Source organism: Streptomyces sp. B93, assembly GCF_018070565.1.
In the GTDB taxonomy this organism is placed as follows: Bacteria; Actinomycetota; Actinomycetes; order Streptomycetales; family Streptomycetaceae; genus Streptomyces.
In genome coordinates, this window is record NZ_JAGPXL010000054.1 from 1 (window position 1) to 43,764 (window position 43,764).

At 72.6% G+C, this 43,764-nt stretch carries 43 protein-coding genes; 15 read left to right on the top strand and 28 right to left on the bottom strand.

Features of this window, described 5'->3' with window-relative positions:
• The 16 genes from KBY47_RS31800 to KBY47_RS31870 form a co-directional block, all read right to left on the bottom strand.
• On the bottom strand, nt 1-218 hold a 218-nt coding region (locus KBY47_RS31800), incomplete at its 3' end, for a flavodoxin-dependent (E)-4-hydroxy-3-methylbut-2-enyl-diphosphate synthase (RefSeq protein WP_210927317.1).
• Nucleotides 219-222: 4 nt separating this feature from the next.
• Nucleotides 223-1,245, bottom strand: a complete 1,023-nt coding sequence (hpnH, locus tag KBY47_RS31805; protein ID WP_210927319.1) for an adenosyl-hopene transferase HpnH — start codon at nt 1,243-1,245, stop codon at nt 223-225.
• Nucleotides 1,246-1,250: 5 nt separating this feature from the next.
• Entirely contained in the window at nt 1,251-1,889 is a 639-nt protein-coding gene (locus KBY47_RS31810) for a 1-hydroxy-2-methyl-2-butenyl 4-diphosphate reductase (protein ID WP_210927321.1), read from the bottom strand.
• Nucleotides 1,889-3,898: a squalene--hopene cyclase gene (shc, locus tag KBY47_RS31815; RefSeq protein WP_210927322.1), complete on the bottom strand. Its 2,010-nt coding sequence runs from the start codon at nt 3,896-3,898 to the stop codon at nt 1,889-1,891. Before shc ends, KBY47_RS31810 begins: the two co-directional genes overlap by 1 nt.
• Before the next feature lie 119 nt (nt 3,899-4,017).
• A complete protein-coding gene (locus tag KBY47_RS31820) occupies nt 4,018-5,067 on the bottom strand; it encodes a polyprenyl synthetase family protein (RefSeq protein ID WP_247695552.1) in 1,050 nt (349 codons plus the stop codon).
• An 86-nt stretch (nt 5,068-5,153) separates the two neighbouring features.
• Nucleotides 5,154-6,581, bottom strand: coding sequence for a hydroxysqualene dehydroxylase HpnE (gene hpnE, locus KBY47_RS31825; protein ID WP_210927326.1), 1,428 nt, complete (start codon nt 6,579-6,581; stop codon nt 5,154-5,156).
• Complete coding sequence (locus tag KBY47_RS37430) at nt 6,578-6,739, bottom strand: DUF6380 family protein (RefSeq protein ID WP_374103141.1); 162 nt, start codon at nt 6,737-6,739, stop codon at nt 6,578-6,580. Before KBY47_RS37430 ends, hpnE begins: the two co-directional genes overlap by 4 nt.
• Nucleotides 6,739-7,689 (bottom strand): presqualene diphosphate synthase HpnD, encoded by a 951-nt coding sequence (gene hpnD, locus KBY47_RS31830; RefSeq protein WP_210927329.1) that lies wholly within the window; start codon nt 7,687-7,689, stop codon nt 6,739-6,741. Before hpnD ends, KBY47_RS37430 begins: the two co-directional genes overlap by 1 nt.
• The gene (hpnC, locus tag KBY47_RS31835) at nt 7,686-8,588 is read right to left on the bottom strand and encodes a squalene synthase HpnC (protein ID WP_210927332.1); all 903 of its coding nucleotides are present in this window, start codon (nt 8,586-8,588) and stop codon (nt 7,686-7,688) included. Before hpnC ends, hpnD begins: the two co-directional genes overlap by 4 nt.
• Before the next feature lie 361 nt (nt 8,589-8,949).
• Nucleotides 8,950-9,771, bottom strand: coding sequence for an ABC transporter ATP-binding protein (locus KBY47_RS31840; RefSeq protein ID WP_210927335.1), 822 nt, complete (start codon nt 9,769-9,771; stop codon nt 8,950-8,952).
• Nucleotides 9,764-10,702 (bottom strand): ABC transporter permease, encoded by a 939-nt coding sequence (locus KBY47_RS31845; protein ID WP_210927337.1) that lies wholly within the window; start codon nt 10,700-10,702, stop codon nt 9,764-9,766. The genes KBY47_RS31840 and KBY47_RS31845 overlap by 8 nt, the downstream gene beginning before the upstream one ends.
• Nucleotides 10,703-10,766: 64 nt before the next feature.
• Nucleotides 10,767-11,639: a glycosyltransferase family 2 protein gene (locus KBY47_RS31850; RefSeq protein WP_210927396.1), complete on the bottom strand. Its 873-nt coding sequence runs from the start codon at nt 11,637-11,639 to the stop codon at nt 10,767-10,769.
• Nucleotides 11,640-11,659: 20 nt separating this feature from the next.
• The gene (locus KBY47_RS31855) at nt 11,660-12,439 is read right to left on the bottom strand and encodes a CDP-alcohol phosphatidyltransferase family protein (RefSeq protein ID WP_210927340.1); all 780 of its coding nucleotides are present in this window, start codon (nt 12,437-12,439) and stop codon (nt 11,660-11,662) included.
• A complete protein-coding gene (locus tag KBY47_RS31860; RefSeq protein WP_210927342.1) occupies nt 12,417-13,478 on the bottom strand; it encodes an iron-containing alcohol dehydrogenase family protein in 1,062 nt (353 codons plus the stop codon). Before KBY47_RS31860 ends, KBY47_RS31855 begins: the two co-directional genes overlap by 23 nt.
• Nucleotides 13,466-14,218: a sugar phosphate nucleotidyltransferase gene (locus tag KBY47_RS31865; protein ID WP_210927345.1), complete on the bottom strand. Its 753-nt coding sequence runs from the start codon at nt 14,216-14,218 to the stop codon at nt 13,466-13,468. The genes KBY47_RS31860 and KBY47_RS31865 overlap by 13 nt, the downstream gene beginning before the upstream one ends.
• The gene (locus tag KBY47_RS31870; protein ID WP_210927347.1) at nt 14,215-16,026 is read right to left on the bottom strand and encodes a DUF5941 domain-containing protein; all 1,812 of its coding nucleotides are present in this window, start codon (nt 16,024-16,026) and stop codon (nt 14,215-14,217) included. The genes KBY47_RS31865 and KBY47_RS31870 overlap by 4 nt, the downstream gene beginning before the upstream one ends.
• A gap of 283 nt (nt 16,027-16,309) precedes the next feature.
• Here KBY47_RS31870 and galE point away from each other — a divergent pair, with 283 nt between their 5' ends.
• The 3 genes from galE (at nt 16,310) to idi (ending at nt 19,093) form a co-directional block, all read left to right on the top strand.
• Nucleotides 16,310-17,281, top strand: a complete 972-nt coding sequence (gene galE / locus KBY47_RS31875) for a UDP-glucose 4-epimerase GalE (protein ID WP_210927348.1) — start codon at nt 16,310-16,312, stop codon at nt 17,279-17,281.
• Nucleotides 17,282-17,426: 145 nt separating this feature from the next.
• Complete coding sequence (locus KBY47_RS31880; RefSeq protein WP_210927349.1) at nt 17,427-18,365, top strand: cation diffusion facilitator family transporter; 939 nt, start codon at nt 17,427-17,429, stop codon at nt 18,363-18,365.
• Between the two features lie 134 nt (nt 18,366-18,499).
• Complete coding sequence (gene idi, locus KBY47_RS31885; protein ID WP_210927351.1) at nt 18,500-19,093, top strand: isopentenyl-diphosphate Delta-isomerase; 594 nt, start codon at nt 18,500-18,502, stop codon at nt 19,091-19,093.
• A 27-nt stretch (nt 19,094-19,120) separates the two neighbouring features.
• Here the strand turns inward: idi and KBY47_RS31890 are convergent, their stop codons facing one another.
• Entirely contained in the window at nt 19,121-19,630 is a 510-nt protein-coding gene (locus KBY47_RS31890; RefSeq protein WP_210927398.1) for an ATP-binding protein, read from the bottom strand.
• Between the two features lie 248 nt (nt 19,631-19,878).
• Between KBY47_RS31890 and KBY47_RS31895 the strand changes: the two genes are divergently transcribed.
• From KBY47_RS31895 to KBY47_RS31910, 4 genes are all read left to right on the top strand, one after another.
• The gene (locus KBY47_RS31895; RefSeq protein WP_210927353.1) at nt 19,879-20,628 is read left to right on the top strand and encodes an enoyl-CoA hydratase/isomerase family protein; all 750 of its coding nucleotides are present in this window, start codon (nt 19,879-19,881) and stop codon (nt 20,626-20,628) included.
• Nucleotides 20,629-20,731: 103 nt separating this feature from the next.
• A complete protein-coding gene (locus tag KBY47_RS31900; RefSeq protein WP_210927355.1) occupies nt 20,732-20,869 on the top strand; it encodes an LPFR motif small protein in 138 nt (45 codons plus the stop codon).
• Between the two features lie 77 nt (nt 20,870-20,946).
• The gene (locus KBY47_RS31905; protein WP_210927358.1) at nt 20,947-23,328 is read left to right on the top strand and encodes a Tex family protein; all 2,382 of its coding nucleotides are present in this window, start codon (nt 20,947-20,949) and stop codon (nt 23,326-23,328) included.
• A 106-nt stretch (nt 23,329-23,434) separates the two neighbouring features.
• The gene (locus KBY47_RS31910; RefSeq protein ID WP_210927360.1) at nt 23,435-24,625 is read left to right on the top strand and encodes a serine hydrolase; all 1,191 of its coding nucleotides are present in this window, start codon (nt 23,435-23,437) and stop codon (nt 24,623-24,625) included.
• Here the strand turns inward: KBY47_RS31910 and KBY47_RS31915 are convergent.
• A complete protein-coding gene (locus tag KBY47_RS31915; protein WP_210927362.1) occupies nt 24,622-26,262 on the bottom strand; it encodes an ABC-F family ATP-binding cassette domain-containing protein in 1,641 nt (546 codons plus the stop codon). The genes KBY47_RS31910 and KBY47_RS31915 overlap by 4 nt on opposite strands.
• 36 nt (nt 26,263-26,298) lie before the next feature.
• Complete coding sequence (locus tag KBY47_RS31920) at nt 26,299-27,339, bottom strand: oxidoreductase (protein WP_210927364.1); 1,041 nt, start codon at nt 27,337-27,339, stop codon at nt 26,299-26,301.
• Nucleotides 27,340-27,405: 66 nt separating this feature from the next.
• Between KBY47_RS31920 and KBY47_RS31925 the strand changes: the two genes are divergently transcribed.
• A complete protein-coding gene (locus KBY47_RS31925) occupies nt 27,406-28,365 on the top strand; it encodes an FAD-binding oxidoreductase (RefSeq protein WP_210927366.1) in 960 nt (319 codons plus the stop codon).
• A gap of 30 nt (nt 28,366-28,395) precedes the next feature.
• Here KBY47_RS31925 and KBY47_RS31930 read toward each other — a convergent pair whose 3' ends face one another.
• Together KBY47_RS31930 and KBY47_RS31935 are read right to left on the bottom strand one after the other, a co-directional pair.
• On the bottom strand, nt 28,396-28,890 hold the full coding sequence (locus tag KBY47_RS31930) for an ATP synthase F0 subunit B (protein ID WP_210927367.1): 495 nt from the start codon (nt 28,888-28,890) through the stop codon (nt 28,396-28,398).
• A 49-nt stretch (nt 28,891-28,939) separates the two neighbouring features.
• Nucleotides 28,940-29,419: a macro domain-containing protein gene (locus tag KBY47_RS31935; protein WP_210927369.1), complete on the bottom strand. Its 480-nt coding sequence runs from the start codon at nt 29,417-29,419 to the stop codon at nt 28,940-28,942.
• Nucleotides 29,420-29,492: 73 nt separating this feature from the next.
• Here KBY47_RS31935 and KBY47_RS31940 point away from each other — a divergent pair, with 73 nt between their 5' ends.
• Nucleotides 29,493-30,197, top strand: a complete 705-nt coding sequence (locus KBY47_RS31940; protein ID WP_210927371.1) for a MerR family transcriptional regulator — start codon at nt 29,493-29,495, stop codon at nt 30,195-30,197.
• Here the strand turns inward: KBY47_RS31940 and KBY47_RS31945 are convergent.
• Genes KBY47_RS31945 through KBY47_RS31955 form a run of 3 tightly spaced genes read right to left on the bottom strand, consistent with a single transcriptional unit; the run spans nt 30,183 to nt 34,793 of the window.
• Nucleotides 30,183-32,369 (bottom strand): 3-hydroxyacyl-CoA dehydrogenase NAD-binding domain-containing protein, encoded by a 2,187-nt coding sequence (locus KBY47_RS31945; RefSeq protein WP_210927372.1) that lies wholly within the window; start codon nt 32,367-32,369, stop codon nt 30,183-30,185. The genes KBY47_RS31940 and KBY47_RS31945 overlap by 15 nt on opposite strands.
• Nucleotides 32,370-32,403: 34 nt before the next feature.
• Complete coding sequence (locus KBY47_RS31950; RefSeq protein WP_210927374.1) at nt 32,404-33,618, bottom strand: acetyl-CoA C-acetyltransferase; 1,215 nt, start codon at nt 33,616-33,618, stop codon at nt 32,404-32,406.
• Complete coding sequence (locus tag KBY47_RS31955; RefSeq protein ID WP_210927376.1) at nt 33,615-34,793, bottom strand: CaiB/BaiF CoA-transferase family protein; 1,179 nt, start codon at nt 34,791-34,793, stop codon at nt 33,615-33,617. The genes KBY47_RS31950 and KBY47_RS31955 overlap by 4 nt, the downstream gene beginning before the upstream one ends.
• Before the next feature lie 210 nt (nt 34,794-35,003).
• Here KBY47_RS31955 and KBY47_RS31960 point away from each other — a divergent pair, with 210 nt between their 5' ends.
• On the top strand, nt 35,004-36,182 hold the full coding sequence (locus KBY47_RS31960; protein WP_210927378.1) for a trans-acting enoyl reductase family protein: 1,179 nt from the start codon (nt 35,004-35,006) through the stop codon (nt 36,180-36,182).
• A 19-nt stretch (nt 36,183-36,201) separates the two neighbouring features.
• Here KBY47_RS31960 and mmpA read toward each other — a convergent pair whose 3' ends face one another.
• The 3 genes from mmpA to KBY47_RS31975 all read right to left on the bottom strand — a co-directional run bounded on the left by mmpA (nt 36,202) and on the right by KBY47_RS31975 (nt 37,569).
• Nucleotides 36,202-36,348 (bottom strand): morphogenic membrane protein MmpA, encoded by a 147-nt coding sequence (gene mmpA, locus KBY47_RS37435; RefSeq protein WP_374103142.1) that lies wholly within the window; start codon nt 36,346-36,348, stop codon nt 36,202-36,204.
• Nucleotides 36,349-36,508: 160 nt separating this feature from the next.
• Nucleotides 36,509-37,201 carry an endonuclease V gene (locus KBY47_RS31970; RefSeq protein WP_210927380.1) on the bottom strand — a complete coding sequence of 231 codons (693 nt, stop codon included), beginning with the start codon at nt 37,199-37,201 and terminating at the stop codon, nt 36,509-36,511.
• A gap of 41 nt (nt 37,202-37,242) precedes the next feature.
• On the bottom strand, nt 37,243-37,569 hold the full coding sequence (locus KBY47_RS31975) for a plasmid stabilization protein (RefSeq protein ID WP_210927382.1): 327 nt from the start codon (nt 37,567-37,569) through the stop codon (nt 37,243-37,245).
• A gap of 222 nt (nt 37,570-37,791) precedes the next feature.
• Here KBY47_RS31975 and KBY47_RS31980 point away from each other — a divergent pair, with 222 nt between their 5' ends.
• The 4 genes from KBY47_RS31980 to KBY47_RS31995 all read left to right on the top strand — a co-directional run bounded on the left by KBY47_RS31980 (nt 37,792) and on the right by KBY47_RS31995 (nt 42,215).
• Entirely contained in the window at nt 37,792-38,208 is a 417-nt protein-coding gene (locus KBY47_RS31980; RefSeq protein ID WP_210927384.1) for an SsgA family sporulation/cell division regulator, read from the top strand.
• 286 nt (nt 38,209-38,494) lie between these two features.
• Nucleotides 38,495-40,117, top strand: coding sequence for an ABC-F family ATP-binding cassette domain-containing protein (locus tag KBY47_RS31985; protein ID WP_210927387.1), 1,623 nt, complete (start codon nt 38,495-38,497; stop codon nt 40,115-40,117).
• A 130-nt stretch (nt 40,118-40,247) separates the two neighbouring features.
• Nucleotides 40,248-41,024 (top strand): dimethylargininase, encoded by a 777-nt coding sequence (gene ddaH / locus KBY47_RS31990; protein ID WP_210927390.1) that lies wholly within the window; start codon nt 40,248-40,250, stop codon nt 41,022-41,024.
• A 216-nt stretch (nt 41,025-41,240) separates the two neighbouring features.
• A complete protein-coding gene (locus KBY47_RS31995; protein ID WP_210927393.1) occupies nt 41,241-42,215 on the top strand; it encodes an acyl-ACP desaturase in 975 nt (324 codons plus the stop codon).
• 30 nt (nt 42,216-42,245) lie between these two features.
• Here KBY47_RS31995 and KBY47_RS32000 read toward each other — a convergent pair whose 3' ends face one another.
• Nucleotides 42,246-42,488: a WhiB family transcriptional regulator gene (locus KBY47_RS32000; protein WP_210927394.1), complete on the bottom strand. Its 243-nt coding sequence runs from the start codon at nt 42,486-42,488 to the stop codon at nt 42,246-42,248.
• A gap of 203 nt (nt 42,489-42,691) precedes the next feature.
• On the opposite strand from KBY47_RS32000, the gene KBY47_RS32005 reads away from it, so the two are divergent.
• A complete protein-coding gene (locus KBY47_RS32005; RefSeq protein ID WP_210927395.1) occupies nt 42,692-43,483 on the top strand; it encodes a VOC family protein in 792 nt (263 codons plus the stop codon).
• The last annotated feature ends 281 nt before the right edge of the window (nt 43,484-43,764 follow it).

Consider the following 43,764-nt stretch of genomic DNA (forward strand, 5'->3'; position numbering starts at 1 on the left):
CAGGCGACCCGGACGATCTGACAGCCCGACGCGGTGAGTTCGGCGATCTGCTGGAGCGTGGCGCCGATGTCCGACGTACGCGTCGTCGTCATCGACTGCACCGACACCGGGGCCCCGCCCCCGACCGCCACCGGCCCGACCTGGATCCGCCGCGACACTCGCCGCTCGGCGACCGGCCGGACCGGTACCTCGGGGACGCCCAGGGATACGGCGGTCATGGGGTCACTCCCGGTTTCCGGACACCGTCTCGCGCATCGCGCGCAGGGACTCCTTCAGCGAGCCCATGGTGGCCAGGACGGCCGTGGGCTCGTAGCCGCAGTGCGCCATGCAGTTGGCGCAGCGCGGGTCCTTGCCGCGGCCGTACTTGTCCCAGTCGGTCTCCTCGATCAGTTCGCGGTACGTCGGCACATAGCCGTCGCTCATCAGGTAGCAGGGGCGCTGCCAGCCGAAGAGGGAGTAGTTGGGGATCGCCCAGGCCGTGCAGGGGAAGTCGACCTTGCCCTCCAGGAAGTCCAGGAAGAGCGGGGAGTGGTTGAGCCGCCACTTGCGCCGGTTGCCGCCCGCGAAGGCCTTCTTGAACAGCTCGCGGGTCTGCTCCACGCCCAGGAAGTGCTCCTGGTCAGGCGCCTTCTCGTAGGCGTAGGCGGGCGAGATCATCATCTCGTCGACCTGGAGGTCGTCGTTGAGGAAGTTCAGGACCTCGATGATGGTCTGGGGGGTGTCGGTGTTGAAGAAGGTCGAGTTGGTGGTGACCCGGAAGCCCCGCCGCTTGGCCTCCTTGATCGCCGCCACGGCCTCGTCGAACACGCCCTCCTTGGCCACCGACTCGTCGTGCCGCTCGCGCAGTCCGTCGATGTGCACGGCGAACGCGAAGTAGGGGGAGGGCTTGAACTTGTCAATCTTCTTGCGCAGGAGCATGGCGTTGGTGCACAGGAAGACGTACTTCCGTTTGGCGACCAACTGGCGCACGATCTCGTCGATCTGCGGGTGCATCAGGGGCTCGCCCCCGGCGATCGACACCATGGGCGCGCCGGATTCGAGCACCGCGCCCACGGCCTGTGCGACCGGCATGCGCTGCTTGAGCACGCCCGCCGGATGCTGGATCTTCCCGCAGCCCTCACACTTGAGGTTGCAGGCGAAGAGCGGTTCCAGCTCGACGATGAGCGGAAACTTGTCCCGCCTGCGGAGCTTCTGTTCGGCCAAGTATGTAGCGACCTTGATGGACTGGCGCAGCGGCATGGCCATCTGGCTCACCTCCTGGGGAGCAGCAAGGAACGGTGCCATTCGAAGAAAGCAGGAAGAACGGCACGAAGGACACGGAAGGCTGATATTCCACCGCGCACCGTGCCGATCCGGACCAGTTCATGTTCTGGAGCGTCCACGACCACCCGGACGGCCGCAACCGGGCGCACGCCCGCGCGGACGGCGCTCAGGAGCGTGGCCGCCGACTCCATGTCGACGGCGATCGCGCCGGTGGTGAGCAGTTCCGCCCGCTCGTGGCCGCGGACGACATGGTCGGCGCCGGTGAGCGGGCCGGTGTGCACGGTACGGCCGGGCACCGCCCGCACCAGCTCCTTGACCAGCAGCTCGGTGCCCACACAGGGGGTACGCCCACCCGGGTCCCTGGTCTCCTCGGCGACGACGAGGTCACCGGGGTGCATCCCGGGCGCGAGCCCCGCGCAGAACCCGGTGGCGAGCACGGCGGCGTCGCGCATCCCCGTCCCGGCCAGGGCCCGGGTCACGGAGCGCTCGGCCGCCCTGGGGCCCATGCCGGTGCGCAGCACGGTGACGGGTCCGCCGGAGCCCCTGTCCCCGGTGCGCAGGGCGAGCCGCTCGATGCCGAGCGCGCAGGCGATCAGCAGCGGAGCCGGAGCGGGCGGTTTCCCCATCAGCCCCCCTTGACCGCGTTGCGCGGCTGCTGGGCGAAGGGCTCCCCGTACACGTACCGGCCGAGCGCGGTCAGCGGGAAGACCTGCCGGTAGAGGTGGTAGTTGATGGAGAAGTCCCAGGGGAAGCCGGTGCCGGTGAAGTACGGCTCGTCCCATGAGCCGTCCTCGCGCTGGGTGGCGGCGAGCCATTCGACGCCGCGCTCGACGGCCTTGGAGTCCTTCTCCCCCGCCGCGAGCAGGGCGAGCAGCGCCCAGCCGGTCTGGGAGGCGGTGGAGGCGCCGCGGCCCCGCCACTCCTTGACGTACCGGTAGGAGCGCAGGTCCTCGCCCCAGCCGCCGTCCTCGTTCTGCACGTCTTCCAGCCAGCGGACCGCGCGCCGGATCGCCGGGTGCGAGGTGGGCAGTCCGGCGGCGACCAGGGCGGGGACGACGGACCCGGTGCCGTAGACGTAGTTCACGCCCCAGCGTCCGAACCAGGAGCCGTCCGCCTCCTGGGCGTCGAGGAGCCAGGCGACGCCGCGGCGGGTGCGCGGGTCATGGGCCAGGCCCTCCACCGCGAGCATCTCCACCACGTGCGCGGTGACGTCCGCCGACGGCGGGTCGATGACCTCGCCGAAGTCGCAGAACGGCAGCCGGTTGGGGAAGGGGCTGGTGTTGTCGACGTCGAAGGCGCCCCAGGCGCCGTTCTTCGACTGCATGCCGAGGTTCCAGCGGACCCCGCGGCCGATCGCCTTGTCCACCCGCTCCGGGTCGTGGTGCCTGACCCGGCGCAGCGCGAGGACCACCTCGGCGGTGTCGTCGATGTCGGGGTAGTTGTCGTTGTGGAACTCGAACGCCCAGCCGCCGGGCGGCAGTCCGGGCCGCCGCACCGACCAGTCGCCGGGGCGCACGATCTGTTCGCCGAGCATCCAGTCGGCGGCCTTCACCAGCGCCGGGTGGTCGGCGGGCAAGCCCGCGTCGGCGAGCGCGATGGTGGCGAGGCAGGTGTCCCAGACCGGGGACTGGCAGGCCTCGATCATCCGGGCGCCGTCCTCGCGCCAGACGGCGAAGCGGTCCAGGGAGTCCAGTCCGGCGCGCATGACGGGGTGCTTGAGGTCGTAGCCGAGCAGGTGCAGGGCGATGACCGAGTACACGGCCGGGGGCTGGATGCCGCCCCAGCAGCCGTCGTTCTCCTGGCGCTCGATGATCCAGCGGGCGGCGGTGTTCATGGCGGCCCGGCGCAGTCGGCGCGGGGCGACCCTGCGGAAGGCGTGCAGCGCCCTGTCGATGCGCTGGAAGGCGCCGTCCCAGCTGGCGGCGGGCGCCATCGGCCGGTACGGACTGGGGTCGGCGGGATCGGTGTGCAGTTCGTCGAGCGGGAAGGGCGCGGGCCGTACCGGGCGCTTCGCGGAGACGATGGTCAGCGGGACGATGGTCTGCCGGGCCCAGCAGCCGAAGTCGTAGATGTTCAGTGGTGCCCAGGTGGGCAGGTAGATCAGTTCCGGAGGGAGTTCGGGCAGGTCCTCCCACTTCCACCAGCCGAACAGGGCCAGCCAGATCCGGGTGAAGACCCGGGCGGCGGCGATCCCGCCCCGGTCGCGGATCCAGGCGGAGGCCTTCGCCATGTGCGGGGCGTCCGGGCTGTCCCCGGCGAGCCGCAGGGCGACATAGGCCTCGATGGTGGCGGACAGGTCGCCGGGTCCGCCGTAGAAGGTGGCCCAGGTGCCGTCCTCGCGCTGCTCGCCGCGGATGAACAGGGCGGCGGCGTGGGCGGTCGGTTCCTCCAGAATGCCGAGGAACTGGCGGAGCAGCAGGTCCTCGGCGTCCATGGTGACGTTGGTCTCCAGGTCGCCCTTCCACCAGCCCTCGGCGTCCTGCCGGGCCAGCAGGTGCTCCGTCGCGCGCTGCACCGCGCGCACGGCGGCGTCCTGGACCCCGATCGCCGCGGGGGTGGTGATGTCGGTTTCGCTGGCCGCGGCAGCGCGGGGCGGCAGTGTGGCCCCGGTGCTTCCGTCGGTCGTCGCTGTCATGGCTTCCCCTTCGTGCAGTGCTGCAAATGGTGCGTCTGCTGTGGGTCCGCCGTCGGCCGGAGCGCGCGTGCACGCTGCCCCGGCCGGCGACTACGCGAGGTCTATTCGGCCGATAATGATCATCTCTTTCGTACGACGACGAAGTCCGCGAGCGCCCTGAACCGGTCACGCACCCGGTCCGGCATGCCGATGGCGTCGAGGGCTTCGATGGCGATGGTGTGCTGGCGGCGCGCCTCCTCGGCGGTCCAGCCGCGTCCGCCCGCCTCCTCGATGAGGGCGGCGCGGACCGCGAACTCCTCCTCGGAGAAGTCCGCGAAGTCGGGTGCCTTGGCGTCGGCGGCGAGCAGTTCGGCGAGCCGCTCGGAGGCGGGGCCGCCCGCCGCGAGCGCCGCGACCACCGGCAGCGACTTCTTGCGCTGGCGCAGATCGCTCCAGGTCTGCTTGCCGGTGGCCTCCGGGTCGCCCCAGATGCCGAGCAGGTCGTCGACGGCCTGGAAGGCGAGGCCCAGGTGGTAGCCGTACCTCTCCAGGGCGTCGGCGGTGCGGTCGTCGGCGCCGCCCAGCACGGCCCCGATGGAGCTGGCGCAGGCGAGCAGCGCGCCGGTCTTGTTGCCCTCCATCTCCAGGCACTCCTCGACGCTGACCCGGTCGCGGTGCTCGTAGGCGATGTCCTGTGCCTGACCGTCGATCAGGGCGCGGGTGGCGGTGGCCAGTCGGCGGGCGGCACGGCCCGCCTCGACCGTGCCGAGTTCCAGCAGCACCTCGCCCGCCAGCGCGAACAGTCCGTCGCCGACCAGGATGGCCTGGGCGGGGCCGTGCACCTTCCAGACGGTCTCGCGGTGGCGGCGCTGTTCGTCGCCGTCCATCAGGTCGTCGTGCAGCAGGGAGAAGTTGTGGACCAGTTCGACGGCGACGGCGCCGGGGACACCGGTCTCCGGCGCGGCGCCGGGGACCTCCGCGGAGAGGACGGCCAGGGCGGGACGCACGGCCTTGCCGCCGTCGCCGGCGGCGGGGTTGCCGTGGGCGTCGATCCACCCGAAGTGGTAGGCGGCGACCGTGTCCATGGGTGGCGCCAGGCGGTCGACGGCCGCCCGCAGTACCGGCGTGGCCAGGGTCCGGCCGCGCTCCAGAAGCGCGGTCACGTCGACCGCGGTCTCTCGAGCGGCCATCGAGGCCGGGGGTACAGGGGGCACGTTCTCTCCTCTTGTTGCTGTGCGGGGGGTGCGGGTGCCTGCCGCGCGCTGCTGGTCGAGCGTCACGCCGCCTCCTCGACGTCGAAGAGGTGGGCGGGGCGGGGCCGTCCGAGGGCGTGCAGCGCGGCGTCCGCCGCGTTGATGCCGCTGCGGACCGCACTCTCCATGGTCGCGGGCCACCCAGTGGCGGTCCACGCGCCGGCCAGGTACAGGCCGGGGGTTCGGGTCCGGGCGCCGGGCCTGAGGCGCCCGACGCCGGGGGCGGGGGCGAAGGTGGCGGTGCGCTCCCGGGTGACGAAGAAGTCCCGCACCCCGGCGCCCCGGGTGCGCGGCAGCAGCCGCTCCAGCTCCGGCAGGTACCGCTCGCGCAGGTCGGCGACGGGTGCGTCGATGTCGTCGTGCGCCGCCGACTGGGACACCGCCAGGTACTGGCCGCTCTTCAGCCCGGAGGCGTCGGTCCGGTCGAAGACCCACTGCACGGGGGTGCCGAGCGCGCTGAGGAAGGGCGCGTCGAGCACCTTCCGGTCGTAGACGACGTGGACGTTGAGGATGGGCGCGGTGCCGATGCGCAGCAGCCGCCCGGGGTCGTCGAGGGCGCCGTCGGGCAGCAGGCCGTGCGTCTCACGCTGCGGTACGGCGAGGACGACGGCGTCCGTCTCGATGCGCTCGCCGGGAACCTGGACGGCCCAACGTCCGTTGTCCTGGCGGGAGATGGAGGTGACTCGTGTACGGAGCCCGAGGCGGACGCCCGCGGAGTCGAGCGCCCTGCGTGCCAGCCGGTCGTGCAGTTCACCCAGCGGGACATGGGCCCAGCCGATGTCGGCCGCGCCCGGGTCGGACAGCAGACCGGTCTTGAACACCATCGCGGCGAGCCCCAGCGAGGTGTCGCCCGCGACCGCGTTGAGGGTGGCCACCCCGACCAGGTCCCACAGGGCCTCGACGGCGCGCGCCGACTGACCGTGCGCGGTCAGCCAGCTGCCGAAGTCCTGCTGGTCCAGCGTCGGATCGGCGAGGTCGAGTCCGCCCAGCGCGAGCGCGGCACGCCCCACCCGGGCGCGGTCGGCGAGCGTGAGGTGCGGATAGGTGGCGAGGCTGCGCCCGAGGTGCAGGGGCACGGGCAGCGCGTCGCGCCGCAGCCTGCCGAGCCGCCGTCCCTCGGGGCGGGTGACATCGACGACGGGTACGTCGAGGCGGTCCTGGAGCGGAGCGAGGCGGGCGCCGTCGATCCGGTCGAGGAACCAGCGGTAGGCCGTGCAGCAGCGCAGGTAGACGTGCTGCCCGTTGTCGACGGTCAGATCGCCGCGCTGGAAGGAGAAGGCGAGCCCGCCCAGGCGTGGCCTGCCCTCCAGCAGGGTGACGCGCACGCCCGCGTCGGCGAGCGCGAGCGCGGCGGTGATCCCGGCGAGCCCGCCGCCGATCACCACGGCGTCCCGCCCGGGCCCCGCGGTGGTGTGCGCGCGTGACCCGTCCACGTCCGTGCGGTCGGTCATCGCACCCCCCTCTCCGCGCGCCCGGCGTGCCGGACGGCCGGATCGCCGTACTGCTTGAAGCGTGGACGGCAGGCCGTCGCAGTCAGGGACGCCCGCCCGTCGCGGAGGGTTGCCCGCCGCTTGTCGCCGGTGTCCTCGGCTGGATCGAGGTGGTCCATCAGGCGCGCCTCCTGACGGTCCTCCGGCTCACATGGCGGGTGTCGAGCCCGGACAGACCGCGCACGGCGACGTAGGCCTTCTCACGCCCGGGCAGCGAGACCCGGCCGCGCAGCACGGCCCCGGGGTCGCGTTCGATGCGGTCCAGCAGCCGGCGGTAGATGCCCGCCATGGCGGCGACGCAGGCGCCGCTGCGGCGGTCGAGCATGGGGAGCAGCCGGTAGCCCTCGGCGAAGAGGGCGCGGGCCCGACGCACTTCGAAGTGCACGAGGCCCGCGAAGTCGGAGCCCTCCGGTGGCCTCGGCCCGCTGAACCCGGCCGAACACCCGAACTTGGCGAGGTCGTCGGCGGGCAGATAGGTGCGGCCGCCCTCGGCGTCCTCGCGGACGTCCCTGAGGATGTTGGTGAGCTGGAGCGCGAGGCCGAGGGTGTCGGCGTACTCGGGTGCGCGCTCGGCGCCGCGCGCTCCGGGTTCGGTGCCGAAGACGCCGAGCGAGAGGCGTCCGATGGCACCCGCCACGCAGCGGCAGTAGACCTTCAGGTCGTCCCAGGTCTCGTAGGTCTCGCCGCGTACGTCCATCAGCACGCCGTCGATCAGCTCGTCCAGGCCGCCGAGCGGGATGGGGAAGGCGCGGGCGGCGTGCGCGAGGGCGACGGCGACCGGGTCGGTGTCGTCCTCGTCGACGGCGCCCTCGCGGATCCGGGTGAGCAGTGCCCGGGTGTCCTCGAGCCGGGTGGCCTTCACCTCGTCGTCCAGGGCTCCGTCGCCGATGTCGTCGACCCGGCGGGAGAACGCGTACAGCGCGGACATCGCCCGCCGCTTGGGCACCGGCAGGAGCCTGATGCCGTAGGCGAAGTTGCGGGCCTGCTGTCCGGTGACGGCCTCGCAGTAGCTGTAGGCGGCGAGCACCGGCGCGGACGCGGGTGGTGGAGACTCCACGGCCTGGATCACCCCTCTCCTCGCAGAGTCACGCCCACCTCACGCAGCAGCCGGATCTTGCCGGGCTTGGGCGGGCCGGGAAGGACGTCGTAATCGGCGGCGGCGATCGCGTCGATCGCCGCCCTTCCCCCCGCCACGAATCCTGCGAGCAGCAGTCTCAGCCTGCCGTGGACGCTACCCACGAGGGGGGCGCCTTCATTCAGGAGTTCGCGGGCGCGTTGTGCCTCGTACGCGACCAGGGCGCGCAGGGACGCGCCGGCGCTGTCCGGGGTGAGGTCCGCCTCCTGGACGTGGAAGCGCTTCATGTCCGCGGCGGGCAGGTAAACGCGGTCGCGGCCGAGGTCCTCGGCCACGTCCTGGAGGTGCTCGACGATCTGGAGGGCGGTACAGATCGCGTCGGAGCGGCGAATCCGCTCGGGGGTGGCGGTGCCGGTGACGGCGAGGACGAGACGGCCGACCGGGTTGGCGGACAGTTCGCAGTAGGCGAGCAGGTCGTCGTAGGTCTCGTAGCGCTTGACCAGCTGGTCCTGGCGGTTGGCGGCGATCAGCCCGAGGAAGGGCTCGGGGGTCAGCGCGCGGGCGCGCACCGTGGGCTGGAGGCGGCGCAGCAGGGGGTGACGGGGGGTGCCGTCGAAGACCCGGCGCAGGTCGGCCTCGAAGGCGTCGAGGAGGAGGAGCCGGTCCCCGGCGTCCTCGGGGGCCACGCCGAGCAGGGCCGCGTCGGCGCCACCGGGGGCGAGGTCGCCGTCGCCGATGTCGTCGACCAGACGGGCGAAGCCGTAGACGGCCATGAGGTCGGTGCGCCAGGCGCGGGGCAGGAAGAAGGGGGCCACGGGGAAGTTCTCGGCCGCGGCCTTGTCGAGGGTGTCGCGCTCCGGGTCGCCGGGGCGCGCCGTCCTGGCTGCCGTCACCGTTTGCTGCCCGGGGCGGGGACGGCGCGCGCTGAGCGGAGCTGGGGAGTTTCCGTAGCCATTGCCGTCACATCTCCCGTTCTACACTGCGGACGCAATACACACTATTTCGGACACGCCGCCCAGCGCTCGGCGGCGGTCCCGGAGCAGGGTGTCGCGCATTATGGCCCTGATTGCCGTGATTCGGCACCGGTACAGCTTACGTTGTACAACGGAGCGGGGCGCCCGGGGGTGTCCTGCACATCACAACAACACACCGATTGGCCCCAAGATTCCTAAGGCCGCGCGGAGTTGACGTTTCCTTTGCAGACGCGGGCCCCGCCGGAGCAGTTCCGACGGGGCCGGTCGCCGCCGGGCGCTGTCACTTGCCGGAGAACTTCTCGTACTCCCTGAGCACCTCGTCGGTGGGACCGTCCATGCGCAGTTCGCCGCGCTCCAGCCACAGGACGCGGTTGCAGGTGTCGCGGATGGACTTGTTGTTGTGGCTGACCAGGAAGACCGTGCCCGCTTCCTTGCGCAGCTCGCGGATGCGGGCCTCGGAGCGCTTGCGGAAGCGGCCGTCGCCGGTGGCCAGCGCCTCGTCGATCATCAGCACGTCGTGGTCCTTGGCGGCGGCGATGGAGAACCGCAGCCGGGCGGCCATGCCGGAGGAGTAGGTCCGCATCGGCAGCGTGATGAAGTCGCCCTTCTCGTTGATGCCGGAGAAGTCGACGATGTCCTGGTAGCGCTCCCTGATCTGCTCGCGGGACATGCCCATCGCGAGGCCGCCGAGGATGACGTTGCGCTCGCCGGTCAGGTCGTTCATCAGGGCCGCGTTCACCCCCAGCAGCGAGGGCTGGCCGTTGGTGTAGACCCGGCCCCGCTCGGCGGGCAGCAGTCCGGCGATGGCGCGCAGCAGGGTGGACTTTCCGGAGCCGTTGGAGCCGATCAGGCCGATCGCCTCGCCCCGGTAGGCGACGAAGGAGACACCGCGCACGGCGTGCACCTTGCGCACGCCCCTCGCCGCGTCGTCGGAGCCTCGCTTGACGATGCGGCTCAGGGCCGCCGTCGCGCTGCCCCGGCCGGTGCGGGCGCCGTTGACGCGGTAGACGATGTGCAGCTCGTCGGCGATGACGGTGGGGACGCGCGGCCCGTCGTCGACGGCGCCGCCGTCGACGAGGTCGGGCTTGTCGAGATCAGCCACGGCCGTACTGCTCCTCAGCCTTCCAGAAGTAGACGAAGCCGAACGCGCCGACGAGGACGGCCCAGCCCAGCGCGAAGGCCCACACGTGCGGCGGCAGGTACGACGAGCCGTAGCCGTCGATCAGCGCGAAGCGGACCAGGTCCATGTAGATCGCCGCCGGGTTCCACTGGAGCACGTCGGCGAGCCAGCCGGGGGCGTCCTTGTCGGCGAGCATCGCCGGGATGCTGAACATCACACCCGAGGCGTACATCCAGGTGCGCAGCACGAACGGCATCAGCTGGGCCAGGTCGGGCGTCTTGCTGCCCATCCGGGCGAAGGCCAGCGCCAGGCCGGTGTTGAACACGAACTGGAGCACCAGCGCCGGGATCACCAGCAGCCAGGCGGGGCTGGGGTAGCTGCCGAAGCCGATCATCACCGCGACCAGCACGATCAGCGAGTACAGCAGCTGCTGGAGCTGCTGGAGCGCGAAGGAGACGGGCAGCGAGGCCCGCGGGAAGTGCAGCGCCCGCACCAGGCCCAGGTTGCCGGAGATCGCGCGCACCCCGGCCAGCACCGAACTCTGGGTGAACGTGAACACGAACACCCCGGTCACCAGGAACGGCACATAGATCTCGTGCGGGATGCCCCGGCGCGCCCCGAGCAGCAGACCGAAGATGAAGAAGTAGACCGCGGCGTTCAGCAGCGGCGTCGCCACCTGCCACAGCTGGCCGAGCTTGGCCTGGCTGTACTGGGCGGTCAGCTTCGCCCGGGAGAAGGCGAGGATGAAGTGACGCCGGTCCCAGAGCTGGCGGACGTACTCGACGAGCGAGGGCCGGGCGCCGCTCACGGTCAGGCCGTACTTCGCGGCGAGCTGTGCCGCGGTCAGTGACTCGTCGGGCGACGGAGGCGTGGTCGTCACCGCGACTCCTCCGTCGTGCGTTGTCTCACTCACAAGTGGAAACTTTCGTCTTCGATCCGAGGGGCCCGCGCGGGCCCTGCTCTCAGGGACGAGCTTCTCAGATCACCGGGGGTCGGCCCAGTCTGGTCAGCCGCCACACCGTACGCCACTTCATGGGCCTGCGGGGACCGCAGGGCGTGGTCCAGCCCTCCCGGAAGCCGCCGAACCAGGCCTTCAGGGCGGGCCGCGAGGGGCGGCGCGCCAGCGTGAGCAGCAGCCAGACGCCCAGGTAGACGGGGACCAGCGGGGCGGGCAGGTTGCGGCGGGCGAGCCAGACCCGGTTGCGGGCGACCATCCGGTGGTACACCGCGTGCCGGGAGGGGGCGGTCGTCGGGTGGTACAGCACCATGTCGGACCGGTAGTCGATCATCCAGTCGGCGTCCAGGGCGCGCCAGGCGAGGTCGGTCTCCTCATGGGCGTAGAAGAACTCGTCGGGCAGGCCGCCGACCTCGGCGAGGACCCGGGTGCGGACGGCGTTGGCGCCGCCGAGGAAGGTGGTGACCCGGGAGGAGCGCATCGGGTCGGAGGCGCGCAGCCGGGGGACGTGGCGGCGCTGGGTGACACCGGTGTCGGGGTCGGCGATGCGGAAGCTGACGATGCCGAGCCGGGCGTCGGCCGCGAACGCCTCCCGGCACAGCTGGGCGGTGTCGGTGCGGGCGAGCAGGCCGTCGTCGTCGAGGAAGAGCAGTATGTCGACGTCGCGGCCGCCGGGGCCGAAAGCCTCGATGCCGACGTTGCGGCCGCCGGGGATGCCGAGGTTCTCGGGCAGTTCTATGGTGCGGACGCCGTCGGGGACCTCGGGGACCGGGGAGCCGTTGCCGACGACGACCACCTCGACGGGGTCGCCGTCCTGCTTGGCGACGGACTCCAGCAGGGCGCGCAGTTCCTCGGGGCGGTTGCCCATGGTGATGACGACCGCGCCGACCTTCAGCGAGGACGCGTCCACGGCGCTCACCGCAGCCTGCTGGAGGCGAGGATGGAGACCAGGTGCAGCAGGGTCTGGAGCAGGGCGATACCGGCGAGCACGGCGACGCCGAGCCGGGTGAAGAACAGGTCGCCGCGGGCCTGGTCGAGGACGGCCAGCACCAGGATCAGCAGCGAGGCCTCGATGCCGAGGACCAGCCGGTGGAACTTCAGCGCGGCGGCGGCGCGGCGGGCCAGCGCCATCCCGGACGAGCGCGGCTCGGACGCCGACTCCTTGACCGGCGGCAGCCCGCCCTGGTGCCGGGCGACGCCGACCAGGTCGGTCTCGGCCTTGATCAGGATGGCGCCGACGGCGGCGAGGGTGCCGAGGAAGGCCCACAGCCAGTCGATCCGGCCGCTGCCCCACAGGTCGGCGGCGCGCAGTCCGAAGCCGACGAGGACGGCGGCGTCGCACAGGTAGGCGCCAACCCGGTCGAGGTAGACACCGCCGAGGGAGAACTGCTTCTTCCAGCGGGCCACCTCCCCGTCGACGCAGTCGAGGAGCAGGTAGAGCTGGACCATCAGTACGCCGAGGACGGCGCCCGGTATGCCCGGCACCAGCAGGGCGGGGGCCGCGAGGACGCCGAACAGGGTCATCAGGTACGTGAGCTGGTTGGGCGTGACCCGGGTGGTCACCAGCAGTCGGGTGATCCGCAGCGACACCTCACGCATGTAGAGGCGTCCGCCCCAGTGCTCACCGCTGCGCCGGTCCTTGACCCCCGCGGGGTGGACGACCGGACGGAGTTCAGCTACCGATGGCCTTGACATAGTCGGCGTAAGTGTCCTTGATCTGGTCGGTGTTCAGGTCGAGGTGTTCGAGGATCGTGTAGCGGCCGGGCCGGGTCCGCGGGGCGTACTCCACGACACGGAAGAACTCCTCCGCGGTGAAGCCGATCTCCTCCGGCAGCACCGGAAGGCCGTGCCTGCGCAGCACCCGGGCCATGTACACCGACTCCTCGTGGGCGCCGCGCAGCCACATCGCGAAGGCGGCGCCGAGCCCGCACTGCTCGCCGTGGGCGGCGGCACGCTTGGGGTACAGCAGGTCGAAGGCGTGGTTGATCTCGTGGCAGGCCCCGGAGGAGGGGCGGGAGTCGCCCGAGACCGACATGGCGATGCCGGAGAGGACCAGCGCCTCGGCCAGCACCTGGAGGAAGTCGTTGTCCTCGATGGTGCCGGGGTGGCGCAGGACCGCCTCACCGGCCTGCCGGGCCATGGCGGCGGCCAGGCCGTCGATCTTCTCGCCCTTGACCCGGCCCGCCAGTTCCCAGTCGCGGATGGCGGAGATGTTGGAGACGGCGTCGCCGATCCCGGCCCGGACGAAGCGCACCGGGGCCTCGCGTACGACGTCCAGGTCGATGACGACGGCGATCGGGTTGGGCACGCCGTAGGAGCCGCGCCCGGCGTCGTTGTCGAGGGTGGCGACCGGGGAGCACAGTCCGTCGTGGGCGAGGTTGGTGGGGACGGCGACCAGCGGGAGGCCGACCCGCGCGGCGGCGAACTTGGCGCAGTCGATGATCTTGCCGCCGCCGAGGCCGACGAGGGCGTCGTAGTGCCCGGCCTTCATCTCGCCGGCCAGGCGGACCGCGTCGTCGAGGGTGCCGCCGCCGACCTCGTACCAGGAGGCGCCGGGCAGCGACGGGCCGAGCCGCTCGCGCAGGCGGGCGCCGGAGCCGCCGCTGACGGCGACGGCGAGCTTGCCGGAGTGCGAGATCCGCTCGTCGTCGAGGACGCAGCCCAGGTCGTCGAGGGCACCCGGGCGGATGTCCACGACGACCGGCGAGGGGATGAGTCGGGTCAGTACCGGCACGCGATCTCCCGTCCCCGGGCGAGATCGTCGTGGTTGTCGATCTCGACCCACGGCACGTCGCCGATCGGCGCGACGTCGATGCGGAAGCCGCGGTTGACCAGTTCCTGGTAGCCGTGCTCGTAGAACTGCTGCGGCTCGGTCTCCCAGACGGTGCGCAGCGCGTCGGCGAGTTCCGGGGCGGCGTCTCCCTCGATGAGGGTGACGCCTATGTACTCGCCGGTGGCCTCGGCGGGGTCCATCAGCTTGGTGATCTTCCGGACGCCGCGCTCGGGCTCGACGACGACCTTCATCTCCTCGTCGGCCAGCGACTTCACGGTGTCCAGGGCGAGGATGATCCGCTTTCCGTCGCCGCGGGCGGCGAGCAGGGTCCGCTCGACGGAGACCGGGTGCACGGTGTCGCCGTTGGCCAGGATCACACCGTCCTTGAGGGCGTCACGGCCGCACCACAGGGAGTAGGCGTTGTTCCACTCCTCGGCCTTGTCGTTGTCGATGAGGGTGAGCCTGAGGCCGTACTTCTGCTCCAGGGCGGCCCTGCGCTCGTACACGGCCTCCTTGCGGTAGCCCACGATGATCGCGGCCTCGGTGAGCCCGACCTCGGCGAAGTTGCCGAGGGTCAGGTCCAGGACCGTCGGCTCGCCCTCGACGCCCTCGGGCCCGACCGGCACCAGCGCCTTGGGCAGGGTGTCGGTGTAGGGGCGCAGACGCCGGCCGGCGCCGGCCGCCAGCACGAGGCCGATCATGCGGGTTCTCCTTCGTCGTGTACGGCGGGCGCCCCTGCGGAGGCCCAGAAGCGGATGCTCTCGACGAGCACCACCACGGCCACGGCCACGGCGAGGACCGTGAGCGCGAGCGTGAACTGCGATGCGGTGAGCAGCGCGGCCAGCACGGCGACCGCCAGGGTCCGCCCCTCGTGCCCTCCGATCGCCCGCACCAGCCAGGTGGGGGGCGCGCCCGCGTTGCCGCGGATGCGGTAGACCGTGTCGTAGTGATGGTAGGCGACGGCCGCCACCAGGCCGAAAGCCGCCGGAAGCGCTCCGTTCACCTCCGCTTTGGCCGCGAGCGCGAGGACGGTGCCGTACTCCGCGGCCCGCAGGAACGGCGGGACCAGCCAGTCCAGGGCGCCCTTCAGCGGGCGGGCGACGGCGAGGCCGGAGGTGAGGGTGTAGCCGAGGGCGGCGACGAGGGTCCAGGGGCCGCCGAAGCCGGTGAGCGCGGCGGTGGCGACCACGGCGGCGCCGCCGAGCAGGGCGACGGCCGGGGCGGTGAAGCCGGGCAGTCCGCGCGCGGGCCCGCCGAGCGTCTGGGCGACGGCCTGGGCGAGCGGGCCGGAGTCCGCGAGGTCCGCCAGCGCGGTCGCGGCCCGGTCGGTGCGGCGGGCCCTGCGGGTCAGGGACCGCAGCACCCGCCCCGCCGTCGTGTACGTCGCCGCGAAGGCGCAGCCGACGAGCAGCGCGTAGAAGGTGATGCGCGGGGTGGCCACGGCGGTGAGGACGGCGATCATCGCCCAGCGCTCACCGATCGGCAGGACGATCATCCGCCGTACCCAGACCGTCCAGCCGACGCTGTCCAGCTTGTCGGAGAGGGCGGCGGTGGGGCTGGTGTTGGCGGTGGCGTCGTGGTTGGCCTCGTTGAAGGAGAAGTCGACGACGTGGCGGCAGGTCTGGAGGACCATCGCACCGAGGGCGAGGGCCCATACGTCGTCGCCGCCGCGGGCCGCTCCGAGCGCGAGGCCGGCGTAGTAGGCGTACTCCTTGGCCCGGTCGAAGGTGGCGTCGAGCCAGGCGCCGAGGGTGGAGTACTGGAGCGAATAGCGGGCGAGCTGGCCGTCGGTGCAGTCCAGTACGAAGGAGAAGATCAGCAGGACGCCCGCCGCGACGAAGCCGCCGCGGGTGCCGGTGGCCGCGCAGCCCGCCGCGATCAGCGCGGTGAGCAGGGAGGCGGTGGTGACCTGGTTGGGGGTCAGGCCCCGGCGGGCGCACCAGCGGGCGAGGTAGCGCGAGTAGGGGCTGATGAAGAAGGTGGTGAAGAAGCCGTCGCGGGCCTTCACGGCCGACTTCAGGCGTACGGCCTCGTCGTCGACGGCGTCGACGGCCTGCCGTGCCTCGTTGCGGGCCTGGGGGTCGGCGGGGACGGCGGCGACGAGGCTGCCCAGCTCGGGGCGGTGCACATCGGTGCCGTCGGTGTCCAGGGCGGTGGTGATCCGGTCGGGCAGGCCCTCGACGCCGACGAGGGTGGCGCCGGTGCCGGAGGAGTTCTCGCGGGCCACCGCCCGGGTCAGCGCCTGCCGTCCGGCGCCCTGGGCGGTGACGGCGCCGGGGACGGCGGCCAGCGGGAAGCGCGGGTCGGTGAGGCCGAGGCGCAGGGCGTGCACATGGCCGACGAAGCGGGCGTCGACCACGGCGACCCGCTGGTCGGCGGGGACCTGGGCGAGCAGTGCCTCGGCCTCGGCGGCGCCCGCGGCGGTGCGCACCTCGAACCCGAGGGACCGCAGATCGCCCTCGATCGAGGATCCCGGGACCGGCTGACCGGTGAGGATGGCGGTCGGCAACCGAACTCACTCCCTGGGTGCCGACGCCGTGGCGCCGGGCGTGTGCATGGTGGGGCGCCCCTTGGCTGCACCAGCCGGGCGGCATGTCGGCAGAGGCTATCGGATGATGAGAAGACCGTGTTCACCGGCCGTTCATCGTCCGGACGACAGGGTCTGCTGCGACCTCCGCGGCGATCATCATCGGGGATGCGGGCCCCGGCGTACAAAATCACACCGCAGAACGGTCCATACCGCGCCGCCTCGGTGTGAGCGCGGCGGCCGGGGGCGGCTTAGGGTGGCGGCCATGACGTGGCTGATCACCGGCGGGGCCGGTTACATCGGGGCTCATGTGGCGCGGGCGATGACCGGCGCCGGGGAGCGTGTCGTGGCGCTGGACGACCTGTCGGCCGGAGTCCCCGCGCGGCTCCCGGCCGAGGTGCCGCTGGTGCGGGGCTCCTCACTGGACGGGGAGCTGCTGCGCAAGGTCCTCGCCGAGCACGCGGTGACGGGTGTGGTGCATCTCGCGGCGCGCAAGCAGGTCGCCGAGTCGGTGGCGCAGCCCACCCGCTACTACCGGGAGAACGTCGGCGGGCTCGCCACCCTGCTGGACGCGGTCGCCGACGCCGGGATCGGGCGCTTCCTGTTCTCCTCCTCGGCCGCGGTCTACGGCAACCCGGATGTGGGGTTGATCACGGAGGACACCCCGTGCGCGCCGGTGAACCCGTACGGCGAGACCAAGCTCGCCGGTGAGTGGCTGGTGCGGGCGGCCGGGCAGGCGCACGGCATCGCCACGGTGTGCCTGCGCTACTTCAACGTGGCGGGCGCCGCCGCTCCCGAGCTGGCGGACACCGGTGTGTTCAACATCGTCCCCATGGTCTTCGACCGGCTCACCCGCGACGAGGCGCCGCGGATCTTCGGCGACGACTACCCGACCCCGGACGGCACCTGCGTCCGGGACTACATCCACGTCGCGGACCTGGCCGAGGCGCACCTCGCGGCGGCCGGACGGCTGTCGGCGCCGGGGGCGGCGGGCGATCTGACGCTGAACATCGGCCGGGGGGAGGGCGTCTCCGTACGGGAGATGGTCGACGTCATCGGCGAGGTGACCGGCGACCGCCGACCGCCCGTGGTCGAGGCGCGCCGCCCCGGGGACGCGCCGGTGTCGGTCGCCGCGGCGGAGCGGGCGGCACGGGAGCTGGGCTGGACGGCGCGGCGCGGGGTGGGCGAGATGGTCGAGTCGGCGTGGTCGGGCTGGCGGCTCCGGCACGGCGGCTGATCGTCCAGGTGGTCTGACCTGTGGTTCGTTTGCGCAGGTCAGAGCAGATGACAACGGTGTTCAGCGTCGCGTTGCCCGATACCCCCCGCCCGTAGTTCACTGGGCCCTCGGACCGATCCGGCGCGTTCATCAGGAGGCGGCTGCCATGGGGGCAGGGCACGACCACGGGCATGCGCACGGCGCGCTGCCGCACGGCACGGCGGCAGCGGCGTACCGCGGCAGGCTGCGGATCGCGCTGTCGATCACGCTCACCGTGATGGTCGTGGAGATCGTCGGCGGGCTGCTCGCCGACTCGCTCGCGCTGATCGCGGACGCCGCGCACATGGCCACCGACGCCCTCGGCCTCGGTATGGCACTGCTCGCCATCCACTTCGCGAACCTCCCGCCGAGCGGGAAGCGCACCTTCGGCTACGCCCGCGCCGAGATCCTCGCCGCGCTCGCCAACTGTCTGCTGCTGCTCGGCGTCGGCGGCTACGTCCTGTACGAGGCGATCCAGCGGTTCGTCACCCCGGCGGACACCGACGGCGGGCTGACCGTCGTGTTCGCCCTGGTCGGTCTGGTCGCCAACATGATCTCCCTGACGCTGCTGATGCGCGGCCAGCGGGAGAGCCTGAACGTGCGCGGGGCGTTCCTCGAGGTGGCGGCGGACGCGCTGGGCTCGGTGGCGGTGCTCGTGTCGGCACTGGTGATCCTGGGCACCGGCTGGCAGGCGGCCGACCCGGTCGCGTCGCTGCTGATCGGGCTGATGATCGTGCCGCGGACGGTGCGGCTGCTGCGTGAGACCCTCGACGTGCTGCTGGAGTCGGCGCCCAAGGGCGTGGACGTGGCCGAGGTCAGGGCGCACATACTGGCGCTGGAAGGCGTCGAGGACGTCCACGACCTGCACGCCTGGACCATCACCTCCGGGATGCCGGTGCTCTCCGCGCACGTGGTCGTGCGCTCGGAGGTCCTGAGCGCCATAGGGCACGAGAAGATGCTCCATGAACTCCAGGGGTGCCTTGGGCACCACTTCGACGTGGAGCACTGCACCTTCCAGCTGGAGCCGGGCGGTCACGCGGAGCACGAGGCGCGGTTGTGCCACTGAGGCCTCGCGCCTGCGGGGGTGGTACGCCCCGCCGACCGCGCAGCGCGCGGGACATGCGGACGCGCCGGTAAGTGCCGGGAGTGCCGGACGGGTACGGCAGACTGGGGAGGCGAGGACCGATGCTAAGGATGGGTATGCCGATCACACCTGCCACCGCGACGCCCAGCTCGTCGAACGGCACCGCGGAAGCGATCTTGTTGGAACTGGTCGACGAGAACGGCGTGACCATCGGCACCGAGGAGAAGCTCACCGCCCATCAGCCGCCGGGACTGCTGCACCGGGCGTTCTCCGTCTTCCTCTTCGACGAGCAGGGCCGGCTGCTGCTCCAGCAGCGCGCGCCGGGCAAGTACCACTCCCCCGGTGTGTGGTCCAACACCTGCTGCGGCCACCCCTACCCGGGCGAGTCCCCGTTCGCGGCGGCGGCCCGGCGCACGTACGAGGAGCTGGGTGTCTCCCCCTCGCTGCTGGCCGCGGCGGGCACGGTCCGCTACAACCACCCGGACCCGGTCTCGGGCCTGGTGGAACAGGAGTACAACCACCTCTTCGTCGGCATGGTGCAGTCGGCGCTGCGGCCGGACCCGGAGGAGGTCGGCGCCACCGCCTTCGTGACCCCGGCGGAGCTGGCGGAGCGGCACGCCGAGAACCCCTTCTCGGCCTGGTTCATGACCGTGCTGGACGCGGCACGCCCCGCGGTCCGGGAGCTGACGGGCAACTCCGCGGGCTGGTGAGCGCCGGGGTGGTGAGCGTCCGGGACGTCAGGGCAGCCGGGCGGGCTTGAGCGGCAGGGCGGCCCAGATCACCTTGCCACCGCTGGCGGTGTGCTCGACGTCGCACGCCCCGCCCGCCTCCCGGGTCACCTCGCGCACCAGCAGCAGTCCGCGTCCGCCGGTCTGCCCGTGGTCGGCCTCCAGGGCGGTGGGCCGGTAGGGGTGGTTGTCCTCCACGGACACCCGCACCCACTCGGCACCGACGGCGACCTCCACGGCCAGCATCGGCGACAGCAGTGCCGCGTGCCGTACGGCGTTCGTGACCAGCTCCGAGACGATCAGCAGCAGCCCCTGCACCAGGTCGTCCGAGGCGGGTACGCCCTGCCGCAGCAACAGGTCCCGCACGGCGTGCCGGGCCTGCGGGACCGAGGCGTCGAGGGCGGGGGCGGTGAACCGCCAGACGCCCTCGTAGGGCAGTGGGGCGGGCGTCGGCGGTTCGGGGGATGCGTCCGCGCCGCCCGCGGGGCGTGGGGCGGGCCCGCGCCCAAGGTTGTCCATCGTCCGGTCGCCACCCTTGTGCTCGATTGTCACCACACGTCGAGTGTTGGTAACGAGCCGCTCCACGCCGGGAAGCTGAACGCAAGTCAGCAATTATCGAACGTTTCTGACCGTTGGCGTATGACACCGTCAGTTGAGGGACTGCTCCTGTCCCACTCGTGCCGACTTGGCGAACTATTCGGGTTGTACGGGTTTGACTCCCCAGGTCGCCGGCCGGGCTCGGGAGGGCCCCGGCTAGCATCCCGCGCATGGAGCCGCAGCTGTCGTACACCGTCGCCGATTCGGTGGCCACGGTCGTCATCGAGTACCCGCCCAAGCGCAACGCCATGACCGCCGCCATGTGGCGGGCGCTGCCCCCGCTGCTGGAAGCGCTGGCCGCCGATCCGGGCGTACGGGTGCTGGTGCTGACCGGGGCGGGCGGGACGTTCTGCGCGGGCGCCGACATCTCCACCCTCCAGGGATCGCCGCGGCAGGCCCAGGAACTGGCCGTGGCAGCCGAGGAGGCGCTGGCCGCCTTCCCCAAGCCGACGCTGGCCGCGGTCCGCGGGCACTGCGTGGGCGGCGGGGCGCAGCTGGCCGCCGCCTGCGACCTGCGGTTCGCCGAGGAGGGCGCGCTGTTCGGGGTGACCCCGGCGAACCTGGGCATCGTCTACCCGGCGTCCGCCACCCGGCGGCTGGTGTCCCTGGTGGGGCCGGCCACCGCCAAGTACCTGCTGTTCTCCGGCGAGCTGATCGACACCGACCGGGCGCTGCGCACCGGCCTCGTGGACGAGGTGCTGCCCGAGGGCGAACTCGGCAAGCGGGTCGCGGAGTTCACCCGGGTGCTGACCGCCAAGTCGCTGCTGACTCAGGCGGCGGCGAAGGAGTTCGCGGACGGCCGTACGGACCGCGACGGCCACTGGGCGGAGCGGGCGCGCGCGAGCGGCGACACCGCCGAGGGGGTCGCCGCGTTCCTGGAGCGCAGGCAGCCGCGTTTCACCTGGACCACGTCCGGGTGAGGCGGCACCGGGCATGATCTCCGCCGTCCGGGTACCCGGAGGCCAGTCGACGTACGGGATCGACGCAAAGACCGACGGAAAGACCGACGGAAAGGGGCATCTCGTGTTTCGTGCTCTCGCGGACGTCCTCCGCCAGATCGGCGGCGCGCTGGCGACCGTGGTGACACTGCCGTTCCGGGCCGTGGCCCGGCTCCTCGGCGGTGCCTCCGGCTCCGGCCGGCGCGGGGCGCGCCGGGTCTGACCCGCCCTGGTCCCCGAGTGTCGGTGTCACCTGCCACAATTGCCGCGCAACCCGAAGTGGAGAAGGCGGTACGGCACGTGACGACACCCGGGTCCCTCCAAGCAGGGTCCATCGAAGGCAGGATCGCCGAGGAACTCGGCGTACGGGAGCGGCAGGTCAAGGCGGCCGTGGAGCTGCTGGACGGCGGTTCGACGGTGCCCTTCATCGCCCGCTACCGCAAGGAAGCGACCGAGATGCTCGACGACGCGCAGCTGCGCACGCTCGAGGAGCGGCTGCGCTATCTGCGGGAGCTGGAGGAGCGGCGGACCGCGATCCTGGAGTCGGTGCGCGAGCAGGGCAAGCTCACCGAGGAACTGGAAGCCCGTATCCGGGCCGCCGAGACCAAGGCGCGCCTGGAGGACATTTACCTGCCGTTCAAGCCCAAGCGGCGCACCAAGGCGCAGATCGCCCGGGAGGCGGGCCTGGAGCCGCTGGCCGAAGGGCTGCTCACGGACCCGACCGTGGAGCCCCTGGCCGCGGCCGCCGCGTTCGTGGACGCCGACAAGGGCGTGGCCGATCCGCAGGCCGCCCTCGACGGGGCGCGGGCGATCCTCACCGAGCGGTTCGGTGAGGACGCCGACCTGATCGGTGAGCTGCGCGAGCGGATGTGGACGCGCGGGCGGCTGGCCGCCAAGGTGCGCGAGGGCAAGGAGGAGGCGGGCGCGAAGTTCGCCGACTACTTCGACTTCGCCGAGCCGTTCACCGCGCTCCCCTCGCACCGGATCCTCGCGATGCTGCGCGGCGAGAAGGAAGAGGTCCTCGATCTCGTCCTGGAGCCGGAGGAGCCGACCGAGGGCCCCTCGTCGTTCGAGGGGACGATCGCCCACCGCTTCGGCATCGCCGACCGGGGCCGCCCCGCCGACAAGTGGCTGCTGGACACCGTCCGCTGGGCGTGGCGCACCCGGGTGCTGGTCCACCTCGGCATCGACCTCAGGCTGCGGCTGCGCACGGCCGCGGAGGACGAGGCGGTGAAGGTGTTCGCGGCGAACCTGCGGGACCTGCTGCTGGCCGCCCCGGCGGGCACCCGCGCGACGCTCGGCCTCGACCCCGGTTTCCGTACGGGGGTGAAGGTGGCCGTCGTCGACGCCACCGGCAAGGTCGTCGCCACCGACACGATCTACCCGCACGTCCCGCAGAACCGCTGGGACGAGGCGATCGCCAAGCTGGCCCGGCTGGCGAAGGAGCACGCGGTCGAACTGGTCGCCATCGGCAACGGCACGGCGTCCCGCGAGACCGACAAGCTCGCCGCCGAGCTGATCACCAAGCACCCCGAGCTGAAGCTCACCAAGGTGATGGTGTCCGAGGCGGGCGCCTCGGTGTACTCCGCCTCCGCCTTCGCCTCCCAGGAGCTGCCCGGCCTGGACGTGTCGCTGCGCGGCGCGGTGTCCATCGCGCGGCGGCTCCAGGACCCGCTGGCCGAGCTGGTGAAGATCGACCCCAAGTCGATCGGCGTCGGCCAGTACCAGCACGACCTGTCCGAGGTGAAGCTGTCGCGCTCGCTGGACGCGGTGGTGGAGGACTGTGTGAACGGCGTCGGTGTCGACGTCAACACCGCCTCCGCGCCGCTGCTCGCGCGGGTGTCCGGGATCTCCTCCGGGCTCGCCGAGAACATCGTGGCGCACCGGGACACCAACGGGCCGTTCCGGTCCCGCTCGGAGCTGAAGAAGGTGGCACGGCTGGGTCCGAAGGCGTACGAGCAGTGCGCGGGCTTCCTGCGCATCCGCGACGGCGTCGACCCGCTGGACGCCTCCAGCGTCCACCCCGAGGCCTACCCGGTGGTGCGGCGGATGGTGAAGACCGCCGGTCAGGAGGTCGCCGGACTGATCGGCAACACCGGTGTGCTGCGCTCGCTCCGGCCGCAGGACTTCGTGGACGAGACGTTCGGTCTGCCGACGGTCACCGACATCCTCAAGGAGCTGGAGAAGCCGGGCCGTGACCCGCGGCCCGCGTTCAAGACGGCGGTGTTCAAGGAGGGCGTCGAGAAGATCTCGGACCTCGCCTCCGGGATGGTCCTGGAGGGCGTCGTGACGAACGTCGCCGCGTTCGGGGCCTTCGTCGACGTCGGTGTCCACCAGGACGGTCTGGTGCATGTCTCCGCGATGTCGAGGACGTTCGTGAAGGACCCGCGTGACGTGGTCAAGCCCGGCGACATCGTCAAGGTGAAGGTCCTCGACGTCGACATCCCGCGCAAGCGGATCTCGCTGACGCTGCGGCTGGACGACGAGGCCGCCCCGCAGGGCCAGCAGTCCGGCGGCTCGGGCGGGCGCCAGCAGCGCGGCGGACGTCCGCCGCAGCAGCGGCAGGGCCGTGGCGGGGGCGGCGGTGGTGGCGGCCGTCAGGCTCCGGCTCCCGCCAACAGCGCCATGGCGGACGCGTTGCGCCGGGCGGGTCTGGTCGACCCGAAGAACGGCCGCCGCTGACGCAGACCGGGGCGGCGGTTGCGCCGGATGCAGCAGCAGCGGCGGCCGGGGCGCGCGAGGACGGACGAAGCTGGACGCCCGTCCACGTCCCGCTCACGGAGAGCCGATGCACATCCGTACCGCAGCCGCCCGCCGTCGTGTCCCGCCGGGCCCCCTGGGGGTGATCGCGCTGGTGGCGGTCTGTCTCGCGCCCCTCACCCCGGCCGCCGCAGCACCGCCCGGACCGCCCGCCGACACCGCTCCCGACCTGCGGGCCAAGCTCGAGGCGCTGGTCCGGGCGCCCGGCGGCCCGCCCGGGGTCATCGCCGTACTGCGCGACGGCGACCACACCGAGGTGGTCCGCGCGGGCGTCGCGGAGCTGGGCACCGACCGGGCGCCGCAGACCCACGACCACATGCGGATCGCCAGCGCGGCGAAGGCGTTCAGCGGCGCGGTCGCGCTCTCCCTGGTCAACATGGGCGACCTGCGCCTGGACGACACCATCGGCTCCCGGCTGCCCCGGCTGCCGCGCGCCTGGCACGCGGTGACGCTGCGCCAGCTGCTGCACCACACCAGCGGGCTGCCGGACTACACCCAGAGTCCCGAGTTCGCCGAGATCGTGCGGGCCGACCCCCGGCACCGCTTCGACTCCCGCCGCCTGCTCGACTTCGTCGCCGGGGAACCGCTGGCCTTCCGGCCCGGCAGCCGCTACCAGTACTCCAACTCCGACAACATCGCCGTGGCGCTGATGGCGGAGGCGGTCACCCGCACCCCGTACGAACGGCTGCTGGACGAGCTGGTCTACCGGCACCTGGGGCTGCGCGGGACCAGTCTGCCGCAGGGCTACCGGATGCCGGAGCCGTATCTGCACGGCTACGACGTCAGCCCGCCCGAGCCGCCCGAGGACGTCAGTGAGGCGCTGAGCATGTCGGGGGTGTGGGCGTCCGGCGGCATCGTCTCCACGCCCGGCGACCTGACCCGCTTCATCCGCGGCTACGCCGGGGGCGCGCTCTACGACGACCGGGTCGTGCGGGAGCAGCGCCGCTGGGTGGACGGCGCGTCCCAGCCCGCCGGGCCGGGCCGCAACTCCGTCGGCCTCGGCATCTTCCGCTACGCCACCCGGTGCGGCACGGTGCTGGGGCACACCGGGAACATGCCCGGCTACACCCAGCTGATGGCGGCGACTCCGGACGGGCGCCGGTCCCTGACCTTCTCCTCCACCACTCAGATCAACGAGACCCTCAAGCCCGAGCTGCTGCGGGAGATGCGCGCCGTGCAGGAGGACTTCGTCTGCGCCCTGCTGCGCGGGAAGGGCTAGCGCTCGGTCACCTTGCCGTCCGCGACCTCCAGGCGGCGGGTGACGTGGACGGCGTCCAGCATGCGGCGGTCATGGGTGACCAGGAGCAGGGTGCCGGTGTAGGCGTCGAGCGCCGACTCCAGTTGCTCGATGGCGGGCAGGTCGAGGTGGTTGGTCGGCTCGTCGAGGACGAGCAGGTTGACGCCGCGTCCCTGGAGGAGGGCGAGCGCGGCGCGGGTGCGCTCGCCCGGGGAGAGGGTGGCGGCGGGGCGCAGGACGTGGTCCGCCTTCAGGCCGAACTTGGCCAGCAGGGTGCGGATCTCGGCCGGTTCGGTGTCCGGGACGGCCGCGTGGAAGGCGTCGAGCAGCTGCTCCGGGCCGTGGAACAGCTTGCGTGCCTGGTCGACCTCGCCCAGCCGCACGCCGGAGCCGAGCGCGGCGTGCCCCGCGTCCAGCGGGATGCGGCCGAGCAGGGCGCCCAGCAGGGTGGACTTGCCCGCGCCGTTGGCGCCGGTCACCGCGACCCGGTCGGCCCAGTCGATCTGGAGGGAGACCGGGCCGAGGACGAAGCCGCCGCGGTGGACCTCGGCGTCGCGCAGGGTCGCCACGACAGCGCCCGAGCGCGGGGCGGAGGCGATCTCCATGCGCAGCTCCCACTCCTTGCGCGGCTCGTCGACGACCTCGAGGCGTTCGATCATGCGCTGGGTCTGCCGGGCCTTCGCGGCCTGCTTCTCGCTGGCCTCGCTGCGGAACTTGCGGCCGATCTTGTCGTTGTCGGAGCCCGCCTTGCGCCGGGCGTTCTTGACGCCCTTGTCCATCCAGGCCCGCTGGGTCTGCGCCCGCTCCTGGAGGGCGGCCTTCTTGTCGGCGTACTCCTCGTAGTCCTCGCGGGCGTGCCTGCGGGCGACCTCGCGCTCCTCCAGATAGGCGGTGTAGCCGCCGCCGTAGAGGTTGATCCGCTGCTGGGCGAGGTCGAGTTCGAGGACCTTGGTGACGGTGCGGGTGAGGAACTCGCGGTCGTGGCTGACGACGACGGTGCCCGCGCGCAGGCCGGTGACGAAGCGCTCCAGGCGTTCCAGGCCGTCGAGGTCGAGGTCGTTGGTGGGCTCGTCGAGCAGGAAGACGTCGTAGCGGGAGAGCAGCAGGGAGGCGAGTGAGGCGCGGGCGGCCTGGCCGCCGGAGAGGGAGGTCATCGGCTGGTCGAGGCCGACGGCGAGCCCAAGGGAGTCGGCGGTCTCCTCGGCGCGCTCGTCGAGGTCGGCGCCACCGAGGCCGAGCCAGCGCTCCAGGCTCGTCGCGTACGCGTCGTCGGCGCCCGGTGCCCCGTCGACCAGGGCCTGGGTGGCCTCGTCCATGGCCCGCTGGGCGGCGGTGACGCCGGTACGGCGGCCGAGGAACGCCCGTACGGTCTCGCCGGGCCGCCGCTCCGGCTCCTGCGGGAGGTGGCCGACGGTGGCGGTCGGCGGGGAGAGCCGCAGCTCGCCCTCTTCGGGCGCGGACAGTCCGGCGAGCATGCGCAGCAGCGTGGACTTGCCCGCGCCGTTGGCGCCGACCAGCCCGACCACGTCGCCGGGCGCGACGACGAGGTCGAGGCCGGAGAAGAGGGAGCGGTCACCGTGACCGGCGGCGAGATTCTTGGCGACGAGGGTGGCAGTCATCAGGCGGGGAATTCTAGTGGGCGCTGATGGCGGTCCTCAGTGGGCCACCGCCGTCACCAGCACGCTGCCCGTCGTCCGCGCGACCACGTACGACTGTCCCTTGACGGCCTTCGCGTCCAGCGGGAGACGGTGGTGGCCCGGTTCGAGGACGTCGTCGAGGAGTTCGTGGGTGTGGGTGCGGTAGAGGCGGTCGAGGCGGTACGCGGTCAGGCGGACCCGGCACGGCGAGGTGACCTCGATGTCCGCCGCGCCGTCGGTGACGGACAGGGCGGTGAGGCGGCGCCGCTCGCGCGGGCCGCGGTCGAGGGCGTGTTCGATCTGGGCGACCAGCAGCGGCACGATCGGGGCGAGACCGTCGACGTAGGCCACCTCGACCCCGGCCCGTTCGAAGGCGCGGCGTACGGCGGTACGTTCCTGCTCGCCGATGGCGCGGCCGAAGGCGACGGCGCCGTAGCCGCGCAGTTCGTCGGCGGGGACGTGCTCGGCGTCGCGGGTGAAGTCGGCGCCGATGCCGATGGTGCGCAGGGCGGCGGCGAGCCTGGCGAGGACGGCGACGCGGGCGCCGATCAGCAGGACGCGGCGGCGGGGCGCGGGGCCCTGGTCGGCCACGGCGTCCGGGCGGTCGAGCAGCGCGCCGAGCGCCGACCGGTAGGCGCCGCCCTCGAAGCGGAACGGCCCTATGCCGTGGTAGCCGTTGAGCCGGAGGTCGACCTCGTCCTCGGTCTGCCAGGCGAAGTCCCGCCAGACGTAGTCGTCGTTGATCCGCTCGATGACGGCGGTGACCGCGCCGCACGCCAGGTCGGCGCACTCGGGACAGCCGTAGATGACGTAGCGGCCGCCGGGCAGCGGGGCGTCGGCCTCCAGCAGCAGGCCCCGGACCTGGGCGGTGAAGATCGCGGGCGGGACGTCGGAGGCGAGCGGGGAGACGGCGTCCAGGTCGGAGAGCCGGTGCAGCAGCGGGCGTCCGTCGACGATGAAGTCCACGAAGTCCCGGTGGACCTGGTAGCCGCCGTCCGCGAGGACGGCACCGGCCCGCATCGCCGGGGCCAGGCCGAAGTTCGCGTACGCGGCAGACATGCTGTGAGTATCCCCGGGGCGGGGGCGCCCTGAGCGCGGCATGACACATTCCGCTACGGTCCCGGCGTGCAGAGTGACACGAGGGACGACGTGGTCGTCGTGGGTGGCGGGGTCATCGGGCTGACGACCGCGGTGGTGCTGGCGGAGCGCGGGCGCCGGGTGCGGCTGTGGACGCGGGACCCGGTCGAGCGGACCACCTCGGCGGTTGCCGGGGCGCTGTGGTGGCCGTACCGGATCCAGCCGGTGGCGCGGGCGCGGGCCTGGGCGCTGCGCTCGCTGGACGTGTACACGGCGCTGGCCGAGCGGCCCGCCTCGACCGGCGTACGGATGGTCGAAGGGGTACTGGGCGAGACCGGGCTGGACGAGGTCGGCGGCTGGGCGACGGCCCGGCTGCCGGGGCTACGGGCCGCGACGGCCGGGGAGTACACCGGGGCGGGGCTGTGGGCGCGGCTCCCGCTCATCGACATGTCGACCCATCTGCCCTGGCTGCGGGACCGGTTGCTGGCGGCGGGCGGCACCGTGGAGCACCGTACGGTGTCCGCGCTCGCCGACGTGGCGGCGCCGGTGGTGGTCAACTGCACGGGCCTGGGCGCCCGTGCGCTCGTCCCGGACGAGACGGTGCGTCCGGTGCGCGGGCAGCTCGTGGTGGTGACCGACCCCGGCATCCGCACCTGGCTCGTCTCCACGGACGCCTCCGGCGCGATGGCGTACCTGTTCCCGCAGCCGGGCCGGCTGATCCTCGGCGGTACGGCGGAGGAGGACGTCTGGTCGCAGGCGCCCGACCCCGCCGTCGCGGAGGCGATCGTACGGCGCTGCGCCGCCCTGCGCCCGGAGATCGCCGGGGCCCGGGTGCTGGAGCACCGGGTGGGCCTGCGCCCGGCCCGGGAGTCGGTACGCCTGGAACGGGAGTACCTGCCCGACGGGCGCCCGCTCGTCCACAACTACGGCCACGGGGGCGCCGGGATCACCGTGGCGTGGGGGTGCGCGGAGGAGGCGGCGGGGTTGGTGGGGAGCGGGGCGGGATAGCCGGTCCGTCGGCATCCCGGCCGGTCCGGGTCAGCGGATGTTGTCCGTCGAGGGGGCGGTGGGCGACGTGGGGGCGATCGGTTCGCCGACCAGGCGTCCGGCGAGTTCCGAGGCCAGCTCGGAGACGTACACCCGCAGTTCCGCCTCGGCGGCGGCGCGCTCGGACTCGATGCGGGCGGCGGCCTGCGCGAGCATGCCGTCCCGTTCGCGTACGCCGTCGGCGCGGGCGGCGGCGATCAGGGCGGCGCCCTCGCGCTCGGCGCGGTGCCGGATGCGGGCCGCCTCGTGGCGGGCCTCGGCGAGCACGGCGCGCGCCTCGTCCCGTTTCTCCTCGGCCCGGGCCCGCACCTCCTCGGCCCGGTCGGCGGCCCCCTGTGTCATCTCCTCCCGCTGCTCCAGCACGGCACGCGCCCGCCGCAGCAGCCGCACCAGCGCCAGATAGCAGAGACCGAACAGCACCAGCCCGACCACCAGGTCCGGGATGAACGGGTTCAACGGCCCGATCCGCACGGGGAGCAACTCCATGCCGCTCCCCTACCCGCTGGCCCTCCCCCGGCATCCCAGATGCCCCCGTTCAGTCCCCGTGGTCGTACACGGTCACGGATGTGCCGCGCGCGACCAGCCGCTCGACGACCAGGGGTTCGACACGGGACCACTTGCCGCCCGCCAGACCGCACCCGATGCGCGGCATGTGCACCGACGCGTCGAGCGCGGCGGCGTGCCCGGCCAGATGCCCCAGCGCGGTACCGATGGCCTCGTAGCGCACGGGGGCGCCCTTGCTGCCCGTGCGGATGCCGCGCTGCCCGATCATGTTGGCCACCCAGACGTACGGCTCCACCCGCACGACCTGCACCGCCCCCAGGGCGAAGTCGTTGGCGGCGCGGCCACGGTGCCAGGCGCGGTAGGCGGCCTCCGGCTGGGGCCAGCGGCGGGACAGGGCGACGACGAAGCCCTTGCCCCAGCCGCCGATGTCGTTGCAGACATGGGCGATGATCCTGGCGCCCTTCACCGAGGGTGCCGTCGCGTCGCCCCGGAGGTAGGTGATCCCCGTCATGGCACCACCGTAGGCGGCCCCACTGACAACGGACGGGTTTCACAGTTCTGGTGAGACAGCGATACTGCTTCACATGGACAGGCACGTCGAGGAGCTGACGCTGACCGTGGACGAGCTGGCCGCGCAGGCCGGGGTCACGGTGCGCACGGTGCGGTTCTACAGCACCAGGGGGCTGCTGCCGCCCCCGGTGATCGGGCCGCGCAGGGTGGGGCAGTACGGGCGTGCGCATCTGGCGCGGCTGGAACTCATCGAGGAGTTGCAGCGGCAGGGCATGACGCTGGCCGGGATCGAGCGGTACCTCCAGCAATTGCCGCCGGACCTCAGCGCGCACGATCTGGCGATCCAGCGGGCCGTGGTCGCCTCGTGGGCGCCGGACTCCGAGGAACTGGTGACGCGCGAGGAGCTTCAGCGGCGGTCGGGGCGGGCGCTCGACGACGACGAGGTGGAGCGGCTGGTGGCGATGGACGTGGTGCGGTCCGGGCCGGACGGCTACCACGTCGACCTCGGGGTGCTGCGGCTCGGGGTGCGGCTGCTGGACGTGCCGCTCTCCCAGGAGGCGATCCTCGCGGCGCGCAAGGTTCTCACCGAACACTCGCGCGCCGCGGCTCAGGACCTGGCCCGGCTCTTCCTCGACGAGGTGTCGGAGCGCGACACCCGCGATGTGCGGTCGCTGTCGGCGCACATGCACCCGCTGGTGGTGCAGGCGCTGCTGACGACGTTCCAGCGGTCGCTGCGGGAGGAGCTGGGCGAGGTGCTCACCCGGTCAGACGCGGGGTGAGTCGCTGAACGACTCGCCCTTCTCCGCCTTCTCGACCAGCAGCGCGGGCGGGGCGAACCGCTCGCCGTAGCGGTCGGCGAGTTCACGCGCGCGTGCCACGAAGCCTGGCAGGGCACCGTCGTAGCCGTTGATGTACTGGAGCACGCCGCCGGTCCAGCCGGGGAAGCCGATGCCGAAGATGGAGCCGATGTTGGCGTCGGCGACCGACGTCAGCACGCCCTCCTCCAGCAGCCGGACCGTGTCCAGGGCCTCGGAGAACAGCATGCGTTCCTGCATGTCCCGGAACGGGATCTCGTGGCCCGGCTTGGTGAAGTGCTCCCGCAGCCCCGGCCACAGGCCCGCCCGCCTGCCGTCGTCGCCGTAGTCGTAGAAGCCCGCTCCCCCGCTGCGGCCGGGCCGGCCGAACTCGTCGATCATGCGGTCGATGACGGCCTCGGCGGGGTGCTCCCGCCAGGTGCCGCCCGCCTCCTCGACGGCCCGCCTGGTCTCGTTGCGGATCTTGCGGGGCAGGGTCAGGGTCAGCTCGTCCATCAGGGAGAGGACCTTGGCCGGGTAGCCCGCCTGGGCCGCCGCCTGTTCGACCGACGCGGGCTCGACGCCCTCGCCGACCATGGCCACGCCCTCGTTGATGAAGTGGCCGATGACGCGGGAGGTGAAGAACCCGCGCGAGTCGTTGACGACGATCGGCGTCTTCTTGATCTGCCGGACCAGGTCGAAGGCGCGCGCGAGGGCCTCGTCCCCGGTCCGTTCGCCCTTGATGATCTCGACGAGGGGCATCTTGTCGACGGGTGAGAAGAAGTGCAGCCCGATGAAGTCGGCCTGCCGCTCCACGCCCTCGGCGAGGGCGCTGATGGGCAGGGTGGAGGTGTTGGAGCACAGCAGGGCGTCGGGCTCGACGACGTGCTCGATCTCCTGGAACACCTTGTGCTTGAGCGCCGGGTCCTCGAAGACCGCCTCGATCACCGCGTCGCAGCCCGCGAGGTCGGCCGCCTCGGCGGTGGGCGTGATGCGGGCGAGCAGCGCGTCGGCCTTCTCCCGCGTCGTACGGCCCCGGGAGACCGCCTTGGCGCACAGCTTCTCGGAGTAGCCCTTGCCCTTGACGGCCGCCTCGAGGGAGACGTCCTTCAGGACGACGTCGATGCCCGCGCGGGCGCACGAGTAGGCGATCCCGGCGCCCATCATCCCGGCGCCGAGCACGGCCACCTTCCGCACCTGGCGGGGTGCGACGTCCTTGGGCCGGTTGGCGCCGGAGTTGACGGCCTGGAGGTCGAAGAAGAACGCCTGGATCATGTTCTTGGCGGTCTGGCCGGCGGCCAGTTCCACGAAGTAGCGGGCCTCGATGACCTGGGCGGTCTCGAAGTCGACCTGGGCGCCCTCGACGGCGGCGGCGAGGATGTTGCGGGGCGCCGGGTAGGGGGCGCCGTTCGTCTGCTTGCGCAGGTTGGCCGGGAACGCGGGCAGGTTGGCCGCGAACTTCGGGTTGGCCGGGGTGCCGCCGGGGATGCGGTAGCCGGGCCTGTCCCAGGGCTGCTGGGAGGCCGGGTTGGCGTCGATGAAGGCGCGGGCGCGCGCGAGCATCTCCTCGGGCGTGTCCACGACCTCGTCGACGAGGCCGTTCTCCAGGGCGCGCCGGGGGCTGTACTGGGTGCCCTGGAGGAGGACCTTCAGCAGGGCGTCGGCGATGCCGAGCATCCGGACGGTGCGGACGACGCCGCCGCCTCCGGGGAGCAGGCCGAGGGTGACCTCGGGGCAGCCGATCTTGGAGCCGGGGGCGTCGAGGGCGACGCGGTGGTGGCAGGCGAGGGCGATCTCGTAGCCGCCGCCGAGGGCCGCGCCGTTGAGGGCGGCGACGACCGGGACGCCGAGGGTCTCGATGCGGCGCAGGTTCCGCTTGACGGCGAGGCCCGCGTCGTAGATGTCCTGCGCGGTCTCGGGGGTGACGCGGATCAGGTCGCGCAGGTCGCCGCCCGCGAAGAAGGTCTTCTTGGCGGAGGCGAGGATGACGCCGCGGACGGTGTCCTTCTCCGCCTCAAGGCGGTCGGCGACGGCGGCGAGCGAGGCGTGGAACGCCCGGTTCATGGTGTTCGCGGACTGGGCGGGGTCGTCGAGGACGAGGGTGACGACGCCGGTGTCGTCCTGTTCCCAGCGGATGGTGGTGCGCTCGGTGGTCATCAGGTGTGCTCCAGAAGAATCCGTCGGGAGGGGGTCAGACGCGCTCGACGATGGTGGCGATGCCCATGCCGCCGCCCACGCACAGCGTCGCGAGGCCGTACTGCTTGTCCCGGCGCTCCAGTTCGTCGACGAGGGTGCCGAGGATCATCGCGCCGGTGGCGCCGAGGGGGTGGCCAAGCGCGATGGCGCCGCCGTTGACGTTGACCTTGTCCAGGGACAGGCCCATGTCCTTCACGAAGCGCAGCACGACCGCGGCGAAGGCCTCGTTGATCTCGACGAGGTCGATGTCGTCGATGGTCAGCCCGGCGCGGGAGAGGGCCTTGCGGGTGGCGGGGGCGGGGCCGGTGAGCATGATGGTGGGCTCGGAGCCGGAGACGGCGGCGGAGACGATGCGGGCGCGCGGGGTGAGTCCGTGGCGCTCGCCGACCTCCCGGGAGCCGATGGCGACGAGGGAGGCGCCGTCGACGATGCCGGAGGAGTTGCCCGCGTGGTGGACGTGGTCGATCTTCTCCACCCAGTGGTACTTCTGGAGCGCCACCGCGTCGAAGCCCCCGAGGTCGCCGATGTCGGCGAAGGACGGCTTGAGGCCCGCGAGCGAGTCGGCGGTGGTGCCGGGGCGCATGTGCTCGTCGTGGTCGAGGACGACGAAGCCGTTGCGGTCCTTGACGGGGACGACGGAGCGCTCGAAGCGGCCCTCCTTCCAGGCGGTGGCCGCGCGCTCCTGCGACAGGGCGGCGTACTCGTCGACGTCGCGGCGCGAGAAGCCCTCGATGGTGGCGATCAGGTCGGCGCCGATGCCCTGCGGCACGAAGTCCACGGCCAGGTTGGTCATCGGGTCGTTGAACCAGGCGCCGCCGTCGGCGCCCATCGGGACCCGGGACATCGACTCCACGCCGCCCGCGAGGACGAGGTCCTCCCAGCCGGAGCGGACCTTGGCGGCGGCCAGGTTGACGGCTTCCAGGCCCGAGGCACAGAAGCGGTTCTCCTGGACGCCCGCGACCGTGTCCGGCAGTCCGGCGACGATGGCGGCGGTCCGGGCGATGTCGGAGCCCTGGTCGCCGACGGGGCCGACGACGCCGAGGACGATGTCGTCGACGGCGGCCGGGTCGAGGCCGGGGAAGCGGGCGCGGATCTCGTGGATGAGCCCGACGACCAGGTCGATGGGCTTGGTGCCGTGCAGGGCGCCGGTGGCCTTGCCGCGTCCGCGCGGGGTGCGGATCGCGTCGTACACAAACGCTTCGGAGGTCACGAAGAGGCCTTTCGCTGAGGGTTGCGGGGCTGGTCGGTGCTCGGTCGCGGACCGGTGAGCTGCGGGACGTCCCAGTCCCGGGCCACGGTGGCGGTGTCGGCGCCGGGCAGGGCGGGGGCGCCGCGGACGGCGGTAGGGGTCGCGGAGAAGCGGGGGGCGGGGGCGGGCTGGGTGATGCCGCCGTGGTCGGTGAAGGTGGCGCGGGCGGCGAGGTGCGGGTGGTGGGGGGCCTCGCGCAGGGAGAGTACGGGCGCCACGCAGGCGTCGGAGCCGTCGAAGACGGCCGTCCACTCGTCCCGGGTGCGGCTCTTGAAGCGGGCGGCGACCGCCACGCGCAGTTCTCCCCAGCGGGCCGGGTCGTGGCGGGCGGGTGCCAGCTCGGGGAGGCCGAGCAGGGTCATGAACTCGTCGTAGAACTGCTGCTCCAGGGCGCCGACGGCGATGTGGCGGCCGTCGGCGGTCTCGTAGGTGCCGTAGAAGGGGCAGCCGCCGTCGAGGAGGTTGGCGCCGCGCCGGTCCTGCCAGGCGTCGGCCGCCAGCATGGCGTGGATCATCGCGGAGAGGTGGGCGGTGCCGTCAACGATCGCGGCGTCGACGACCTGGCCGGTGCCGGTGACGCGGGCGTGCTGGAGGGCGGCGAGGACACCGACGACGAGGTAGAGGGAGCCGCCCGCGTAGTCGCCGAGGAGGTTGGCGGGGACGGCGGGGGGCCGGTCCGGGTCTCCGATCAGGTGGAGGGCGCCGGTGATGGCGATGTAGCCGATGTCGTGCCCGGCGCGGTCCGCGAGGGGCCCGCTCTGCCCCCAGCCGGTCATCCGGCCGTAGACGAGGGCGGGGTTGCGGGCGTGGCAGGCCTCGGGGCCGACGCCGAGGCGTTCGGCGACGCCGGGGCGGTAGCCCTCGACGAGGACGTCCGCGCGGGCGGCGAGGTCCAGGACGCGGGCGGGACCGTCCGGGTCCTTCAGGTCGACGACCACCGAGCGTTTGCCGCGGTTGGTGAGGTCGTGGGCGGGGTCGATGCCGAGCCCCTGGCCGCCCGGACGGTCGACGCGCACGACGTCGGCGCCCAGGTCGGCGAGGAGCATCGCGGCGAACGGGCCGGGCCCGATCCCCGCCAGTTCGACGACGCGCACACCGCTGAGCGGTCCGTGCGGTGCTGTCCTGTCCGCTGCCATGGGCCGCCCCCAGGGGTCGTGACACAATTGATGTAACACCGATGATGCTATGAACGTGTTCCGGGCGGCACAAGCCCTCAGCGAGCAAGCGCTTGGCCACCTTACGCATCACACGGAGACCCGACGGGCGGGCTCGGCGTCGGACCGCCGCACCCTTCACGCTAGCCTCGGCCCCCGACAGCGGCGCGTGAGGCGAAACCGAGGTGTGTCATGAGCAGGCCGAACAAGGCGGACCGTCCCTACGACATCGTGCTCTTCGGGGCCACCGGTTTCGTGGGCACGCTCACCGCGCAGTACCTCGCCGCGCGCGCCCCCGGGAACCTGCGCTGGGCGGTCGCGGGCCGCAGTGAGCGCGGGCTCGTGGAGCTGCGGGAGCGGCTGCCGGGGGGCGCGGAGGTGGGGATGCTGCGGGCGGACGTCTCCGACCCGGCGTCGCTGCGGAAACTCGCCACGCACGCGCGCGTGCTGGCCACCACCGTCGGGCCCTACGCCCTGCACGGCGACGACCTGGTCGCCGCGTGCGCGGACACCGGCACCGACTACCTCGACCTCACGGGTGAGCCGGAGTTCGTCGACCTGACGTACGTCCGCCATGACGCACGCGCGCGTGAGACGGGCGCACGGCTGCTGCACGCGTGCGGCTTCGACTCCGTCCCGCACGACCTGGGCGTCTACTTCACCGTCCGGCAGCTGCCGGAGGACGTGCCGCTGACCGTGGACGGCTATGTGTCGGTGGACGCCGCCTTCTCCGGCGGCACGTTCGCCTCCGCGCTGGGCCAGTTCTCACGCGGGCGGCACCTGGCGGCCGCGGCCCGGGACCGGCGGCGGCACGAGCCGCGGCTGGTGGGGCGCCGCGCGGTCGCGACGCCGGGCGCGCCGCGGTTCGCCGGGGAGGTCGGCGCGTGGGCGCTGCCGCTGCCCACCCTCGACCCGCAGATCGTGCGCGCCTCGGCCCGGGCCCTGCGGCGCTACGGCCCCGACTTCCGCTACCGCCACTACGCCGCCGTACGGCACCTGCCCGTCGCGGTGGGCGGGGTGGCGGCCGTGGGCGCGCTGGTCGCGGCGGCCCAGCTGCCGCCCGCGCGGCGCTGGCTGTCCGGGCGGCTCAAGCCGGGCGAGGGGCCCAGCGCGCAGCAGCGGGCCCGGAGCTGGTTCTCGGTCCGGTTCGTCGGCGAGGGCGGCGGGCGGCGCGTCTACACCGAGGTCTCCGGCGGCGATCCCGGCTACGACGAGACGGCGAAGATGTTCGCCGAGGCCGCGCTGTCGCTGGCCCTGGACGAGCTGCCGCCCACCGCCGGACAGGTCACCACGGCGACGGCCATGGGCGACGCCCTCACCGAACGGCTGCGCCGCGCGGGGATCGTCTTCCGTCTGGCGGCGACTCGCTGAGCGCCCGCCCCGGGGTGCCTCACAGCGGCCAGCTCACCAGCGTGTAGATCATCCCGCCGATCCAGCCGACGCCCGCCAGCACGGCCAGGACCAGACCGAGCACCACGGCCCGCTCGACGGGGCGGTGCGGGTCGGAGAGGGGCGCGGGGTCACGGAGCGTCGTCATGGTCCGGCGGGCCGTCATGGCCCGGTGCGTCGTCGTGGCGCGGTGCGTCGTCGTGGCGCGGTGCGTCGTCGTGGCGCGGTGCGTCGTCATGGGCCCACCCTGCCGGGTGGGGCCGGACCCCGGGCATCCGTACTCGTACTCAGGTACCGGCCGCGCGTACTCAGCCGGAGACCGTCTCACGCAGTGCCCGGCGGCACAGGGCGTCGGCGCGGCGGGTGGTCTCCGGGAGGCGGTAGCGCGGGGTGAGCCGCAGGACGTGGGCGCAGGCCGTGTCCAGGGCGACCCGGTGGCCGACGGACACGAAGACGGGCTTCACGCCGTCCTGGGTGCGCAGGGCGCGCCCGACCTCCTCGGCACCGTCGAGCAGGGGGGACGACGACCCGCGCGGGCGGCCCGGTTCGGCGTGGGCGAAGGTGAAGGGGTTCTTGGCGACGCCGATCGTCGGCAGTCCGGTGAGCACGCCGAGGTGGCTGGCGAGGCCGAAGCGGCGCGGGTGCGCGAGACCGTAGCCGTCGCAGACGACGAGGCCCGGCGGGCAGGGCAGCGCGTCGAGGGCGGCCAGCACGGTGGGGATCTCACGGAAGGCCAGCAGCCCCGGCACGTACGGGAAGGAGATCCGCCCCACCGCGGTGGCCTCCGCGACGACGTCGAGGCTCGCGGCGTCCAGCACGACGGCCGCCGCCGCGACGACGTCCCGCTCGTCGTCGTAGGCGACGTCCACGCCGGTCACCCGGCCGGTTGCGGGCGGTGGCCCCGGCTCGTCGTGGACCACCCGCTCGCGCAACTCGTCCTGCACGGCGCGGGCCTGTTCCTCGGTCGCGGGCCAGCCCGCCGGTACGCGTACGGTCGTCATGGTGGTGACGAGCGTACGACGTGCCCCGCGCGGGAGTGTCCTCACTTGCCGCCGAGGGCCCGCTGCAACTGCTGCTTGTTCATGTCGGAACGGCCGTGGACGCCCCGCCGCTTGGCCTCCTCGTAGAGCTGGTCGTAGGTCGGGCCCTGGGAGCCCTTGCCGGACCGCTGGCCGCCGCGCTTGCCGGACGACATGTCCTGCGTGGAGGTGCGGCTCGCGGTCTTCGACTCGCCGGAGCGGGCCCGTTCCTTGTTGACGGTCCGTGCCGCGATCTCCTTGGCGCGCCCCGGGCTCTCGCCCCGGTCCCGCGCGCTCTCCTTGATGTGCTCGTACTGGCGTTCCCGCTTGGAGCTGGAACCGCGTGGCATGTCCGCTCACTTCCTCTCGGGTGCGCGGACCGGGTACCCACGTCGGCGCCACGGACCACACTCCCGGGATTGAGGACGGTGACGGAGGTCACTCGCCAGGGGTGCACGGATTGAGGGATTCCGTCGTCTCTTCCCATGTGGGTCCTCGCCCGGCAGTCCCGGCGTCCCGCCGTCCAGTCGTCCCGCTGTCCAGTCGTCCCGCCGTCACAAGGGAGCAAGGCGTTGTCCACCGTCATCGAGCAGCCAGTGGAAGCCCGCCTCGTTGCCGCGGCACCCCGGATGCCGAACATCCCCGCCACCCTGCGCTACGACCGCAGCGACCCGTTCGCCGTCCGCATGACCTTCCCGGCGCAGGCCACCCTTGAGGGCGTGGAGGTGTGCTGGACCTTCGCCCGTGAACTGCTGGCGGCCGGTCTGCACGACGCCGAGGGCCACGGCGACGTCCGCGTGCGGCCCTACGGGTTCGACCGCACGGTCCTGGAGTTCCACGCCCCGGAGGGCACGGCCGTGGTGCATCTGCACTCCGAGGACGTGCGCCGCTTCCTGGCGGCCGCCGGGGAGCTGGTTCCCCTCGGTCTGGAGCACCTCCAGCTCGACCTGGACCACGACCTGGCCGAGCTGATGCGGGACGCCCGCTAGCGGCGCCCGGTGCGTTAAATGCGTTGACGGCTCTCCGCGCCGTCCGTACCGTCTGACACGTCCTGTTGCCGTCGATTGGAGAAGGACGTTGCTCCTCTGAGGTCCTGAGACACCGCGCCGCCCGTCTGTGGTGTGCGCCGCGTGCGACCTCGGCGTACGAGCCGTCCGACCCGTCTCCCGGGCACAGGGCTTCTTCATGCCCACGGCCCTTTTCGTCCCCTGCCGGTCGCAGGTGTCTCGACACGCGTTTGCCCCTGATCGTTCCCGAGCAACCGCGGAGGCCCCCATGTCTGCTTCCCTCACCTGTACGTCCCTGTCCTTCGTCTGGCCCGACGGCACCGCCGTCTTCGAGGGCCTCGACGCCGCCTTCGGCCCCGGCCGCACCGGCCTGGTCGGCGTCAACGGGTCCGGAAAATCGACCCTGTTGAAGCTGATGGCCGGTGAACTGGCCCCCACCGACGGCGCCGTACGCCGCGCGGGCGAGGTCGGTTACCTCCCGCAGAACGTCACGCTCGACACCGGCCTGCGGGTCGACGAGGCGCTCGGCATCGCCGCCCGGCGGGCCGCGCTGCACGCCATCGAGGCGGGTGACGCGGCGGAGGAGCACTTCGAGACCCTCGGCGACGACTGGGACGTCGAGGAACGCGCCCTCGCCACCCTCGGCGAGCTGGGCCTCGGCCATGTCGGCCTGGACCGCACGGTCGGCGAGGTCTCCGGCGGCGAGTCGGTGCTGCTGCGGCTGGCGTCGCTGCTGCTGCGCCGACCGGAAATCCTCCTGCTCGACGAGCCCACCAACAACCTCGACGTGTACGCCCGCAGACGGCTGTACGCGGCGGTGGCGTCCTGGCCGGGCGTGCTGGTCGTGGTCAGCCACGACCGGGAACTGCTCGACCTGGCCGACCAGATCGCCGACCTGCGCTCCGGCGAGATCACCTGGTACGGCGGCAACTACTCGGCGTACGAGGAGGCGCTCGCCGTGGAGCAGGAGGCGGCCGAGCGGATGGTGCGGGTCGCCGAGGCGGATCTGCGCAAGCAGAAACGCGAACTGGTGGACGCCCAGGTCAAGTTGGCCCGGCGCAAGCGGTACGGGCAGAAGATGTTCGAGCAGAAGCGTGAGCCGAAGATCGTCATGGGGGCCCGCAAGCGTGCCGCCCAGGTCTCCGCGGGCAAGCACCGCATCATGCACGAGGAGAAGCTCGCCGATGCCAGGGAACGCCTCGACGAGGCGGCCGAGGCGGTGCGGGACGACGACGAGATCCGTGTCGACCTGCCGTTCACGGCCGTGCCGCCGGGCCGGTCGGTGCTGACCCTGCGGGAGCTGGAACTGGCGTACGGCGCGCGCGTGGAGGGCGGGCTCGATCTGCACGGTCCGGAGCGGATCGCGCTGACCGGGCGCAACGGCGCGGGCAAGACGACGCTGCTGCGGACGATCGCCGGGGAGCTACCGCCGGTGGCGGGCGAGGCGACGGCGCACGTCCCGCTGCGGTTCCTGCCGCAGCGGCTGGACGTCCTGGACGACGAGCTGAGCGTCGCCGAGAACGTGGCCCGGTTCGCGCCGGGCGCCACCAACAACCGGATCCGGGCGCGGCTGGCCCGCTTCCTGTTCCGCGGTGCCCGCGCCGACCAGCGGGTGGCCACGCTCTCCGGCGGTGAGCGCTTCCGGGCGGCCCTGGCCGCGCTGATGCTGGCGGAACCGGCGCCGCAGCTGCTGATGCTGGACGAGCCGACGAACAACCTGGACATGGCGAGCGTGCGACAGCTCACCTCGGCCCTGGAGTCGTACGAGGGGGCGCTGATCGTGGCCAGTCACGACCTGCCGTTCCTGGAGTCCATCGGCATCACCCGCTGGCTGCTGCTGGACGGCACGCTCACGCCGACCACGCCGGAGGCCCTGGTGGGAGAGCGGTGACGGGAGGGAAGGTGATGTGAAGCGGGGCGCGCCGCCTTCGAGGAGGGGCTCGGATGGGGTACGCCGGTGACAGACCGCCGGTTTCCGGCCATGCGCCGGTGACCTCGCCCGACCCTGTGGAGGAGACCACGTGCCCAGCAAGAAGGCCCTCGTCCGCCGCCCCGGTCCGCGTCTGGCCGAGGGCCTGGTGACGCACGTCGAACGGGCGGCGGTCGAGGTGGAGCTGGCGGTGCGGCAGTGGGAGGCGTACGGGGAGGCACTGCGCGCACACGGCTGGGAGACCGTCGAGGTCGATCCGGCCGACGACTGCCCGGACGCCGTGTTCGTGGAGGACACGGTGGTCATGTACCGCAACGTGGCCCTGATCGCCCGCCCCGGCGCCGAGTCCCGCCGCGACGAGACCGCCGGGGTGGAGGAGGTGGTGGCGGGCCTGGGCTGCTCGGTCAACTGGATCTGGGAGCCGGGCACCCTGGACGGCGGCGATGTGCTGAAGATCGGCGACACCGTCTACGTCGGCCGCGGCGGCCGCACCAACGCGGCCGGGGTGCAGCAGTTGCGCGCCGCTTTCGAGCCACTGGGCGCCCGGGTGGTCAGCGTGCCGGTGAGCAAGGTGCTGCACCTGAAGTCGGCGGTCACGGCGCTGCCGGACGGGACGGTCGTCGGCCACATCCCGCTGATGGACATGCCGTCGCTGTTCGGGCGGTTCCTGCCGGTGCCAGAGGAGTCCGGCGCCCATGTCGTGCTGCTCGGCGGCGCGAAGCTGCTGATGGCGGCGAGCGCGCCGAAGACGGCGGAGCTGTTCACGGACCTCGGGTACGAGCCCGTGGCTGTGGACATCAGCGAGTTCGAGAAGCTGGAGGGCTGTGTGACATGCCTCTCAGTGCGGCTGCGTGAGCTGTACGCCTGACGCGTGACGGGATCACTCCCAAGGCCCCGGGACCTGGGCGTCCCGGGGCCTTTGCGGCATTCCGAGACTGGCGTGATCTGCGCTCTTTACAGCGTCCTTAACCTACGGCTTCGTAACCTACGGCTTCGTAGCCTACGATCCCGTAGGTTTCCGGCAACCCGCTCGCCGGAACCCTCGTATTGTTTCCGCTCTGCATCACGTCCCCCTGGAGTACCCGTGACGATCACCTCCCCCCATCTCGGCAGCCCGTCCGTGTGGACCGACGCCAAGCTGCTGTACGCACTGGAGGAAGTGGTCGAGAAGGAGTTGAACCGGCATCTGAAGATCGCCAAGGACTGGATGCCGCACGAGTACGTCCCCTGGAGCGACGCCCGCAACTTCCCCGGCCTCTTCGAGGACGGCGAGGCCTGGTCCAAGGAGCAGTCCCAGGTCACCGAGATCGGCCGGATCGCCCTGGTGGTCAACCTTCTCACCGAGGACAACCTCCCCAGCTACCACCACGAGATCGCCACCCTGTTCGGCCGGGACGGCGCCTGGGGCACCTGGGTGCACCGCTGGACCGCCGAGGAGGGCAGGCACGGCATCGTCATGCGGGACTACCTGCTCGCCTCCCGCGCGGTCGACCCGGACAAACTGGAGGAGTTCCGGATGGCGCACATGAGCGAGGGCTTCGAGCACGACCACCGGCACTCGATGCTGCACTCGGTCGCCTACGTCGCCTTCCAGGAGCTGGCCACCCGGATCTCCCACCGCAACACCGGACACCAGTCCGGCGACCCGGTCTGCGACCGCATGCTGGCCCGTATCGCGACCGACGAGAACCTGCACATGGTCTTCTACCGCAACCTGCTCAAGGCTGCGTTCGAGATCGCCCCCGACCTCACCATGCAGGCCGTCCGTGATGTCGTCGTCGACTTCCGCATGCCCGGCCACGGCATCCCCGGCTTCGAGCGCGCCGCCGCCCAGATGGCCATCGGCGAGGTCTACAACCTGCGCATCCACCACGACGACGTGCTCCAGCCGGTGCTGCGCTTCCTGAAGGTCATGGAGATCGACGGGCTCGGCCCCGAGGGGCGGCAGGCCCAGGAGGAGCTGGGGCTGTACATGGGCGGCCTGGACGCCGAGGCCGCCAAGTTCGACGAGCGGCTGGCGGCCCGCAAGGCGCGGATGGCCGCCCGCGCGAGCGCCTGATCCGGGGCCGCGGCTGATCGCGGGGCCGCGTCAGTGGGGCGTGCTCCGCAGACGCAGGCGTTCCTTCTCCGAGAGGCCGCCCCACACGCCGAAGCGCTCGTCGTGGGCGAGCGCGTAGTCGAGACAGGCCGCGCGCATCTCGCACATGCCGCAGATGCGCTTGGCCTCACGCACCGAGCTGCCCGGCTCGGGGAAGAAGAAGTCGGCCCCGGTCTGCGCGCACAGCGCCTGGTCCCATGCGATACCGGCCGGGCCGATTGTTTCGGAGTGCATGGCCAAAAGCGTGCCGGAGGGCGAAAAACGTTCGCTCAACGTCCGATCAACGCCGTCGCCCAGGGCCTCCGGCCGCACCGATGATCCCGCCCCGGCCCGCCCCGCGCACGGCGGCGCGCGGGGCGGGCCTCGGGAGCGGGCGCCGGCGGGCGGTGCGAGACTCGGACAGTGCAGGCAGCGGGTCCCGTACGAGGAGGTCGGGCATGCTCACCACCCGTTTCACAGGCGGCGCGCCGAACTGGCTCGACATCGGCACACCCGACATCGACGGCGCCGTCGACTTCTACCGCGCGCTCTTCGGCTGGCGGTTCCGGTCGGCGGGGCCCGAGGCCGGGGGCTACGGCTTCTTCGAGCTGGACGGCGACACCGTAGCGGCCGGTACGCAGACCGCTCCGGAGCGGGGCCCGTCGTCCTGGACGGTGTACTTCCACAGCCCCGACGCGGATGCCACCGCCGAGGCCGCCGTACGGGCGCACGGCAGCGTGCTCACCCCGCCGACGGACGTGCTGGACCGGGGCCGCACGGCGATCCTCGGCGACCGCTCGGGCGTGCCGTTCGGCGTCTGGCAGCCGGGGGAGGTCAAGGGCCTGGACCTCTTCGAGGCCCCGGGCGCGCTGTGCTGGCTGGAGCTGTACACCGCGGACATCGCGGCGGCCGCCGGGTTCTTCCACACCGTCCTCGGCTGGGAGACCTCGTCGATCACCTTCCCGGGCGGCATCTACACCTGCGTCAACCCCACCGGTGCCGGGGAGGACGCCCTGTTCGGCGGTCTGGTCCCGCTCCCCGACGACCCCGTGGAGGCGGGGTCTCCCGCGTACTGGCTGCCGTACTTCGAGGTCACCGACCCGGACGCCACGGCCGCCCGTACCCGGGAGCTGGGCGGCACGGTCCGCTCGGAGCCCGTCGACCTGCCGGACGTCGGCCGGACGGCCAGGCTGGCGGACCCGTACGGCGCCCGGTTCGCCGTCCTGAGGAGCGCCCGGCCGGCGGCCTGACCGCACCTGGACCGCCGCGCCCGCCCGTCAACTCCGGTGGTACGAAGCCCCGGTCGCACGCAACCCCGGTGGTACGCACACCGGCGACTCGGGCGTGACGACCCCTCACACCTCCCTTCCTACGCTGCTGTCCGTACCGGAGCGAAGCGGTCGAAGGGAATCTCAATGATCGTGTCAAGCCGTCTGCGTGAGCGGCGGGGCGGAGGTGAACAGCCTCTTGTCACGCAGCATCGCCCACAGCACGTCGACCCGGCGACGGGCAAGCGACAGCAGAGCCTGGG

What these genes read in the sequence shown, in the direction of transcription:
- hpnH (WP_210927319.1), bottom strand. Translation starts at nt 1,245, where the DNA reads ATGGCCATGCCGCTGCGCCAGTCCATCAAGGTCGCTACATACTTGGCC.
- KBY47_RS31810 (WP_210927321.1), bottom strand. Translation starts at nt 1,889, where the DNA reads ATGGGGAAACCGCCCGCTCCGGCTCCGCTGCTGATCGCCTGCGCGCTC.
- shc (WP_210927322.1), bottom strand. Translation starts at nt 3,898, where the DNA reads ATGACAGCGACGACCGACGGAAGCACCGGGGCCACACTGCCGCCCCGC.
- KBY47_RS31820 (WP_247695552.1), bottom strand. Translation starts at nt 5,067, where the DNA reads ATGGCCGCTCGAGAGACCGCGGTCGACGTGACCGCGCTTCTGGAGCGC.
- hpnE (WP_210927326.1), bottom strand. Translation starts at nt 6,581, where the DNA reads ATGACCGACCGCACGGACGTGGACGGGTCACGCGCGCACACCACCGCG.
- KBY47_RS37430 (WP_374103141.1), bottom strand. Translation starts at nt 6,739, where the DNA reads ATGGACCACCTCGATCCAGCCGAGGACACCGGCGACAAGCGGCGGGCA.
- KBY47_RS31855 (WP_210927340.1), bottom strand. Translation starts at nt 12,439, where the DNA reads ATGTCAAGGCCATCGGTAGCTGAACTCCGTCCGGTCGTCCACCCCGCG.
- KBY47_RS31865 (WP_210927345.1), bottom strand. Translation starts at nt 14,218, where the DNA reads ATGATCGGCCTCGTGCTGGCGGCCGGCGCCGGCCGGCGTCTGCGCCCC.
- galE (WP_210927348.1), top strand. Translation starts at nt 16,310, where the DNA reads ATGACGTGGCTGATCACCGGCGGGGCCGGTTACATCGGGGCTCATGTG.
- KBY47_RS31880 (WP_210927349.1), top strand. Translation starts at nt 17,427, where the DNA reads ATGGGGGCAGGGCACGACCACGGGCATGCGCACGGCGCGCTGCCGCAC.
- idi (WP_210927351.1), top strand. Translation starts at nt 18,500, where the DNA reads ATGCCGATCACACCTGCCACCGCGACGCCCAGCTCGTCGAACGGCACC.
- KBY47_RS31890 (WP_210927398.1), bottom strand. Translation starts at nt 19,630, where the DNA reads ATGGACAACCTTGGGCGCGGGCCCGCCCCACGCCCCGCGGGCGGCGCG.
- KBY47_RS31895 (WP_210927353.1), top strand. Translation starts at nt 19,879, where the DNA reads ATGGAGCCGCAGCTGTCGTACACCGTCGCCGATTCGGTGGCCACGGTC.
- KBY47_RS31910 (WP_210927360.1), top strand. Translation starts at nt 23,435, where the DNA reads ATGCACATCCGTACCGCAGCCGCCCGCCGTCGTGTCCCGCCGGGCCCC.
- KBY47_RS31915 (WP_210927362.1), bottom strand. Translation starts at nt 26,262, where the DNA reads ATGACTGCCACCCTCGTCGCCAAGAATCTCGCCGCCGGTCACGGTGAC.
- KBY47_RS31920 (WP_210927364.1), bottom strand. Translation starts at nt 27,339, where the DNA reads ATGTCTGCCGCGTACGCGAACTTCGGCCTGGCCCCGGCGATGCGGGCC.
- KBY47_RS31930 (WP_210927367.1), bottom strand. Translation starts at nt 28,890, where the DNA reads ATGGAGTTGCTCCCCGTGCGGATCGGGCCGTTGAACCCGTTCATCCCG.
- KBY47_RS31935 (WP_210927369.1), bottom strand. Translation starts at nt 29,419, where the DNA reads ATGACGGGGATCACCTACCTCCGGGGCGACGCGACGGCACCCTCGGTG.
- KBY47_RS31940 (WP_210927371.1), top strand. Translation starts at nt 29,493, where the DNA reads ATGGACAGGCACGTCGAGGAGCTGACGCTGACCGTGGACGAGCTGGCC.
- KBY47_RS31945 (WP_210927372.1), bottom strand. Translation starts at nt 32,369, where the DNA reads ATGACCACCGAGCGCACCACCATCCGCTGGGAACAGGACGACACCGGC.
- KBY47_RS31955 (WP_210927376.1), bottom strand. Translation starts at nt 34,793, where the DNA reads ATGGCAGCGGACAGGACAGCACCGCACGGACCGCTCAGCGGTGTGCGC.
- KBY47_RS31960 (WP_210927378.1), top strand. Translation starts at nt 35,004, where the DNA reads ATGAGCAGGCCGAACAAGGCGGACCGTCCCTACGACATCGTGCTCTTC.
- mmpA (WP_374103142.1), bottom strand. Translation starts at nt 36,348, where the DNA reads ATGACGACGCTCCGTGACCCCGCGCCCCTCTCCGACCCGCACCGCCCC.
- KBY47_RS31970 (WP_210927380.1), bottom strand. Translation starts at nt 37,201, where the DNA reads ATGACGACCGTACGCGTACCGGCGGGCTGGCCCGCGACCGAGGAACAG.
- KBY47_RS31975 (WP_210927382.1), bottom strand. Translation starts at nt 37,569, where the DNA reads ATGCCACGCGGTTCCAGCTCCAAGCGGGAACGCCAGTACGAGCACATC.
- KBY47_RS31985 (WP_210927387.1), top strand. Translation starts at nt 38,495, where the DNA reads ATGTCTGCTTCCCTCACCTGTACGTCCCTGTCCTTCGTCTGGCCCGAC.
- KBY47_RS32000 (WP_210927394.1), bottom strand. Translation starts at nt 42,488, where the DNA reads ATGCACTCCGAAACAATCGGCCCGGCCGGTATCGCATGGGACCAGGCG.
- KBY47_RS32005 (WP_210927395.1), top strand. Translation starts at nt 42,692, where the DNA reads ATGCTCACCACCCGTTTCACAGGCGGCGCGCCGAACTGGCTCGACATC.